Source organism: Brotaphodocola sp., assembly GCF_050873365.1.
Classification (GTDB): Bacteria; Bacillota; Clostridia; order Lachnospirales; family Lachnospiraceae; genus Brotaphodocola.
Window position 1 is genome coordinate 57,672 of record NZ_JBNMIQ010000006.1, and the last position, 57,671, is coordinate 115,342.

Below are 57,671 nucleotides of genomic sequence, written 5' to 3' on the forward strand. Positions count from 1 at the left end.
TCTTCCACAACAGCCAATGCTTCCACCGCATTTCTGGCATTTTCCAGAAATTCCACGCATTCCTTCCCCGTCTGTGCCATTCTGTCCATTCCTCCTCGCTGTAATTTGCTACCATCACTGTGTCTACTTCATCATTTGAATTACCTGTATCGTCTGTATTATCTATATCATGTATATCACTGTCACATAGGAATTTTCCATTCAGAAAATTTCATATTCCATTTAGAAAATTTTTTCCTGTAAATGGTAACATTTATTTATTTTTCCGATCATTCTCTCTTCTCTCTAGTTTACTACGAAATGACATATCCCACAAGGGGCACAACGCTCTCGTTCCTCTTCATTCGTTGCACAAACCGAAATAAGATCGCTCTTGTCAATCCCTCTCAGTTCCGCTATAATGTTGCCTGAACACGAACCACAACCAGAAGGGAGAGTTTTTTTATGTTTCGTATGTGGGGAAAAATCTGGAAAGACAATCATATGCTAAAAGATACGGTCATCGCCAACGGGGATTACAACCAGTCTCGCACCACCATGGTCTTTCAGGCAGTAGAGGACATCTGTCGTCAATTCGATTTAAGTTGCCCGATCTGGCTGGACTCCAACATCAACGATTTCAAGTTGCATGCAAAAACACGTTTCACGCAGGACAGCTTTATTGAATCCATCGACTTTGATTCCTTGGAAATTCATGTCATTGAAGAATAAAAGTAATAATAAAAACAATTATAAAGGCAATCATAAAAGTAGCAACAAAAGCAACAATAAACCTAACAATAAAAGTAACAATAAACCTAACTGTGAAGAACATAAAATAGGCATACCAGAGAAACTTTGTAACGTTCTCTGATATGCCTGTTTTTATTTCACATCAATATTCATGTTTCATATCAATTAATCAAGAATTTATCATCTATTATCTAGCATCTAGCATTCCAATCACAACAATCATAGTCATAATAATTACCGCAATTACCGCGTGAATGCCTTAAATAGTCATCACTTAGCTGACATCCTTTTAAATTAAATACTGCTTTAAAATATCTCCGATCAGCTCTACCTCCTCAGGGCTTAAATCTTTCAGCCAGTTTTCTGTCCCTTCCCGATGCTTTTCCCGGCTCGCTGCCATCTGCTCCAGACTGCGTTTCAGATACTCGGTATCGGAAACGCCATTACTGTCTCCGGGTTTTCCCTGACTTCCCTGACGGGTATGTAAATCTGCCTGACCGGAAGCATTCCGAATTCCTGCAATCGATGAGGTCGCGCTCTGAGCGCTCGAAGTCATTGCATCGCTATTTTCAGCGGGCACACCCTGATTTGCGCGTCTCTGCCGTTTTCCATTTCCAAACACGGCTCGATTAGTTCCATTGCTTCCATTGTTTCTGGCACCGCCCTGCATCACCGTTCCGGAAAATCCGCTATACTCTCTGCCATTCTCCCTCTCGGTCTCCTCGTTTTCCGACTCCACATTCTCACTGTTTCTCTCTGAACGCAGGGACAGACGACCCAGACTGCGCATTCCTTTTGAAGCCGGAACCGGGCGAATTCCAGATGCAGAGTTCTCGCCATCCAACGGTTGATTTCGCGCCATTCTTGGATACATCACATTTTCCAGATAATCCTGAAGTGCCATCATCAGCTGTTCTCTTCGAACTCCGGCTGTCACCCCGTCAAATACCAGTGTCAGCATTGCCATCAGAATTCCGCCTGCTCCATAGAGCACCATGCAGGAAGTATCCAGACGATACCAGTATGCGAGAAATGCGCCGGTTCCTCCTGCAAGCAGGCAAAGCCAGGTCCACTGCATTGCCAGCCCGCTCCAACCATTCAGCGTGAATCCCATGATCTTCATCTCATTCAGCTGATGTTCGAGCCACGCGCCGGTATCCCGCATGCCCTGATTGACCCGATAGGCATTCTCCGCTCTTGTCTTCAGTTCTTTCAGTGTCCGATTTTTCGTCACCGTAAGGTTGGTGCTTTCTTTCAGTAATCCTTTGTAGAGGCGTCGGGTCAGTCCTCTGGTCAGAATTCCCATCAAACAGAGTCCCGCTAAGACATACAATGCCTTTCCTGTTTCCAATAACTGCATCATAAAAACAGCTCCCCTTTCTTTCCTGAATTGTTCGAACAGGATCATTATACTGTTTCCTGTCCATTTTGGAAAGTTCAGGGAGCCTAGAATCGTTCGTCAAAGTTCGCTAAAAAACGATTTTCAAGCCTTTGAACGGGTCTGAAAATACATTTGAAGATGCATAAAAGATGTTTGATTATTGCATTAGCATGCCTGAATTAAAGCGCGGGTCAGGCGAACACTGTGAAGCACTGCCAGTCTCTCAAACTCAGAATAATCCATAGATGCGCTGTCATCTGCCTTATCGGAAATTGCGCGCACAATCAGGAACGGAACATGGTTTAAGTACGATGCCTGTGCAATCGCAGCGCCTTCCATCTCTGTGCAGTATCCGTCAAAAGTCTCAATCAGCCATTTCTTCTTCTCCTTGCTGGAAATGAACTGGTCACCGGTCAGAACGCGTCCCTCAAATACACCGAGTTCCGGATTGACTTTATGGCAACATTCCTTTGCGAGTGCACGGAGCTTCTCATCTGCCGGAAATGCCTGTACATCCATCTGCGGGATCTTTCCCAGCGGGTATCCAAATGTTGTTGCATCGACATCGTGCTGGATGGCATCTGTGGATAATACCATGTCTCCGATGTTGATTTCTGCATGCAGGGAACCTGCAATTCCTGTATTTACAATTCCATCAACGCCGAAACGATCTACAAGAATCTGAACGCAGACACCTGCATTTACCTTGCCGATTCCGGATCTCACGACAACCGTCATCTTTCCGCCGATTCTTCCCTTGTAAAATTCCATTCCGGCAATCTTGGTCACTTCCGGATATGCCATATCCTGCTTTAACTGCTCTACTTCCTCTGCCATTGCACCGATAATTCCTAACATAGTGTTTTCTTTTCTCCCTTTTCTTTTTGCTTTACTAAAGATTTTTCTTTACTAAAGTTTCTTTTTTGCTAAATTTTCTTCTTGGTTAAACTTTCTTTTTTGCTTTTGATTGCATTTCGTTATAGAGTTATAGGGTGCTCCGCCGGCTGAATAAAGTTCATGCGAACACGTTCTCACTCCGGGTTCAACGTAGCGGTGCATAAGACCGTAAAATACACGGTCTAAGCACCGACGTTTCACACGGGTTCGCATTGAATTTTTCAGCCTCTGTCGCACCAACAAAACCTTCTCAACCACAAAACGCATTCTGACATAAACCACAAATATTCTTGCACAAATATAAACGATTCCAACTCATAGAACTCAGAGCATTTTGCTCAAACTCACTTCCATAAGAATCCCTTGCGCAATTCTGATCTATTCTCTTCATATCCTTCAATCAGAAACACTGCGCATCCCATTATATCTACGAATTCTTCCCTTGACAATCTTTTTCGAGAATGACATAATGAAATTTAAGCAGTTCACTGCGAAAAATTATCATTATCTTTCAAATATGCGTAATTTTCAAGAAAAACAATCCAAGTATCTTTGAAAAGTAATAGAAAAATATTTGAAGAAATTCATATCAACATACGGAGGAAAATAGATTATGGTTTACAAGACTAGAGGAGTTTGTTCCAGAGAGATTCATTTCGATGTAAAAGACAATAAAGTAGTTAATGTACAGTATGTAGGCGGTTGCTCCGGAAATACTCAGGGTGTTGCTCGTCTTATCGAAGGTATGGACATTGACGAGGCAATCAGCCGTATCGAGGGCATCCATTGCGGTCCGCGTCCTACATCCTGCCCAGATCAGCTTGCTCAGGCATTAAAGCAGTATAAGGCAGCTCAGCAGTAAAATTCCCTAGGACAAACTTGCTTGCAAAAGCATACACGCTACACACCTATACACCAAAAAATCCCCGCCGGAAAATGACTCATCCAGAAGACAGATAGAATTCATATGATTATCCAACTTCTGCTCATCAGTCTCATCCGACGGGGATTTTTTGTTTTACTCTTTTTTGTTATAACTATTCAAATAAACTGTCTCTCACTACAAATTAGCAATTGTAGCTAAATATTATTCAAGATACAGCGCGCCAGTTGCTGCTCTCCAAGTCTCACTACCTAAGTCATCACTAAAAGCTCCAAAAACACATCTCAAGCGATATTTCTCGCCACGTTTCATATTCGGAATATCATAAGATACAATTGCCATATCTAAATCTTGATTCGGATAATCCTCAGCAACCCAATCAAATTGTTTATATGTTACAGTTGTCCAACTTCCAGTTGACACCTGACGCTCCAGATAAACCCATATTAATAACTCATCCATTGCCTCATGACAAAGCAATTCTGCGTATGCTCCAACGGTTCCCTTTCCTTCATCAGTAATCTGAACATCCACAGATGAAATCAATCTCCCTCGTGTACTATTTAAAACTTCTATAGTTTCAATTCCTTGTTTTTTTGCATACTCATCAAAAGCAAACGCCTGGAATTGCATCATTAAAGTCATAAGAATACAGATAAAAATTCCATATAATTTTAATCTCTTTTTCATACTATAATAACCTCTCTAACTTATCTAAACATCAATCCCTCTAATATTGTCAAAAACTCTTCTTCATTTATCATTCCAGACAAATAATATTCCGCATCATTTTCCTCAATTTGCACACTATACTCAACTAAATTATCTTGTAATACATTCTTTTCTATCACAATATTTTTATTAAGTAATTTATTGTATACTTGAGAAAATGGAACTCTATCTGATACTTTTGATTGAAAAGTTTCTTTTGAGAATAATTTTTTTTCTTCTCTTAAATATATATTTTTTCCCTGATATTGAAATTTAAGAATAGCAATATTTCTTTCTATAGCTAAACTCTTAAATTTCATCTCTTTAGGAATATGCCCCAGTTCTAACACCGGAATCCCTAACTCATCCTCAATCCTCTGATAAGCCGTTTCCAAATCATCAGCGGTGTCCAAAACAGCATTGTTCTTCATTACAAGATTCTGCTTTCCCACGATCGGATAAATCCCATAATTGTATTCTCGCTTTCCAGATGCCACCATTGTTCCACCAAAGACTGCGATGCCTGCTGCCACGGCGACGAGCAGAACTTTCATGCGCTTTTTGCGGAAAATGGATTGGGATTTTCGGAATGATGGCGTTTCTTGTTTCACCTCCTCTGATATAACAACAGCCGGACTCGCTTCGTGTTTTTGCGATCCGGCTGTGACTGCCGGAGGCGTTTTGATGCTGACCGGATTGTCTGCTGTTCTTGTCTGTGTAGATATTTTCTGGAACTCTTCTGTCCAATCTTGAATTCGCATCATTTCTTCCGCTAAATCCAATACCTCATCACGTTCCAAAAATGAATCTCTCGACTTTATTTCTATTGCTTTGGATTGGATTTTCGGACCTCTGCGCCTTTTTGTGAAAATGCACATCTTCTTTGGACAGAATGGTTGTCCATTCAAGGAACTTAAATTCTTTGCAAGACCATATCTTAGAATCTTCGATGAATCTTCCGTCATTGTTCTTACTGCTTCGCTTCTTCGCTCAAATTCTTCTTCTGAAATCGGCTGAATTTTTGCTGCTTGAATTCGTTTCATCAAATCTTGAAAACTGTCTGCATGATCATCGTCATTCTCATCTGCATCCATGTCCGCTTTTCTTAGTTTTTCACCCATTTCAACGTCAGTTTTCTCTTTCGTTTCAAATGGCTTCTGATCATGGAGAAATGATTCTTCTGATGCCACAGACATATCAGACTCCTTAACCTCTTCTTCAGAAGTTAATCCACAGGCTTTTTCTCCTTCTTTGATCTCCTGCCAAAGTTTTCGCTCACTCCACTCTTCGAGATTCTTTAAAGAATTTAAGTCTACTCTTGTCTGACGGTGCCCGTTTCTGCTCACTTTTTCACTCCTTATGTCTCACAAAAATATTTAAATTCAAAAATACAACGTGATACAAAGTGATTGACGAACTAATATCCGCAAAACAGTCATCAATGTCGAATGACCATCTAACTATTAGTACGCCAACCACTCAAAATAATAACAAAGTAATAATAAACTTTTTCCAACGATCTCCTCAGATAAATGGATTCAGGGTTGACTTTTTAAGCCCTGTGATTAGTATAATACTATAAGGATCAGCAGATTAATAAGATTAATAAACAAAGGATCAGAAATTCGCAATTCACAATTTCTGATCATGCAACACCCACAATCTATTAATCTCTGTAAACACAATCCTCAAAAATCATCTGGAGGCAATTTTATGAAAAAAATTATTCTGACCGGTGGTGGAACTGCCGGGCATGTCACCCCCAACTTAGCCCTTCTTCCGTCTCTGAAAGAGCGCGGATATGAAATTCATTATATTGGTACCTACAACGGCATCGAGCGCAAGCTCGTCGAGGGAGCAGGAATTCCTTACGATGGAATCTCTTCCGGAAAGCTCCGCCGTTATTTCGATCTGAAGAATTTCTCAGATCCCTTCCGTGTCATCAAAGGTTACATGGAAGCCCGCAGTCTGATGAAAAAATACAAACCGGATGTTGTCTTCTCAAAAGGCGGTTTCGTGGCAGTTCCAGTTGTTCTCGCCGCAAAGCATTTTAAGATCCCGACCATCATTCATGAGTCTGATATGACTCCGGGACTTGCCAACAAAATCTGCATCCCGTCCGCTGCAAAAGTATGCTGTAACTTCCCGGAGACGCTTCAGTATCTCCCGAAAGAAAAAGCTGTTCTGACCGGTTCCCCGATCCGCAGAGAGCTTCTCGAGGGCGATCGCCTGACCGGTCTTCAGTATGCAGGTCTCTCCGCCGACAAGCCTGTCATCCTCGTCATCGGAGGAAGCCTCGGTGCTGTCGCTGTCAACAACGCTGTCAGAAGCCTGCTTCCGCGTCTGCTCCCGCATTTCCAGATCATACATATCTGTGGAAAGGGACATCTCGACGAGTCTCTGATCGGTCAGACCGGATATGTTCAGTATGAATATGTGGATGCTCCTCTGCGTCACCTGTTCGCATGCGCAGACCTCATGGTTTCCCGTGCCGGCGCAAACTCCATCTGCGAGATTCTGGCACTCAGAAAACCAAATGTCCTGATTCCGCTCTCCGCTGCCGCAAGCCGTGGCGACCAGATCCTGAATGCCCGCTCCTTTGAGAAACAGGGATTCTCCACCGTTCTCGAGGAGGAGACTGTGACGGACGACACCCTGTTTGATGCGATTGACCGCACTTACAGAGACCGCCAGAAATTCATCGACGCGATGAGCAAAAGTGCTCATTCCGACGCAGTCACCACCATCGTGGGACTGATTGAATCCTACGCCGAAAAGAGCACCCAGTAATCATAAAACCAGAAGCCGGCAGTTACTTTTTTCTGCGTTTCATGATCGCAATTTACTACCTATATTTCTACCTGTATTTTATTTAAGTCGACGCAATCATCGACTTGGCGAGTGATTCTGGTCAGCTTTGCTGACATCTTCCTATCAAAATCACTTCGCATCCTTGCGGAATGTATCACTCGCGCTTAACGATTTCTTTTCCCTCCCGTCTCACGAGTCAGACAACTGAGAAACGGGAATGTACCGAGGCTGGCTCGCATACTTTGTATTCGTATAGGAAGAATCTTTTGATTTCTTCCTCGCCAGCTTCGGACTCTTTGATTTTACCGTCAATGGACGATCTCTTTCAACCATCTGATACAGAAGTTCTCGCCCACGCATCAATCTCATTCTGCATGCTGCCTCTGAAATATTCATCATCTCACTGATTTCCCGTATACTTATTCCCTGCAACGTATACATGATAATGATCGATGACCACTCTTTCTTCATCGTTTTCAGACCAACCGCCGTAGCCTTGCATGCCTGAAGTTCCATCACAACGCTCAACGGATCTCGCCCCACTTTATTCCCAAAGCTGATATTTCTCAATTCAGTCGGGTCCATATACTCAACCGGACGCCTGTTCCGACTTCTGTAATAATCCTTGCACTTGTTCGTAAGAATTTTTGCCAGATAATAACGGACTTTTCTATCATCCCATGTGAGCGGGTAGTGACCATAATATGCAAAAAAGGTCTCCTGCACAATATCCTCAATTTCATCTTTCGGAATTCTGTTTTTCTTAGCAATCCATTTGAGCAGTTTCAGATTCTTCTGATAAATGGACAGGAAACGTTCATCTGAAGCCATTATAATCCCTCCCGTTTTCTTTTGTGTGGCGGAATCTTTAACACTCACCCCGATTTATAAAATCGAAGTGATTCAAGCATTTCCTAAAATGCTTTCTTCAAAATCTCTGCCGTTTCCGCTAACTCCTTCTGATCTGCCTCACCCGGATTCCATGTAACCATCTCCGGTCCGCCCTCATAGCGAGGAATTACATGCACATGAAGATGAAATACCGTCTGACCAGCGCTCGTTCCATTGTTCTGAACCACATTGAATCCGCTTGCACCCAGTCCCGCCTTCATTGCGCTTCCGATCTTTCCGGCGAGCGGAAGAATCTTCGTCGTAACGGCCGGATCTGCCTCGCACAGATCCTTATAGTGATTCTTCGGAAGAATCAGGGAGTGACCCTTTGACGCCGGTCCCAGGTCGAGAATCACACGGAAATCATCATCCTCATAAACCGTTGCCGACGGAATCTCACCATTTGCAATCTTACAAAAAATACAATTCTCATCCTTCATAATCATTTTTCTCCTTTATCCTATATCCTATTGTTTATTTTTTACTTGTTACGGTTTCAATCCCCAGCGTTCTTTCTTAGCTTTTTTCTCAGTTCTTTTTTACTTCTTCTGTACTTCTTTAATTCTCATCCCTTGTATCAATGATTTCTTTCCCACTTCTCCGTTTCCGATAAAAAAGAAATCCCAGCAAAATTCCGATGATGAGACCGGAAACGTGGGCGACATTGTCGACCCCCGTGCTGGTGTATCCAAAATACAAGGAAAACAGGATCGTCACGACAAGCTGTCTGGAACTCAAGTCCTCTAAATGTCCGCGATTTCTCGCAACCACATACAGAAGACCACCGATCACACCGAAAATTGCCCCCGATGCACCGGCTCCGACATACTGCTGTGCATCATGCATGTGAATCACCATGGATGCAAAATTCGATCCGATTCCACAGAGCAGATAGAAAATCAAATATCGAATCGTTCCAAGTGTACGCTCCAAATGATCCCCGAGAACAAATAAAACCAGCATATTATTCACAAGATGCTCAATTCCAAAATGCATAAACATCGCTGTGATCAGGCGGTAATATTCCTGATTCTCCAAGATAAGTGGCGTGTACATCGCACCATGTTCCAGCATAAAACGCACATCTTCGCTTGAACCTGCAATTTCCAGATACAGAAAACAGAGAATATTGACGGCAATCAATGCACTTGTCATCCATGCCCGTCTAGGAGCGTGCTCATATTCCCTCATTGGTTTGCTCCCTTCGATATTCTAAAATTCTGAATTCAATATTCTGAAGATATTTTAACATGAATAATTTTCTTTGTTAAGTCCTTTTCTTGTAATTTGCATTTTTATTCGTACTTTTCAAACTATATTCAAGTCAATTCCGCTATTTTCGCTATTTTGTCTCACTTTTTGAGTTTTTCTGCCCACATAATTCGCCCCGCATATCTGGAGGATTCGCATCTTCCTCTCCTTCGCCGAGTGCGCTTCTTCGTTCCACTGCGGTCGGTGCATAACAAGCGCCACTGGCACTTTACATCCTTGCGGAGCATTTTTTGTCTGATAAGACGCAATTTCCTATCATACAAAAAAACGCCGACATGCGTATCTAATTCATAATACACACATCAGCGTTTTTCTTACTTCGTTTATCTTACTTCATTCATCTTTTTGTTTTCTTATCCGAATTCCTATTTCCTGTTCGATGAATCATGAATCTGATCAATGAATTGACTTTTCTTAGATCAGTCCTAACAGGGACGGAAGTCCGAGAGACAGGAACGGTACATAGGTTACCAGAAGCAGTCCAATGATGATCATCACAAAGTACGGTAACAGATGGCTGATTACGCTCTCAATCGTAACACCGCCAACCTTACATCCGGTAAACAGAATCGTTCCTACCGGCGGGGTAATCGTTCCTACGGAGAGGTTGTAGCAAAGTACAATACCAAACTGAACTGCATTCATACCAAGGCTGGTGCAGATCGGCAGGAAGATCGGGGTGAAGATCAGGATTGCCGGGGTCGGGTCCATGAAAGTTCCTACGAACAGCAGGATAATGTTGATCAGCAGGAAGATCAGGAACTTGTTGCTTGTCACACTCAGAACTGCCTGAGCGACCATATCCGGGATTCCGGTAAATGCCATTGCCCAGGACATGATGGAGGAAAGTCCGATCATGAAAGTGATAGTTCCGGTGATCTTTGCAGAATCCAGAACAATGCGGGGGATATCTTTCAGTTTGATCGAACCGTAGATCAGGGACAAAACGGTTGCATACACAACTGCAACTGCTGAACCCTCGGTTGCGGTGAACACACCACACAGGATACCGCCGATTACAATGACGATCATCAGAAGGCTCGGGATTGCCTGCCACAGAGTCTTGAGAACAATGCTGACAGAGATCTTATCCTCGCCACGATAGCCAAGTTTCTTTGCGGTAATGGTTGCCAGAATGATGACTCCAAGTCCCCAGATCAGACCCGGAACATATCCAGCCATGAACAGAGCGGAAATCGAAACGCTTCCTGCTACTGTGGAGTAAACGATCATCGTGTTACTCGGAGGAATCAACATACCAACCGGAGCAGACGCTACGTTGACTGCTGCGGAATAGTTCTTGTCATATCCCTCTTTCTCCTCAAGCGGGCCCATCGTGCTTCCGATTGCGGCAGCAGCTGCTGCGCCGGAACCACTGATTGCGCCGAAGAGCATGTTTGCGATAACATTTGACTGAGCAAGAGAACCCGGCATACGACCGCCGATTACCTTTGCACAGTTTACAAGACGAAGTGCAATACCACCGTTATTCATGATGTTTCCGGCAAGAATGAAGAACGGAATTGCGATCAGAGAGAAGGAGTTTGATCCCGCAAAAATTCTCTGGGCAGAAGTAGCAAATGCTACATTAGCCGGTAACATGCAAATCATAGAGATTGCGGAAGAAAGACCAATTCCTACTCCGATCGGTACACCTGCTGCCAACATAACAACCAGCAGTACTACCATTACAAGAGCAACCTGAACTGCAATAGACATAGCTTAGTTTCCTCCCTCTTTCTGATTTAAAGACTCTACAATGTTGTACAGACTGTAAAAGATAATCAGCACACCACTGATCGGGATGATGCTGTAAATCGTTCCGGTCGGGATCTTCAGGATGGAATCATACTGAAGCATGTTCATCGTTGTGATCACGATACCACCGTACACGAGAACCAGAACAGAGAAAAGAATTACAACAAGCTCAATCACGATGTCCATCGTTCTTCTTGCGCTTCCCTCGAGCTTGTCCTTCAGGAAACTGATACAGATGTGATCACGCTGTCCAAACACATAGGTTGCAGAAAGCAGGATCAGCCATACGAAGCAGTAACGGGTCAGAACCTCGCTGACACTGCTCGGGCTTTTAAATACATAACGCACAACGACCTGATAAACAGTCAGCAGAACCATCACGATGAAATCGATGATGCAAACTCCTGCAAGGAAACGATCCAGTCCTTTTTTCAATGCCTTCATTATTCTGCCTCCTCTCTCAGTGCAACGACTGCGTCATAGATCTTCTTGGTGACCTCAGACTGATTTGCAATGCGGTTCAGCAGAGGCATACATCTCTCGCGAAGTTCGTTGGTATCCGGATAGCAGAACTGAGCGCCTGCCTCCTCAGCATCCTTCTTTGCGACCTCGATGTCTGCCTTGAAGGTGGAGAACTCTTCCTCCGTGGACTCCTTGATCAGCTGATCGAAGATCGCGCGATCTTCCTCGCTCATGGAATCCAAGAATGCGGTACTTGCAAGAACAACGTCCGGATGTACGATATGACGGGTGTATGCATAGTAAGGAGCAACCTCGTAATGCTTGAAGTCACGGTAAACCAGCTCACTGTTCTCACCTGCATCGATAACGCCCTGCTGAAGTGCGGTATATACCTCGGACTGCGCCATAACGCTTCCGTTTCCGCCCATCAGCTTTGCCATCTCAACGTAGGTCGGGCTGTCGTTTACACGGATAATCATACCCTTTAAGTCGTCAGCAGAATTGATCGGTTTCTTCGCATACACATTTCGCTCACCAGCCGTGTAAACGGTCAGAACGCGGAATTTGTATTTGTCGGTTGATGCAAACAGATCATCAAACACACCGTCGAGAGTTGCCTTCTCAAGATGATCAATGTTGTTGTACATGTACGGAGCACCTACGATTGCGAAATCTGCATCATAACCCTCCGGAACACTACACGGAACGATTGCCATCTGAAGAGCACCGGTTCGGATGAACTCTGCCATCGCACCCTGCTCACCGAGAACTCCGTTCGGATAAATCGTCATGTGGTAACGACCGTTTGTCGCTTCCTCAAATTTCTCACCAAATTCTTTCATGGCACGATACTGGGGATGATTCTCGTTCTGGTTGAATGCCACACGGATTTCGGTGGTCTTCTGCTCAGAACTTCCACTGCATGCAGTCAGCATTCCCATCATGCATGCAAGCCCAACAGCCATCCATACTTTCTTAAACATCTCCACAAACCCTCCAGTTTTTCCTTATGTGCTCTCGGAATCTCTTTGTGCCTGTTTTTGCGAAAAGATTTTTTGTCAGTTGTGTGCAAATTTTTGAGGCGTACACGGCGTGTACGTTGATAAAATTTGTGCATGACTGGCGGAAAATCGGTCGCAAAGGCAGGTGCAAGAGAGACTCCGAAAGTACATCCTTATGCTTTTCAGAAGATCCGCCACCGCGCATGCAAAATATTAGATGATAATTATGCATACACCAGTGGCAGATTTTCTAAACATACATGATTAGAGAAGTGACACGCTTACTTTTACAACAACTTTGCGCAGTTTCATGGACTCTCCGGAAATCACCTCTGGGCGATGAATATCAGACGGGAAGAATACGCAGAAACAGCCCGGGCGAGACTCGATATATCCCTCATCCTCAACGGACTCGTAGAAAATCAGATCACGCTCTTTGATATGCTCTTTCACCTTATAATTTCCGGTGTTCTTGGTGAATCCCAAGCGCTCTTTTCCGGAAACCAGATACTGAACATCCAGATACTTCTCGTGAGACTCTGCGTGCTTGCTGTCTGCCTCAACGGTCACGGCATCAAAAACCTGTGCGTAGATGTCACGACCCTGAATCTCATAAACACCCGGCTCCATGCTCGCAAAATCATGGCTCTTTAAGTAATCTAATGCTGTCTGAATCGCCTTTGGATAGCTCTCAAACGTATCTCCATTTTTAATTGATGAAAAAATCATATCCTCTACCTCTTCGTCCTATCTTTCTGTCTTTGTGTTTGATGTCTATTTTTGTTTCTTATTTGTTTCTGCCTTCCATCGCATGAACCATGCGAACGATGAAGGAATGACCCGGAACTTCCACTCCGTACTTCTCTGCTGCACGCACAACTGCGCCGCTGATTGTATCCACTTCGGTCTTTCTTCCGTCGCGAAGATCAGCGCGAATGGAGGTGCATCCGTTCGGATTGTTGACAGAGGTAACGCGAACCTTCTCACGCATCTTGTCCTCGTCAAAAGTCAAGCCTGCTGCCTTTGCAGTCATAGCCGTCTCATGGATCAACTGACAGCAAAGATTCCATGCGTACTCATTTCCTGCAATGTATCCCATATCTACCTGTAAAACTCCGGTCAGTGCACTCAGGGAAACATTGGTAAAGAGCTTGTCCCAGATCAACTGCTGGATGTTGTCGTGGATCTTTACCTGGAATCCGCAGGCATCAAATGCCTCTTTTAATTTCGGAAGGAAACCTTCCTGATCTTCTGTCAGCATTCCGACATTCGTCACACCGGCTCCGCCGTGACGCACATGACCAACGCCGAGAACAGCTCCGTTATCCTCAGTTGTTCCGATGATGATGTGATCTTCTGCTACAAACTCTTTCAGAAGATCCTCATGACCTGCACCGTTCTGAAGTGTCATCAGACGAGTATTCGGTCCAATCAAAGCACGGTTGCCTTCAAGAGCAGCTCTCGAAAACAGTGCCTTTACAAAAAGGATTACCAGATCTGCCGGCTTCTCCTCCTTGGTATTTGTAACTGCTGATGGATGATACACATTTGTGGTATCATTTTCATCAATGCTCAGTCCTTCGTCGGTAATCTTCTTTACTACCGCCTCATTCGTGTCAACAAGTACAACCTCATTATGCTGGGAAAGATGGCCACCATAAATAGAGCCCATTGCCCCCGCACCGATTACGGCAATTCGCATATCGTCGTCTCCTGTCTGAATGGGACCCGCCACATCCCGGATTTGACTCCGGTTTGTGGCAGATCTGTTTTTTTTGTTGTAAGTTTGGGTTTGATTTTAACTTTCGATCCGATCTGATCTGACTTTAATGATTTCTACTCTTTCGATTCCGACTTAATTATTCAGAGAACTCTGCCAGTCCCTCGATTGCGTAAGCGCGAACCGGGCTGGAATCCAGTCCCTTGATCGGAAGCGGAGAATAGCTCATGAAGAACACATCAGACTTCAACTGCTCAAGGTTTCTCAGAACCTCAAGGAATACGATGTTCTCTGCCATCAGAATGTCGTGGAACGGCTTTACATCCTCGTTGCAGTTCTCGATGGAAACACCATCACCGAAACCAACTGCCTTTACCTTGTGCTCCTTGAACCAGTTTGCACTCTCCTCACCAACCAGAAGTCTCTGATCCTTGTCGGTGTTGGTATCCGGGGTGAACGGATACAGCTTGTAGGAAGAATCGATGATCACGATATCGCCTTCCTTTACCTTCTTAGCCTCACGATCCAGATCTGCAGCGGTGATGTGACCACGCTTTGCAACGGTCTCCTTGAAGTCTACATAAACTGCACGGCCAAGGAAGGTGGTCAGCGGAAGATCTGCTACGGACGGCCAGTTGTCATCGTGATGATACGGGCACTCGCAGTGGGTTCCCAGATGGCTCATCAGATCCATGTTGGTGTGGAAATCCGGGATAGCACCACCCGTGTTGAAACGGAACAGATGGCATCTTCTGCTCTCAGTAGCCGGATCCAGAATCTTGGATAAGTCAATCAGTCTCAGTTTGCCCATTTCGTAAACACACATTTTCGTATCCTCCTTAAACTTTAAATGATTTAGGTTTACATATTATTTATAACGTGTTTTTTCTGTCTTTACAAGTTCTTTACACCATGTTACAAGATATCTTTTCTTGTATTTTCTTTGTAACTTGTTCAGAACTCTTGATGAAAGTTTTTTCTCATCTCGTTCGTTCCGTATACCAGTATACCGGTATATCGGTATACTGTCAAGATGGTATCAACCTGCATTTTAGACAAATCTTTCACAATGTCTTTGTGCACATTTGACAATTGACATGAAAAATGGTCTGTTTTTTTCCATATACATGGGGTTTTTAAAGAAAATCCGGGATTTTCCCTTCTACACGCTCGCACAAATCACCCTCTGTTTTAGAAATTTGCAGGTCCGGACTCTTCGCTGAAACATCACAATTGGAATTGGAGTTTCTTTTTCTTATTTTTGTTTTTATTTCTCACTCCTCATCGCTCCTATTGGGGATTCCGTTCCTGCCTTTAAGCGTCTTTTTTTAACTGTTACACCCGCCTCTATTTTTTCTTCACGAAAATTTAACACCGAATCGGGAATTCCCTTGACATACTTGTATCATCTGTTTTAAGATAGCATTATAACGTCAAAAAACAGATATAAAATCACATCGGAATTAATCAGTATTAATCAAACCTAATCAGAATTAATCAGACTTGTATTAAAATTTTTATAGAAGTATAATTTTTATAGAAATATGAAAAATGACGAATAAAATATATAAGGATTGACTGTTCATTATGAAAACAAAGAGTTTCCTGCAAATGCAGGCTTATGATTGCATCAAAAACAGTATTCTGAACGGAGAATTAGAGCCCGGTCAATTATACTCTGAAACAAAACTTTCTGCCGAGATCGGCATTTCCAGAACCCCAATGAGAGAAGCGCTTCAATGCCTGAGTCAGGATGGCTATATTTCCATCATCCCAAGCAAGGGCTTTATGATCCGCCAGTTGAATGAAAAAGACATGAAAGCCAGCATTGAGGTTCGCTGTGCCATCGAGGGCTTCTGCACCACCGTCATTGCGTCCCAGATCGACACTCCTGCGGGCAAACATCTCTTATCTGACCTTGAGCGCACACTCAAAGATATGGATGATGCACTCAGCGACAACAATCTGGAACAGTTTATCTACTACGACCACCAGTTCCATCTTCTTCTGGTCAATTATCTGCACAACGATGAATTTAACCAGATTTTCCAGCGCCTGCTCTATCTGATCCAGTTGACTTCTCAGGATGCCCTCTCCACAGAGGGACGTGTGAAGGGAACCGTTGACGAGCATCTCGCCTATTTTGATGCGCTGAAATCCGGAGATGGTCAGAAAGCCTATGGAATCATGATTCACCATCTGATGATGCCTCTCGAAGTCCACAAAAGTACGATTGAGCAAAAAAATAAACAGTAGGAACAGTAGAATGGCGGAGCTGATAAGACATCACGAAACACCTATAACAGACAACCAGAACGGGAATAAGAAAAACAGGAATACCTAAAACAACAGAAATAAGAAAAACAATAAAGTAAGAGAAATAAGCGAAACAAAAAAGGAAATCCGGATTCTCATCCGAATTTCCTTTTTTTTGACGAAGCTCTGCGCTTCTTCCCATTATGGTTTCCACTGCGGGTTCCATAATTTGCCCCCGCTTCCGCAGAGTTTGTATTTGTCTTCCCAGAATTCTTGTAAGCTGTTGAAATCGCACAGGCAACCGAAGTTGCATTCTCCGATACCCGATAGATTCCCTGCTCAAATTCTTTCTCCTTCTTTTTCTTCGCGCGATTGCGTTTTGCCCGCTTTTTTCGCATCTCGTCCCGGCGTTGAGCGATCAGCTCTGCTCCCGCCTCATCCGTCAGTTTCAGCGTCTTAATCACAAAGACCTGCTCTTCCTCGGATTTCTTGTCCGCCTTTTTCATGCGGATCTTTCCTTTCAGATATCCATGTTCCGGACAGAGCGCAAGCGCAAAGTAGGTCTTCTGGTTTGCGGTAAACCAGCGAATCTTTTTGCGCAGAGCGCGACCACAGGCATAGCAATTCATCGATGTCACCGTCTTGTCTTTCATCGCATCTTCCTTCGAGGAAAATACGCGGGAGACGTACTTAAAATATCCCGGAAATGTCATGCGGATCTCTTCGCTCCGATCTTCCGGAAGTCGGTGATAATCCACAGAACAGAACGCACTCCATCTCTCCCAGTCAAGGGTTTTCATCACCTGCGCCGTGTACCAGGCATCATCCATTGCTCGATGAAACGGTCTCTCTTTTGCAATCTTTGACTCCTCGACCGCCGTATCAAGCGAAATCCGTTTTCCATCGCCGGACGCAAGCCCGTACAATTTCTGAACATCGAAGAACAAAAGCGGTTTTGGAAACGGATTTTCCATCTGGTAAAAATCCATGTTTCTCTGGAGTTCCGTCAAATCCATCGGTCCCCAGGTGCAGAACACCGCATTTGGTCCACACCACTCAAAAAACTCTCTCGAAGCATCCACAAAATCCATTCCGTTTTCCTGAAGTTCTTCCATCTCCACATGGGTCACTTCCTGGATCATCCAGTGCATCTTCGTGTAAACCTGCGGGCGGATCAGTCGGCAGAACTGATCCGTCATCTCAAACTTATCATTTAACTTTACTGCGCCGATCTCGAAAATCTCAAAAGGAAGCTGGTCTGCCACCTCTTCCTTTCCGCGCGAGCTCTGGTTCCATTCCAGATCAAAAACAATATATTCTCTCATAATATCAAGATTCTATCACAGATTTTACTTTTTGCACAGATATAACCGAATCGCTTCCTCAGAAAGCTGATCGCCCGGCTGAACCGTTCCCTGTACCATCTCCGGTTTTCCACCACCTTTTCCCGGAAATACACTGTGAAATTCTTTCATAAACTCTTTGAGGTTGATGCTCTGGCTTCCCAGTGTATACTGGTATCCCTTCTCCTCGTTTCCAAGGAAAAGCGCACAGATTCCACTGCATTTGCGCATACCGGAATCGACAAACTTTCTTCCGGCATTCTTGTCCATCTCCTCCTCAAACAGGATGCAGTTCTCTGCTCCCTCCGGGATCTCGGCAAGTTTCTGCTCCATGTAACGGTTCTGCATCCGCATCACCTTGTCTTTCCAGCTTAAGGATTCTGCCTGAAGACGACGCACGGCATCTGCAACCTCATCCGGCTTTGCGGAGAGCAGTCTGGAGATCTCGCGAACACTGTCCTCCTTTTTCTGATAATCCTGAAGTGCGCGGAATCCGCACACCATCGTGACTCTCATGCCACCCTTATACTTTACGGCATCCACAAGTTTAATCAGACCGATCTCACCAGTCTTTGCCACATGGGGCGCACAGCACGCACACACATCGTATCCCGGAACCGTCACGATTCGTACCTGACCCGCAATCTCCTTCTTGCTTCGGTAATCCATCTCGGCGAGCTCTTCTTTTGTCGGATACGTCACGACAATCTCAATATTCTCTGCAACTGCCTGGTTTGCCTCAAGCTCCACCTTGCGAAGATCCTCTGCATCGAGCATGCCATTGAAATCCATCGTCACGAGTTCTTTTCCGAGATGAAATCCGACGTTGTCATAACCGAAATGGCGATGAACCAAACCGGAGACAATGTGCTCGCCCGTGTGCTGTTGCATCTTGGAAAAACGCTCCTCAAAATCAATCTCACCTTTGACCTCTGTGCCCGGCTCAATCGACTGTTTCATGTAATGGAAAACCACATCGTTTTTCTCTTTTACATCGATTACTTCTATGCCATTTATTTTTCCGGAATCGGCATACTGTCCGCCACCTTCCGGGAAGAATGCCGTGCGGTCCAAAACTACCGCATAGCTTTCCTTTTTCTCATCCCACTCACAAGAAACCACATGGGCGGTAAATGCGCTCATATGGCTGTCCTCATAAAATAACTTCTCTGTCGTTTCTGCTGTCTCTGCCATGTCCGTCACACCTCTTACTTTCTTTGCTTTCGCTTTCTTTTACTTTTGCTTTCTTGTGCTTTCGCTTTCTTGTGCTTTCGCTTACAGTTTCTTCCTGTTTATCGATCTTCTCCAGTATAGCCAAAAATGCTCCGATATTCAAGGAATCATTTTCCTGATATCTTGAGGCTCATGTTCGGACTTATGTTCGGGCTTATATTTGGGCTTATATTCTAACTTGTCTTCCGGTATATCTTTTGGTGTATCTTTTGGCGTATCTTCTGGCGTACTTTCTGGTTTTCCCATACCTTCTATTTTGAGGTTTTCCGACTTTCCCATTTTTCTGACTTTCCTGTTTTTCAACTTTCTCATTTTTCGATTTTGCATTATACTAGGTTTTATCAGATTTTTTATTATGGACATTCCATAGATTTATTCCGCCATACCATACGAATATAAAATGCAAAATATAAAAAAATTAGATACAGGGAGATTTTCCATGACACTTCTTCAGTTAAAATATGCCGTCACCGCTGCAACTGCCGGCACGATCAGTGAGGCAGCGAAACAGCTTTTCATCACCCAGCCGAGCCTGACGTCCGCAATTCACGAACTCGAAAACGAACTCGGCATCACGATTTTTCAGCGCACCAATAAGGGCATTCTCGTCTCCGCCGAGGGAGAAGAATTTCTTGGATACGCGCGTCAGGTCATCGAACAGACCAACCTGATCGAGGAGCGCTATCTCGGAACTGCACCACTCAAGCACCAGTTCTGCGTCTCTACCCAGCACTATTCGTTCGCCGTTGAGGCATTTGTAGAGCTTCTTCATCAGTACGGCGGAGAAGAATATGATTTTAGAATCCGCGAGACCCAGACCTATGAGATTATTGAGGATGTCGCCCGCCTGCGCAGTGAGGTCGGAATCCTCTATCTGAATAAATTTAACGAGACGATTTTGCAAAAGACACTCAAAGAACACGATTTAAAATTCCACCCGCTCTTTGTCGCCCATCCCCATGTTTTTGTCAGCAGTTTCAGTCCGCTTGCAAAAAAAGAACGGATTACCTTGGAAGATCTCGCACCCTATCCGCGCCTCTCCTACGAGCAGGGCGAACACAATTCGTTTTACTTTTCCGAGGAAATTTTGAGCACGCGAGAATCTAAAAAGGATATCGTTGTCCGCGACCGCGCAACCCTCTTTAATCTTTTAATCGGCGTGAACGGATACACGATTTGCAGTGGCGTGATCAGCGAGGAACTCAACGGAAAAAATATCGTGGCAGTTCCACTCGACGTCGACGACTATATGGAAATCGGCTACATCACCCACAAAAAAATGCAACCGGGGCGTTTCGGCATGCTCTATATTGAGGCACTGAAACGCTATATTCCCATGTAGTCTATCAGTCCATATACCGCTGAGAAGATGCACAGTGATTTTAATGAAAAGATGTCAGCAACGCTGACCAGCATCACGCACCAAGTCGATGAATGTTTGCGTCGACTCGATCCACGCAGGGATATGGGGAAAATAGTGAAAACCAGGAAAATCAGCAAAAACAAAAAGGCGTTGCAGGACAGGTAAGGAATCTCTCCCTTCCATCTTGCAACGCCTTTTTTCGCACTTTTACAGGATCATCTTACAATCATATATCGATCTTATGATAATTTCTTTTATGATTCTGCGATTCTTATCTCTTGATGTTGAATGCGCCAACGCCCGGGAACTGTGCTGCTGTGCCAAGCTCTTCCTCGATGCGAAGAAGCTGATTGTACTTTGCAACACGCTCACTTCTGCTCGGTGCACCAGTCTTGATCTGGCAGGTGTTCAGTGCAACTGCAAGATCTGCAATCGTGGTATCCTCGGTCTCACCGGAACGATGAGAAGCGATTGCGGTGTATCCTGCCTTGTGTGCCATCTTGATTGCCTCAAGAGTCTCAGAAACGGTTCCGATCTGGTTTAACTTGATCAGGATGGAATTTCCACAGCCAAGGCTGATTCCCTTTGCAAGACGCTCGGTGTTGGTTACAAACAGATCATCGCCAACCAGCTGAACCTTGTCGCCCAGCTCCTTGGTCATCATCTGCCAGCCTTCCCAGTCTTCCTCATCCAGACCATCCTCGATGGAGTAGATCGGATACTTCTCAACAAGACCTTTCCAGTGTGCTACAAGCTCCTCAGAGGTGAACTTCTTTCCGCATTTCGGCAGAATGTACTCGCCCTTCTTGCTTCCCTTCCACTCACTCGAAGCTGCATCCATTGCCAAAACAAAATCCTTGCCCGGCTCGTAACCTGCTGCCTTGACAGCCTCAAGAATTACCTGAATAGCCTCCTCGTCGCTTCCAAGATCCGGAGCAAAACCACCCTCATCTCCGACGGAGGTAGCCAGACCGCGCTTCTTTAACAGACCTGCAAGTGCATGGAAGACCTCGGTACACCAGCGAAGACCCTCTTTGAATGTCGGAGCACCAGCCGGCATGATCATGAACTCCTGAACGTCAACGGTATTTGCTGCATGTGCGCCACCGTTTAAGATGTTCATCATCGGTAACGGGAGACGGTTTCCATTTGCACCGCCAAGGAAACGATACAGCGGGATATCCAGAGCATTTGCTGCTGCACGTGCTGCTGCGATGGAAACTGCCAGAATTGCATTTGCACCCAGATTGGACTTATCCTTCGTTCCGTCTGCATCCAGCATTGCCTTATCTACTGCATAAGTATCAAATGCGCTGACACCCTGAAGTGCCTCGTTGATTACCGTATTGATGTTCTCGACTGCTTTGGAAACGCCCTTTCCACCGAAACGGCTCTTGTCACCATCGCGAAGCTCCAGTGCCTCAAACTCACCGGTTGATGCACCGCTCGGAGCGGTTCCTCTTCCCATCGTTCCGTCTACCAGATAAACTTCTGCCTCAACGGTTGGATTTCCTCTGGAGTCAATGATTTCTCTTCCGATTACCTTCTCAATTTCCAAATAGTTCATGTTCTCGTCCTTTCTCACGGCGGATCGCCAATTTCCTTCCGATATGTTTCTAAGATATTTTCTGCGATATTTTCTGCAATTTATTTTTACAATCTGTGATCTATAATTCACCCGAAAATTTGACATTCATTTCCCGGAATCATCCTCATCACTTCAATCGCATTCGCTCTTGAAACACATCTTCTGCCATCAGCATACCATGCTCCTCTTGCGGAGAAATTTCTGTTGCCCTTGCATATGATTTTATGCAGTTTTCAAAGCCCTATACATGTCTCACATCCACGTTTTTTATAACTCAGAGTGGATGTCCCCCCTTCTCTATAGGTGGGGGTATCACAAACTTTCTCAAGAGGGGAGACAATCCCCTTCTGAGTTATACGCTCCGCGAGGATGCGCAGTGATTTTGATAAGAAGATGTCAGCAGAGCTGACCAAAATCACGCGCCAAGTCTCCGCGAGCATCGACTTGAACTATCGTTTAAGTATCTGTGAGACGCTTTCCGCGCATATTCACGCATGAGTAAGGCTATGCTAACTGTCGTTAATTTTATCACGCACTCGTTTGAAAGACAAGAAGCGGGGTTGAGAATCTTTCTCATGTTCCCCGCTGTTTCCTATTCATTTATTCTTATTCGTTTTTCTTATTTTCTTATTGTTCTTTCTTCATTCATTTTTATTTTGTTTTTCTTTTTTTATTTTCTTTTTCCAAAACTTGCTTATCCGCTATTCCGTTTTATTTCTCCCCAACCGGCTTTGCAAGCAGACGACGATAATAGGATCTCGTCTGGTAGAGCACCTGAACCGGGTTGTTTCCGAGGACACGATCTTTCACAACAAGCGTCGTCGTCAATCCTTCTGCATACTTGTAAAACAGGCTGTCATGACCACAGCAAAGTCCCATCACAATGTTGAGATCAACTTTCTCTTTGTTCATCAGTTTTGCCTGAAGAATCGGATTGCACATGACATTTCCACTCTTGCAGGTGTACTTCGGATCGAGACCAATGTCCGTCTTGAGCATCGCTCCGGTCTTGCAGGCAACGCTGTACACCTCAAACCCATTTAAGCGCAGAATCTTTGCGAGCACCCGGCTCTCCTCGAGCAAGCCGACACAGGTCGCGATTCCGAGTTTCTTTGCGCCGATTCGGCGGGCAAATTCGATCGTCTCCTCCACCCTCGTGTAAGTTCCGTAAAATTCCCCTTCCACTTCTGCGGATGCAATCGCCACTCTCCGGTTTTCCTCATCCTGATAGAGTGCTCTGAGTTTTTCTATCTCATCCTCCGTCAGTGCAGGAATCTCACAGAATTCCGGGTAATCGCCATTCTGCTTCCGACAACCATTTTTTCCGCAATCTACACAGCTGAATCTTCCAATCTTTTCCGACTCTCCCATTTTTGTTTTCTCCTTTTCCTGATTTTTCTGTTTTTCTTTTCCTTCCGTTTCTTCCGTTTTCTCTTGTCGTTTTTCGTTTTTTGTTTTTCGTTTTATTTTCTGTTATTTTTTCCTGCTATTTTCTTTTTCCCTGCGCTTCTTCTCCATGCACATATTTTTCTCTTCTTTTTTTATTTTAGCATTTTTCAACGAAATCCCACAATGTTTTCTCATTGAAAAAGAATGTGCCTTAGCAATTTCCTATCATACAAAAAAACGGAAACTCCCCTGACATCTCCTGACAGGAAATTTCCGTTTTCATCTTTCGATCAGATGATCCGATTTTTCTTTTTAATCTCTCCGATTAGAACGGGAACATCATCGGAAGCATGATAATGCTCACAATCGCAATGATGATTGCGAGCGGTGTTCCGCATTTTAAGTAATCCTTGATCTTATATCCGCCCGGTTCCATGATCATGATCTGACACGGTGCTGCCATCGGAGTCATGATCGAAACACAGCTTGCCATCAGAACGCCCATCACGGCTGCTCGTGGGTCAAGACCGATCTTCACACAGGCAGAAGCGACCAGCGGAATAAAGATTGTGTACGTCGCCAGATTGGACATGACTTGAGTCAGCAAAAACGGAATCACATAGAAGACCGTCATGATGATGTACGGATTCGTCGTATTTCCAAGGAGACGAATCATCCAGTCCGCAACCACATCTCCCGCGCCGGTTAAGCGAATCGCATCGGAAAGTGCGAGAACTCCCGCAAACAAAAATACCGTTGGCTGGTGAATCGATAAGAGCGCTTCCTGCTCAGAGAGCACTCCGGTGAGAACCAGAAGCACCGCTCCAACAGACGCGGTCAGATACATATCAATTCCAATCACATTTTCAAACAGCATTCCCGCGATTGTAAGTCCAATGATCACAAACGCGATTTTTTCCTTTGCCGGAGTCAGACGGCATCCGGTCTCGGTACTGCTGACCGTGTCATGGAATTTGCTATTGTCAATGTCTGGCATCATTTTGTATCCGATAAATACCATGTATAAAATTGCGATGATCAGAACCGGGATACGCGCAATCGTAAAATCCCAGATCTGGAACGGATGCTCCGCTCCCGCCTTAACCATGATCTCGCTCCAGGTCATGTTGCTCGCTCCCTGACCGAGAAATGTCATCGCCGTCGCAATGTTGGAAACTGCCATCGTCGGGTAGAGCAGTTTGCTACGACTCACACCGATCTCTGCGGAGATTCCCACAAGAAGCGGAATCATGATTGCCGCAGTTGCAGTTGCGCTGGTCACACAGCCAAGGAAACCTGCTACCAGTGAAGAAAAGAAAATCAGCACAGGAAGGTTGTCTTTATAACGAACAACCACACTCTGTGCACGGTCAAGCAGACTCGTCTTTGTGAGTCCCGCTCCAATCACGAACATTGCGACAAACATCACCACGTTCGTGTTGATAAATCCGCTCATTGCCTCTGCCGGCGTCATAACGCCCGTAAAGATCAGCGCCAGAATGATTCCGACCGAGATAATCGAAAACGGAATTTTTCCGGAAACAAACGCAATGATCGTACAGAGCAGAATGATCAGCGTAATCTGTAAAGGTGACATGATTTTTCCTCCGTATCTCTCTTGTTATCTTTTGTCATGTTTCCATTCACACTCTCGTTATTCTTGTAACGATTCATGAACTACCGACTATTTTAACGCGTGAAATACTGGAAGTACATTTCCATATTCTTTACAGATATCAACTTAAACGACATGATCACACCGATAAAAATTTCGCCGAAACCGTCATGGCAATTCTCATTCCTCATTCGTTTTTCAAATTTATTCACATGTCGAAATTGATTAACATGTCGAATTTTATTAACATATCGAATTTTATTAGCGTGTCAAATTTTATTCACGTGTTGAAAGAAGATTTTCCATAATCCCGTACAGACACTCCGTCTCATCCTTCATCTGCGTCCATTTTGAAGAAATCACACAGAGATCCCGATAAGCCGGAGTCTCCCCGATTGAGAGTGGAACAACGCGCTCTTCCTGATAGCTGTTGAAAATCATGTGGTCCGCTGTGATCATGACTGCGCCATTGTACGCGACGCACACCAAACCCGTTCGAGTCGCCTCAAACTGGTAGACGATATTCGGCGTAAGTCCATACGATGCATAAAGGTTGTCCGCAAACACGCGATAAGAAGATCCCGGCATCATCATCACATTCGGCTCACAACTGCACCGTTTCAGATCAATCCACGGATAGCGGAAGCCTTCTCTTTCCTTCGCATACTCGCGGAGCGGGTGATCGACTCCGACTGCCATCACCATCTCGCAGGAATCGATTTTCCGGTAATTTAAGCTGTCCTCCCTCTGCTCCACAATCGCAATTCCGACATCGAGCGTCTGCTTGTTGAGCATGGAAATCACCTCATCCGCACTCGTCTCATGCATACTGATCCGAATTCCCGGAAGCTGTTTTTGAAGTTTCGGAAGAACAAATCTTAATACCCGCTCTGAAAGGTTTGCCTGCACGCCGAGACGCAAAACTCCACGACTGATGCAGGACATATTCGCCATCTGCGCATCCAGCTCATGATAGAGACGCTCAATCTCCAACCCTTTCTTTATGTAACACTCTCCTGCCTCCGTCGGCACAAATGTCTTTCCCACACGGTGAAACAGTTTCACCTGAAGCTGTTCCTCAAGTGCCAGCACATATTTACTCAGCGCAGACGGTGTGATAAACAGTTTTTCCGCCGCCCGCGTGATTCCACCACATCTCGCCACTTCCAGAATATATTCTACATTTCGATCCATCCCGTCTCCCTCTTTATATCTCTTATTGTTTTATTTTTTACTATTTTTACTATATGTCGCTATCCCATTTCTTTCCCCGCAACAACCTTCTTGAAAAAAATATAAATCGCGAACTTCATTTTGTCCATAAAATCATTTTAACATTTGTTTAATTTTGTCTTCCTCAAATATGATACAATACAGGTAATTCATAACTCCCCAATTACGCATTTCTTAAAAGGAGAACCCTGTATGACCATTCAGAATCGTTTAAAACGTTCCAATATCATTATGCTGATCGTTCCGGTGTGCATTGCCGGCATTCTTCTGCTTCTCGGTTCGGGCGCTGCCCTCTTACTGCTTGAGAAGATTTATCTGCCACGCATCGGTCTCACTCTGCAAAATCTTCACGACATGGGCGAACAGATCGAAGAGATGTTTTCCGGTCTCAAGCTATTTATCGTCCTCTATTTTAGCGTTGTCGTCTGCACGCTTATCACGACTGTGGGATTTATCAATCTCTATCTGACGCGTTCCCTGTTTGCCCACATTCAGGCACCTCTCGATACTCTGCTTGAAGGGGTAAAACGAATCCAGTCAGGTGACCTCGAAACTCCGATCTCTTATGAAAATCAGGATGAATTCAAGTCCGCCTGCGACGCGGTTGACGAGATGGCATCCCGCCTTCATGCCTCTCTCTCCAAACAGCAGGAGCAAGAGCAAAAGAAGCAGGAACTGATCGCCGGAATGTCCCATGATCTGAAAAGTCCGCTGACGACAATCCGCGCCTACACCGAAGCCCTTCTTGATGGAATCGCTTCCGACGAATCCACGCGTCAGAAATACCTGCAAACGATCTATGCGCGCGAAAATGAGCTTGAGTCACTGATCAACCGGCTCTTTGAGCTTGCAAGACTGGGTGCCGACAAGTATCCCGCAAAATTGGAAGAAATCCCGCTCCCGGAAACGCTTAAAGACCTGCTTCCCACCTGCAAACCAGAATCCCTCGCCGTCACCTTTTCCGAACATCCGAGTTCTGATTTTGACGATTCTGAATCGGATTCCCCCTATCTCGTCCGGGCTGATTTGAATCTCATTCAGCGGATCTTTCAAAACCTTCTCGACAACAGTGCCAAGTACGGTGCGGATCATGTTGTAATCTGCGTGGAAGAAGAAACTGGGAGTGCGAACACTGGGAACCTTCGTTTGACGATCACAGACAATGGACCGGGTGTCCCCGAACAACAGCTCTCAAGTCTATTTGAGCCATTTTATCGCGGAACTACTTCCCGTTCCACCGTTGGAAGCGGACTCGGCTTATCGATTGTAAAAAAATCAATGAAACAGATGGGCGGAAATGTCTTTGCCAAAAACAGCAAGGACGGCGGGCTGTGCATCACCCTGATCTTCCCTGTTTCACGCACTGCCAAAACACAAAACAATCTTAATTGAATAACAATCTTAATTAAATAAATGGCACAACTGTAATGAATTTCATAAATGTTATTTACCGTTATTTTTAATGGAGGATTGATAAACTATGTCCGATCAAAAACATCTCCTGATTATTGAAGATGATGCCGATATCGCTGGAATTGAGCGCGACTATTTGGAGCTCAGCGGTTACCATGTCACGATCGCCTGCGACGGCACGAGCGGACTCGATCTTGCGCTCCACCAGACGTTTGATCTGATCCTGCTCGACATTATGCTTCCCGGCATCGACGGTTTCCAACTGTGCAAATCGATCCGCGCCGTCAAAGACATTCCGATCCTGATGGTCACCGCCAGAACGGAGGATGTCGACAAGATCCGCGGACTCGGTTTTGGTGCTGACGACTATATCGAAAAACCATTTTCCCCGAGTGTTCTCGTCGCGCGCGTCCGTGCAAATCTCGCACAGTATGACCGCCTAAAACCTGCGGTGACTGCCCCCGCACTTCTCACAGTTGGTCCACTCACCGCCGATCCGACACTCCGTATCATCACAAAGAACGGTCAGGAACTCTCTCTGAAAAATAAGGAATACGAGCTTCTTCTCTTTCTGATGCGCCATCCCAATCAGGTGTACAGCCGTGAAGATCTATATGAGCTGATCTGGGGACTCGAATCCCTCGGAGACAACATCACCGTCGCCGTTCATATCAACCGTCTGCGCGAAAAGATTGAGGAAATTCCGTCTGATCCCAAACTGCTTCAGACCGTGTGGGGAGTCGGCTACCGCCTGCACATCGTCTAAATGTGCCCCTCTTTCCCCGATTTTTCCATGCTGTCATTCTACACGGTCTTTTTACGTTGTCTTTTTATGTTGTCTTTTTATACTGTCTTTTTATGCTGTTTAAATTCTGTTTAAAAACGTTTTTTCTTCTGTTAAACCTCACCCTGTAAAATAAAAACTGTAAGAGAGAAATTTTTCCCTTACAGTTTTTTGAGAGGAGAGACATCATGAAGGAAGAAAAAACGGAAACAGCAACCAAACTTCAAAATGAGCCTCACCGAATTTCTGACTTACCGGAAATAACCGGTCTGACCAGTGAGGAGGTCGCTCAGAAAATCGCGAACGGCGAAGGGGGGAGTGCCCGCCCATCCGTCACAAAAACAACTTCGCAGATCATCAAAGACAATGTATGCACGCTCTTTAACCTGCTCAACTTTCTGATTGCCGGTTTACTGTTTAGCGTTCACGCTTACAGCAATATGGCATTTATTGCAATCATTCTCGTGAATATTGTGATCGGAATCGCACAGGAATTAAAGGCGAAAAAACTCGTTGATGAACTGACCATTCTGAATCAACCCCGCGCCCTCGTTTTGCGTGACGGAGTCCCTACGGAACTCTCTTCCGACCAGATTGTTCGCGATGACATCATGATCCTCGAAAGTGGACGCCAGATCTGCAATGACGCTGTTGTCCTGTCTGGAAGCATCGAAGTAAATGAGAGTCTTCTGACAGGTGAGAGCGATGCCGTTATTCGGCAGGAGGGAAGTCAACTGCTCTCCGGAAGTTTTGTGATCTGTGGAAAATGTTTCGCAAAGGTCGTTCATGTGGGAAATGAAAATTATTCTGCTTCCCTTGCCACGGAGGTAAAGCAGGAAAAACAGACTTCCTCGGAACTTCTCGGATCAATGCGAAAAGTTACTCGTTTCACCAGCCGTTTCCTCGTCCCAATCGGAATCGCACTCCTTGCTGAATCCTGTTTCCTTCAAAAGTCCTCCTTTGAGACAGCGGTTGTCTCCTCCTGTGCCGGACTTCTCGGAATGCTTCCAAAAGGTCTGGTTCTTCTGATCTCCGTTTCGCTTGCAACCGGCGTATCCCGCCTTGCCAAAAATCGCATTCTTGTCCAGAACATTTTTGCCCTGGAAACACTCGCCCACGTCGACGTTCTCTGCCTCGACAAGACAGGAACGATCACAAGTGGAAATCTGACCGTTTCCGATATTCTTCCCCTCTCTCCGGACAAGATCTCGCCTGAGCAAGCAGAAAACCTGCTGAGTGCATACCTCGGCAACACGGATGACAACAATGCCACTGCCCTCGCACTGAAGGCAAAATTTCATCCCGATTTTTCGGGAAACGTTTCCGGAAAAATTCCGTTTTCCTCCCGCCGAAAATGGGGCGCCGTCTCCTTTGACGGAATCGGAACGGTATTTGTGGGCGCACCGGAGCGTCTGTTGACCTGCTCTCTCCCTGCCGAGGAGCGGGCATTAAAAGCCGGAAACCGAGTAGTTGCCTCCGCATTCTACCCGGAAATCTGGCAGGATGATCTCACTCTTCCAGATTCAAAATCGCTGATTCCGCTCTATCTTTTTACACTTACGGATACGATACGACCAAACACAGAAAAAACGCTTGATTACTTTGCAAGACAGGGCGTTGATGTGAAAATCATTTCCGGTGATCACATCAAAACCGTCTCTCAGACTGCCCGCCGTGCCGGTCTGAAGCGGTGGAATCATGCGATCGATCTGTCCACAATCGACGAATCAAACGCGGACTATAAAAAATTATGTGAGGAGTATTCGGTTTTCGCGCGTGTCACTCCGCGCCAAAAACAGAGTCTCGTCTCCGCCATGCAAGAATCCGGCCACAAGGTTGCCATGACCGGTGACGGTGTCAACGATCTGCTCGCCATGCATCAGGCTGACTGTTCGATCGCAGTCGCTCAGGGCAGTGATGCCAGCCGTCAGCTCGCTCAGATTGTCCTCATGGAATCCGATTTTACCCACCTCCCGGAGGTCGTAAAAGAGGGAAGAAAAGTCATCCACAACGTCACCCGAACCGCAGGAGTATTCTTTATCAAAACCATTTACTCCCTGCTTTTATCGATCTTTTGCCTTGTGGTCAACATTCCATTTCCATTTATCCCGATTCAGATTACTCTGGTCGATGCGTTTATTGAAGCCTTTCCTTCTTTTGCAACAATTTTTGAATCGGATACAAGCCCGGTATCCGGCAGTTTCCTCTCCACTGCATTCTGCAATGCAGTTCCTTTCAGCCTGATCATCACAAGCACGATTCTGTTTCCTGCACTGTTCACACCGCTCTTTGGTGGCGATCTTCAACTGGTACAGTATCTGCTGTTGATCTTCTTCTCGCTGACTGCCGTTTTCAAAAGCTGTTTTCCGTTCACCCCTCTGCGCATAGCAATCTGCATCCTGGCGACAGGCGGTGTGGTCACCTCCATCCTGCTGTTTTCGAGCATCTTGCACCTTAGCGCATTGACACTTCCGACATTTCTTATCTTCCTGATCACCGCAATCATGGGAAGTGTCCTCCTGATTCTGATCCTGAAAATTCAACAGGCTGTGAATCTCACTTCACAGCCTGCCAATCAATAAATCAATAATTTTCTCTGAAGCCGGTAACGATCCCGTTACCGGCTCCTCCCTACACCGTACCGGTGATCACAAGCGTCGCACTGCCCGGATTTGTGCTCCAGGTTCCATCCTCATTCTGTACATACGATGCCGAGGGCACCGTGATCTGCCCTTCGAGTGTCGCAAACACGCCCGTATCCGCATCGTAAGTGTAATTCACTCCCTCGGTCCAAACCGTGCCATTGAAGGTGACGGTGATTGCCTTGAGCTTCGGGTTGAAGGTATCGCTGAGAACCACGCTATCCTCCTCCGTCGCCTCGACATTTCCGCTGTTCTCAATCACAAACGTGTAAGTCAGCTGTCCGTTCTCTGTCACTGTCGACGGGCAAAGTGCCTTACTGATGCTAAGATCTGCCTTGCTCTCCATTCCGATCGTCTCCGTCACAGTCAGAGGCGCATTCAATCCTCCACCCGTGATCGTCGCAGTGTTTGTGACCACAGACTCGATTCCGAGCGGTGCATACTCCGTCACCTCTGCCTCGTAAATCAGAATCGTATTTCCATCTGCCGGAACACTCACACCCTCAATCAACAGAGGCGGACCTGCGGTCACAGTCGGAGCGATCTGGAGCACGCCATTTACATAGGCACGCAGAGAACCTTCGACATATGATAATGGATAGACCAGATTCTCTTCAAACAGGTAACCACCAAGATCATCGGTCACCGTCAATCCGGTAAATTCCGTCTTTCCGCTGTTAATCAGCGACAGCACATACGTCACCCGATCCTTCGCTGTATACACTTCCTTCACCGCCGTCTTTGACGCAGACAGCACCTCAAGCAATTCACCCGTGACGGTATTGGAATCTGTACTTCCGCCGTTATAAGAAAGAGTCGCATAGTTCGTAAATCTTGCCATAATCAACACTCCTGATTTTTTATTCTTTATTTCGAGAGAAGTTTCCTCGTCATTCGTTATTCGTTACGATCCTCTGAAAAGTTCCCTTCTCCCTATCAGGATATGCAAGCTGTGACAAACATGCGAATAAGCCCTCTGAACGCAAAAATCCGACAGCCACATACATGACTGCCGGATCGCAACTTACTTTTTATTTTCACTTTTCTTATTTCATCTAACGTTCCCGACGGGAATCGAACCCATATCTGACGCTTAGGAGGCGTCTGTTCTATCCGTTGAACTACGAGAACAGCCCCTTTATTATAGAGCAAACAGACAGGTTCCGTCAAGCGGGAATTATTCCTGCGTATCTCTCTGCACATATGCTTGTTACAGTTCATGCATTGCACGAACTGCAACGGATTTTGCCGATGCTTCGCATTCCAAATCGGCAAAATCTGCTCCCACTACTGTATCATACGGAATTTTCCGTTCAGAAAATTCCTACCTGCGTATTTCTTTCTACATATGCCTCCACAAGTTTGAGTGTCTGCATCATTCCGTGAATATGAGTCCGCTCCATGTGATGAGATGCCTGAACACCCTGACCGATCAGCGCATGGCGCACATTGTGACCGCCACGGATTGCAGCGGAAGCGTCGGAGCTGTACCTGCGGTAACAGTCGACTGCATAGTCAAGTTCAAGCTCTTTTGCCATCTCAATCATCTTCGTCGTCAGATCATAGTCATACGGACCTGCGCTGTCCTTTGCGACGATGCAGACTTTCTTTTCATCGCCCTCGAGATCGTCTCCGACTGCTCCCATATCCACAGCAAGCATCTCAGTCACATCCTCCGGAATGTAGCTTGCGCCGAAACCAACTTCCTCAAAATTCGTAAACAGCATCCGGATCTTTCCGACCGGATTTACTTTTCCATCATGAATCTCTTTAAGCAGAGTCAGAAGGACAGCTGTGCTCGCCTTGTCATCAAGGTGACGGGATTTGATGTATCCGCTCTCACATGCGACAAAACGCGGATCGAACGAAATATAATCTCCATTCTCAATTCCGAGTGCGCGCACCTCCTCTTTCGTGTGCACATCCTCGTCGAGACGCACTCTCATACAGTCATCTGTTCTCTTCTGGTCACGGCACTCCGGGAAAACGTGAACAGACGGCTCTGTCGTCAGAATCGTACCTGTGTAAGAACGACCATCGCGCGTGTGAACCGTGCAGTACTCGCCCTCAATGCTCTCCATCATATATCCGCCGACCGGAACAAGTTTTAAAGTTCCATCATCCACAATCGTTCTCACCATCGCGCCAAGGGTGTCACAGTGTGCGGCGAGAAGGCGATTTCCACCGTCCTTCGCATCTCCCTCATGGACATCCACAATCAACGCCCCTCTGCTTGTGTACTCTGTGTGGAAACCAAGGTTTTCTGCCTCTGCTTTCAGCCATCCCATAACTTCTTTCGTGTAACCGGATGGGCTCGGAATGTTTACCACACTTCTCAGCTTTTCTGTCATATAGTTTTTTATCTCAAGTTCTGTCATGATAGTTCTTCTCCATTTTTTTCAAATAATTTTAACGGTTCAATCCCTTCACAATCCCCAAAAAACATCCATTAAAAATCACCCCAAATTGCCCCCGGCAATTTTATAACTCAAGACTGCTTTTCCACAAGCACATAGACAATCGCAAGCGGAATCACACAGAGCAGGGAGGATTTCAGTCCCAATCCCAGCATCTTGGAAGTGGCATAAGAGATTGCGATTCCGGTGTGGAAAGCGAGAAGCGTCAGACCGAAGATCGTTCCCTTTTCCTTATATTTCGGATCGCCACTGTTCCAGTAAAGGCAAAATGAGGATACCGTCTGCTTTAAATTGTTCGTGGAAAAAATCGTCGAGCAAACATATCCACACGCTCCGGTAAATGAAGTCCACTGAAATGCCATGATGAAAAATACCGGATAGAGCGAAAGCATTCCATTCATATCTGCCGGAAAAAATGCCAGCAAAATACAAACCGGAATCTCAATATACAGGCAAATCTTTCTGACATTCCAACTTGTTCTCGCCGGAATCAGCGTTGCAATCGCCACTGCCAACGCGAAGACAACAACACTTCCGAGACGAATCAGCACACTGAGCATCTTTGCATCCTCGAGATCCATGACCAAATGAATCAGATTTCCGGTCACTGCCGAACCAAAAATATCAAATCGATTGAAGATTGCATATGCGCCCATAAAACCGCCGACAAGCGCCATCAGGCAGTGCATCCAGAGATCGAGTCGCATCCAGATGCTCTCTTTCTTCTCCTCCTCAACCAACACCTTCAGTTGCTCAGCTTTCGGTTCCGATTTCTGCTCAGACTTTGGGGTCATTTTTTGTTGCGCTTCCTTCTGTGTTTCTCCCTTAATTTCTGTTTCCATATTCTTTTGTATCCTTCCCGTTATTCCGTTTTCCCATCTTTGTTTTTTCAGAGTGCACTTACACACCGCACCTACCCGAAACAATAATGATCACGTTAAACGTTAAACGCCACTGTTCTTTCGGCTTCCCGCAAACTTTGCGACTCCCTGCATCCAGATCTGTCCCTTAAATCTGCGCCCGATCTTCGGCTCTCCGATCAGATCTTTCTTCGCAATTCCGACATGGAAAATCATATCACTGCACTCAAGCGTCAGGTCATAAACGACCTCCTCCGTGATCCGGTTTTTCTTCTCCTCAATCTTGCGGATCTCCCCGATCACCGAATACTGATCACACTCAATTCCACTTGGCATAAAACTGGAATCCACAATCGAGTACAGATCTTCCTTCATCACTCTCTTTGAGATCTGGGAGTACATATCCATATCCTCGATCGTCAGCGTCTCCATCGCATTCTCATCGCCGTTCTTTGCGGCCTCAAGCAGATGATTGCGGTCTTTCGTTGCAACCTTTGCCATCTCGATCTGTTTTCTCGTCTTGTGGAGTGGCAGAAGCACCTTTCCCTCGGTTGCAAGACCGGTCAGGTTGACTTCCTCGACCTTTGTCGAGAGGCGTCCTAAACGGCGACAGCGGTACTCAAAACAGTTATCCAGATAAAAGATCAGCGAAATGCCCACGCGAAACTCGTCGAGAAGTCCCGCATAGGTCTCCTTCTCCGTATGGCGCTGAATCGAGCAGTCCACCGTTGAGGACGGATCGGAAGCAGTCAGATACGGGTAGTAAAACTCTCTTCGAAAATGTCCATTTGGTTCTACCTCCCCGACCATGACAATTCCCATGCCGGGAGCAACCTCTGCGCGAATCTCACAGAGATTTTCATCCTCATCAAGTTCCAGACACTGGCGCGCATTTCCCTTTTCCAGTTCATCAAGCAGTTTTTCTATCTCTCTCTTCTTTCGGTAAGTGCTAAATCCCACACTTCTCAAAAATTTATGCATTCTCTCTCCTTACCTTACTTCATACTTCATTACTTTTTTACTTCTTTGTTTTTCTTCTGCATTATACTCTATCTATCCCGCATTTTCAATAAATGATGAACGCGAAAAAACTCCCCGGAACAGACAAAATCTGTCCCGGAGAGTTTCTGTAAGACTCCACAAAAAACTTTAAAGCCTTTTGGGATTTCTTTTTTGATTTATGGATTTATGAGTTTTACGGTCGTTTTGTTGGCTATATTTAGGTTTTGTTTTGATTCAATTTATACAATACCCTGAGCCAGCATAGCATCTGCAACCTTCTCGAAGCCTGCGATGTTTGCGCCTGCAACGTAGTTGCCCGGAACACCGTAACGCTTTGCAGCGTCATCAGCCTTTGCAAAGATATTTACCATGATGTCATGCAGTTTTGCATCGACTTCCTCGAAAGTCCAGGAAAGTCTCTCGCTGTTCTGGGTCATCTCCAGAGCGGAGGTAGCTACACCACCTGCGTTTGCAGCCTTGCCCGGCATGAACAGCATACCGTTCTCTAAGAAGAAATCGGTTGCCTCTCTGGTGGACGGCATGTTTGCGCCCTCTGCAACTGCGAAGCATCCGTTTGCCTTCAGTGCCTTTGCATCGTCCAGATTCAGCTCGTTCTGGGTTGCGCACGGAAGAGCGATGTCACACGGAATCGTCCAGATGCCCTTGCCCTCGGTGTAAACAGCGGTCGGAACAGCCTCAGCGTACTCCTTGATACGTCCACGGCGAACTTCCTTGATCTCCTTAACGATATCCAGCTTGATGCCGTCCTTATCGTATACATAGCCGTTGGAATCGCTCAGAGCTACAACCTTTGCGCCTAACTGCTGTGCCTTCTCGGTTGCGTAGATTGCTACGTTTCCGGAACCGGAGATCACAACGGTCTTGCCTGCCAGCTCTTTGTCGTTTGCCTTCAGCATCTCGTTCAGAATGTAAACCAGACCATAACCGGTTGCCTGAGTTCTTGCAAGAGAACCGCCGTAGGTCAGACCCTTACCGGTCAGAACGCCCTCATACAGACCAGTCAGTCTCTTGTACTGACCATACAGGTATCCGATCTCTCTTCCACCTACACCGATATCACCAGCCGGAACATCCTGATCTGCTCCGATGTACTTGTACAGCTCAGTCATGAAGCTCTGGCAGAATGCCATAACCTCTCTGTCAGATTTGCCCTTCGGATCAAAGTTAGAACCACCTTTACCACCGCCGATCGGCAGTCCGGTCAGAGAGTTCTTGAAAGTCTGCTCAAATCCAAGGAACTTTAAGATACCCTGGTTTACAGACGGATGCAGACGCAGACCACCCTTGTACGGTCCGATTGCGCTGTTAAACTGAACACGGTATCCCTTGTTCACCTGAACCTGTCCCTTATCATCTACCCACGGCACACGGAAAGAGATAATACGCTCCGGCTCAACCAGACGCTCTAACAGAGCTGCCTTGCGGTATTTCTCCTCATTTGCATCAACTACCAGTCTCAGGGAATCCAGAACTTCTTTTACTGCCTGATGAAACTCTTTCTCTCCCGGATTCTGTTCCACCACTTTCGCATAGATCTCGTCTACATAAGACATGTTCATAACCCTCCTTCATCAATGATCCATCATTCCGTCTGATCATCATCTCTTTTTCTCTTCAGACGTTTTTTCTCTCTTTTCAGAGTTTTCATGGAATGTTGAATGTTTTCAAAACAGCGTTCAGACTGCCCGAAAAAGGCAAAAAGGGACTCTGCCATCTGGCAGAGCCCCTTTGCTCCTGACGTTTGAAAAGAGTATACTACTTTAATTCATTAAAGTCAAGAACGAAATTTATAAACTTTTTTCACCGAATTCAGATTTTTTTCTGCGGTGAAATTTTGTTTTCTTAATAGCACTTTATGATAATACTTTATTTTTTCTGTGCCTCAATCTGTTCCGCGAGATCGTTTAAGTAAACCCAACGATCCATCTTTTCTTCGAGCTGTGCTTCCTTCTCGGCTTTCTCGGTCATCAGCTGATTGAGTTTTCCATAGTCGGTTGCCGACACGGCAATCTGGGCGTCAAGCGACTCAATCGCCTCCTCAAGCCCCGCAATGTCTTCCTCAATCGTCTCCCACTCTTTCTGCTCCTTGTAGGAGAATTTGAGCTTCTTCTGGTGTGCACGACCGTCCTGGGAAGACTTCGCAGATGCTCCACTTTCCGCACCTTCGGCTCCTGTACCGGACGACGCTCCCGCTCCACCATTTCCACCCTGATTAGCGGAAACGCCACTCATCTCACCGCCACCGCTCTGAGCGAGCTTGCGCTGGTATGCGACCTGATAGTCCGTGAATCCGCCCTCGTACTGAACGACATTTCCATCGCCCTCAAACGCAAAAATACGGCGCACAACACGGTCAAGAAAATAGCGGTCATGGGATACCGTGATCACGATTCCCTGGAAGTTATCGAGGTAGTCCTCAAGGATCATCAGCGTGCGGATATCGAGGTCATTCGTCGGCTCATCGAGAAGCAGAACATTCGGAGCACTCATCAGAATCCGAAGCAGGTAGAGACGTCTGCGCTCACCGCCCGAGAGACGGGAGATCGTCGTATACTGGACACTAGACGGAAAGAGGAAACGCTCAAGCATCTGAGATGCGCTGATGCTTCCGTCCTTCGTCTGCACATACTCTGCGACGTTTCGGATGTAATCGATGACTTTGAGACTTACATCCATGTCCTCGTTCTCCTGAGAGAAATATCCGAGTTTTACGGTCTGTCCAATCTCAATCGTTCCAGAATCCGGCTTCACCCAGCCCGCGATCATCTTCATCAACGTGGACTTTCCGCTTCCGTTCGGTCCAATGATTCCAATGCGGTCATTTTTCAAAAAGACATAGGAAAAATCGCGCATCAGCACCTTGTCGCCATATGCCTTGGACAGATGCTCAATCTCCACGGTCGTTCTTCCGAGACGGCTCGAGATCGACTCCATCTCCACCTGTCCGTCTGTCAGCTCCGGCGCTTCCTGATCGCGCAGAGCCTCATATCTCTGGATATGCGCCTTCTGCTTTGTCGAGCGCGCACGCGCCCCGCGCTGCATCCACGCAAGCTCCGTCCGAAGAATACTCTGACGCTTGCGCTCAGATGCTGCCATCATGTCGAGACGCTCCGCTTTTAATTTCAAAAATCCCTCATAATTGCTCTGATAGCTGTACAGTTTTCCCTTGTCCAGCTCCACAATCCGGTTTGTCACACTGTCGAGGAAATAGCGGTCATGCGTGATCATCAGCAAGGCTCCACGGAACTTCTTTAAATAATCCTCCAGCCAGTCTGCCATCTCACTGTCGAGGTGGTTCGTCGGCTCGTCAAGGATCAGAAGATCGGCAGTCGAGAGAAGGACGCTTGTCAGCGCCACTCTCTTTCTCTGACCTCCGGAGAGCGTCTCCACCCTTGCATCAAAATCATAGATTCCGAGCTTTGTCAGGATCGTCTTCGCGCTCGCCTCAATCTCCTCTCTCGAGGTGAAATGAGGCTCGTTGCGGTTGTCTCTCACAATGCTGTCGAGAACGGAATCCCCCGGCGTAAACTGCGGAATCTGCGGAAGATAGCGGATGTAGAGATTTCTTCTCCGGATCACACTTCCGTCATCCGGCTCCTCAAGACCTGCAACGATCTTTAAGAGCGTGGATTTTCCGGTTCCATTGATTCCGATCAATCCGACTTTCTCGCCATCTCCAATGCTGAAAGACGTGTCGTCAAAAAGCAGGCGCTCGGTATAGGATTTCGTCAAATGTTCAATCGTTATCAGACTCATTTTCTGCCTTAGTCATCCTTCTCTGTCACTGCAAATACGGTACGCTTTCTTGCCATCTCATCGCTCTCAAGATACTCGTCGTAAGAGGTGATCTTATCGATGAGCTGACCGTTTACGATCTCCATGATACGGTTTGCAGTCGTCTGTACGATCTGATGGTCACGGGAAGAGAAAATCAGCACGCCCGGGAACTTCACAAGACCGGTGTTCAGAGCGGTGATCGACTCCATGTCGAGATGGTCAGTCGGCTCGTCGAGCATCAGCACGTTTGCGCCGGAAATCATCAGCTTGGAAAGCATGCAACGAACTTTCTCACCACCGGAGAGTACGCGCACTTTCTTCACTCCATCCTCACCTGCAAACAGCATACGACCGAGGAATCCACGCACATAGGTTACATCCTTCTCCGGAGAGTACTGGGTCAGCCAGTCTACAATCGTGTCGTCGCTGTCAAACTCTGCGGTGTTGTCCTTCGGGAAGTAGGACTGAGTCGTCGTCAGACCCCACTTGTAGGAACCCTCATCCGGCTCCATCTCGCCTGCAAGAATCTGGAACAGAACGGTCTTTGCGCGCTCGTTCGGTCCAACGAGAGCAACCTTGTCCTCACGGTTCAGAGTAAAGGAAACGTGATCGAGAATCTTCTCACCGTCGATCGTCTTGCACAGATCGGTCACAGTCAGAACCTCATTTCCGATCTCTCTTGCCGGACGGAAATCGATGTACGGATACTTACGGCTGGACGGACGGATCTCGTCGAGCTGGATCTTCTCAAGAGCACGCTTTCTGGAAGTTGCCTGCTTGGACTTGGAAGCATTTGCGGAGAATCGCTGAATGAACTCCTGCAACTCCTTGATTTTCTCCTCTTTCTTGCGGTTTGCCTCTTTCATCTGACGAACCATCAACTGGCTGGACTCGTACCAGAAATCGTAGTTACCTGCGTAGAGCTGAATCTTGCCGTAGTCGATATCTGCAATGTTCGTGCAGACCTTATTCAGGAAGTAACGGTCATGGGATACAACGATAACCGTGTTCTCAAAGTTGATCAGGAACTCCTCAAGCCAGGAGATTGCATCGAGATCCAGATGGTTCGTCGGCTCGTCGAGAAGCAGGATATCCGGGTTTCCGAACAGTGCCTGTGCAAGCAGAACCTTGACCTTGAGCGCACCGGTCAGATCCTTCATCAGCGTGTAGTGGTACTCGGTGTCAACGCCCAGACCATTTAAGAGGTTTGCCGCATCGGACTCAGCCTCCCAACCATTCATCTCTGCGAACTCGCCCTCGAGCTCTGCTGCCTTGATGCCGTCCTCATCTGAGAAATCCGGCTTCATGTAAATGGCATCCTTCTCTTTCATCACCTCATAGAGACGCTTATTTCCCATGATTACGGTATCAAGTACCGGGAACTCGTCATATTTAAAGTGATCCTGCTGAAGGAAGGAGAGACGCTGTCCCGGAGTGATCACAACATCTCCGCTCGTCGGCTCAAGCTGTCCGGAAAGAATCTTCAGGAAAGTAGATTTTCCTGCACCGTTCGCACCGATCATTCCGTAGCAGTTGCCCTCGGTAAATTTAATGTTTACGTCCTCAAACAATGCCTTCTTTCCAACTCGAAGGGTTACACCATTTGCACTTATCATCTTCTAACACCTTTCTTTTTTGAAATTTCTAATTCTGTGAACTGTTTCTTTTTTTTACCCGTTTTTCGGTTCGTCATGTTCACGCATTGCGCAAACAGAACTTTTTTCTGCACGTTAGTTTCTGTCCTGAAAAAAGGGGGATTCTCCGTCCCCCTTCTTCTGTATCATATTTATTTTACAGGAAAATATTGAATTTGCAAGCGTTTTTGCGGATTTTCCGTTACAGTATCACACTGAATTTTTAGTTCAGAAAATTCTTACCTTCGAACAGTGCGACGAAAGGCGAGAAAGTACAGACAAACCCGTGTGAGGCGTCGGTGCTTAGGCTGTGTCTTTTACAGCCTTATGCACCGCTACGCCCGAACCCGGAGTGCGAACGAGTTTGTCTGACTTTACTCGCCGTCGGAGCACCCCGCCAAATTTACTCTTCCTCAAGCGCCTCCATCCACGACAAAATCCCAAACTCCGCCCGCTTCGTCATCGCATCTTCGAGCGCATTCAGATTCTCCTCAGAGTGTTCGACCTCCCGGCAGAAACGATGCACGAGATCCGCAAGCCAAATCTCTGCATCCCGATTATTCTGATTATTCTGATTATTCTGACTATCCTGACTATCCCGATTATCCTGCTCGTCCTGATTGCTATGCCTTCCTCTCTGCACCCAGACTGCCTGCGCCATATCCTCAAGAAGCATCGTGCACGCAAGCGAGAACTTATACTTTCCGTAGGCATTCTCGTTGTAGACCGCTCCGCAAAAATAAGTGAACACAAAGTAAACCATCAACTGTTCCAAAAACAGTTCCACGCGCTCTCCCATCTCGGATGCAAGAAACTCCCGTCTCTGTCTGTCATATTCAGACTTCCCATTTTCATAGAGCGTCGTCTTCATCTTTGCGCGGTGATCCGGCCAGTGGTGATGAAGCGGTTCGAGCTTCTCAAGCTCCTCATAGAGAGCGCACATCAGCGCATACCGAGAAGTCTCTGAAGACTCTTGAGACTCTCTCTTTCTCTCAAGATTCCTGCGAAGAATTTCAACCCGCTCACGCTTTCCGAACCGCTCTAAAATCGCATCCACCTCGTAGAGCTTTCCATCACGAATCCGTCTCTGTAAATCATGCGCGAGCGCAAGACCGAGCTCCATCCGCACATGGGCGCTCAACGTTCTGTCCTGAAGAATTTCAAGCAATCTTTCCCTTGCATCTGTCAACTTCGTGTAAAGAAAGAAATCAAAATCCTCATACGCATCCTCATTCTCCTCCCGCTCATCTTCCTTTGAGAGGAAACGCACGGTCTCCTTCGTCCCGAGAACAATCTTTGCGACCTCCATGCAGGACATACAGAGCGAATACTCTCTCACCCCGTCAAACTCCTCGATATGACGCGGGTAAGTCCGACAAGTCCGGCATAACGAATCCGGTCCCATCTCCGTGTAGAGATCACAGAGATTGTCTTCGTTCAAAAGCGCACAACGATGATGATACTGGCTGAAAGAGCCCTCTCGCCAATTAATAGAATTGTGAAGCCTGTTTCCGAACAGTCCCTCCGCTTTTTTGTATTTCTCCAGAGATTTTTTGTCAATCATGATCTCCCATCCGGCACAGCAGGTATCTTCGCACTCCGATGCCGTGCACTGGAATTTTTTGTAATAATGAGGATATGTATAAAGCATATTTCTTTCTCCCGACCCTGTCTCTTTCTTGCTTACAACGTAGATGCGCAGTGATTCTGATTGGAAGATGTCAGGCAGAGCTGACCGGAATCACGCGCCAAGTCGATGCTTGCGTCGACTTGAAAAACGTGCCTGAAACCACTCCTCCGGTTCCAGACACGTCTCTGCATTTCTATTCGTTTCTTATCTTAGTTCAAACTCTTAATTCAAGCGCTTAAACGCCCAATCTTACAGCATGTGCTTTCTCAGCTCTGCGCCATCCTGTACGCTCAAATATGCCGGAGCGACATCAAATACGGTCTTGCAACCGGTCTGACCCTCTTTGTTCATGCGGTAGGTTGCACGCGCATAAGCTACCAGAACGGAGGAGGTGAACTCCGGGTTGGAATCCAGCTTTAAGCTGTACTCGATCACATGCTTATTCTCATCGTTCCAGCCAGTGCTTCCGGTACGAATTACAAATCCGCCGTGCGGGATACCTGCATGGTCACGCTGAAGCTCTTCCTCGCTGATGAAATGAACGGTGGTATCGTAATCAGCAAAGTAGTTCGGCATCGTAACGATCTCTTCCTCGATCTTCTTTAAGTCTGCACCCTCCTCTGCAACTACGAAGCACTCACGGGTGTGCTTCTCTCTGGTTGTCAGCTCCGGATTCTTTCCACTGCGAACTGCCTCAAGTGCGCTCTCAACCGGAATCGTGTACTGTCTTGCATCCTTTACACCTGCGATGCGACGGATTGCATCAGAGTGACCCTGGCTCACGCCCTTGCCCCAGAAGGTGTAATCATGTCCGCCAGGAAGAATGCAGTTTGCATACAGACGATTTAAGGAGAACATACCCGGGTCCCAACCTACGGAAATCATTCCGACATGTCCGCTCTTCTTTGCTGCCTCATCAACTGCTGCAAAGTGCTCCGGAATTCTTGCATGGGTATCAAAGCTGTCCACTACGTTGAAGTACTCAGCCAGCTTCGGAGTCTGAACCGGAAGATCGGTTGCGCTTCCGCCACAGAGAATCATGACATCAATCTCATCCTTCCACTTTGGAGCATCCTCTGCGGAACATACCTTTACACCCTCGGTGAGGATTTTTACGCTATCCGGATTACGTCTCGTAAATACTGCCTTTAACTCCAGATCCGGGTTGTGCTTGATTGCACACTCAATGCCTTTTCCAAGGTTGCCATATCCAAAAATACCAATTCTGATTGCCACTGTCTTGTCCTCCTCAAATATTTTGTCAAATATTCTTTTTCGTATTTCTGCTTTTTCAGATTCTGCTCATCATTTTCAAAAATACACGCTTTATTATAATAGAACTTTAATGCAAAAACAAGATGCCACCTGCACAGCGACATCTTGTTTTTTTAGGATTTTTTTCAATAATTTTCGTAACTGTTCCGTATCTTCACAGTCACGAGCAAAAATTATTTGAGCATCTCTCCGTATCGTCCGAGGAAACTTCTCGTTCTCTCGTTGTCGGAAGCAAATACCTGCTCCGGCTTTCCTTCCTCGACAATCACGCCTCCCGCCATGAAAATCACGCGGTCGGAAATATCTCTCGCAAATGCCATCTCATGAGTGACGATGACCATCGCAATGTGGAGATCTGCCAGAGACTTGATGACCTTGAGCACCTCTCCGGTCAGCTCCGGATCAAGGGCGGAAGTCGGCTCATCGAAGAACAGAATCTTCGGATTCAGCGCAAGCGCACGAGCGATCGCCACACGCTGACACTGACCACCGGAAAGCTGGCACGGATAGGCATCCGCCTTGTCCGCAAGCCCCATCTTTTTGAGGAGCTCCATCGCCGTCTTTCTGACTTCTTCCTTGTCACGCTTCTGCACACTGATCGGCGCATCCATGACATTTTTCAGAACAGAAAAGTGCGGAAACAGGTTAAAATTCTGGAAAACCAGACCGTAATTTTCCTGAATCTTTCTCAGCTCTTTTGTCGGCGCATAAACGACTTTTCCGTCTGCACCGGTCCAGCCCGCTTTCTGTCCGAGATAGATCAGCTCTCCGCTGTCCATCGTCTCAAGCATCGTGGCGCATCTCAGCAGGGTGGATTTGCCGGAACCCGACGGTCCGATCACCGAGACAATCTCACCCTCTCCGACAGAAAGCGAGATGTCCTTGATGACGTCGAGATCGCCAAAGGACTTTTTTACATTTTTCATTTCCAGTAAATTCATAATATCCGATATCCTCCGCCTACTGATAATACGAGAGTCGCTTTTCGATGTACTCCATTGCGACTGCCACAATCAGGTTAAATACATAATAGAAAATGCCAGCTGCCACAAACGGCATCAGGCTTGTCTGTGAAGATGCAAGCGCTTTTGCAATCGCAAACATCTCGAGAACGCTGATCGAGAACGCCAGGGACGTATCCTTGACCAGAGTGATCACCTCGTTCGTGATCGACGGCAGAATCCGCTTCATCACCTGAGGAAGAATGATCTTGAAAAAAGTCTGGGGCTTGCTGTATCCAAGAATCTTTGCTGCCTCATACTGTCCTGCCGGCATCGACTGAATTCCACTTCGATAGATCTCAGCGAAGTATGCCGCATAGTTGATGATAAATCCGATGAATGCTGCCCACAGACGGTAGCCATTTCCGATCTTAATCTTGAACAGGTAATACGGTCCAAAGTAAACTACCATCAGCTGAAGCATCAGCGGGGTTCCGCGCATCACGGAAATGTACGCTTTGACAATTCCCTGAATCACACGGTTTTTAGACATTCTACCAAACGAAATCAGAAGTCCCAGGGGCAGAGAGAAGACCAGCGTCACCACAAATATCTGTGTGCTGACCAGCATTCCTCCGGCTAACTGCGAAAACATCGTATTCCATTGCATATCTATCTCTCTGCTCCTTTTCCTCTTAAAACTCTTTTTAAAACTTTTTTCCTTTTTTATTTTGCGATCGTTGTAACGTCACGACCAAACCACTCGTTGGAGATCTCCTCGAGCTTGCCGTCTTTTGCCATCTCCTCAAGAGTTGCCTGAACCTGATCTCTCAGCTCCTCATTGCCCTTCTTGAATCCGATACCATACTCCTCAGATGCAAGATCCTCATCGAGAATCTTGAACTTGCTTCCGTCATCTCTCTGCTCAATCTGGTAACCTGCAACGATGACATCCATTGCGATTGCATCAACTGCGCCCATCTCAAGATCCATGAATGCGGTGTTGTAATCCGGGGTAGTCTGAAGGGTTCCAAACGTGGAAGAAAGCTCGGTGTTGTCTTTCAGTGCTGCCTCTGCGGAGGAGTCTGCCTGAACTTCCACGATCTTGCCTGCCAGATCATCCAGTTTCTCAATGCCGGAATCTGCACTTACAACAACAACCTGAGAGTTGTTCATGTACGGCTCACTCCAGGTGTAAGCATCCTCTCTGCCGTTCATCGTGAATCCGTTCCAGATGCAATCGATGGTTCCGGAATTCAGCTCCATATCCTTGGAATCCCAGGCGATCGGCTGTGGAACAAACTCCAGATTCAGACGAGATGCAACTTCCTTTGCGAGATCCAGATCAAATCCGGTATACTGTCCGTCATCCCCAACGAAGCCCATCGGCGGAAAATCCTGATCAAATCCTACGATAAACTTGCCTGCGTGATCGCCGGTTGCCTCCGCACTCTCTGCGCTCTCTGCACTTGCCTCTGCGGAAGTCTCCTCTGCCTGGCTCTCCTCAGCCTTCGTCTCTTCTGCCTTGGTCTCTGCGGTCGTTGTCTCAGTCTTTGCGCCACCACATCCGGCTAAAGATACTGCCATCACTCCTGCCATCATCAGGCTTACCATTCTCTTTTTCATAATTTTCCTCCTCTTTCCGAATGTATGCTACTCCTACATTCTGCGGATCGCACATCATTTGGCTTTCCTCGGTTTTTCTCTTTCTCGAAATGCCAAACAATCTGAAATCCGGTGCCGTTCTTTTCGCTCACGTTACCATATTAGCATGCTAAAGTGATTCTGTCTATCCTTTTTTTCTCAAAGCGCCAATAAAACAAAAAGAAATCGCCAGAACCGGTATTTTCCGGAACTGGCGATCTCTCAAATCTGATTGCTATTTAATTGGTATTTGGATTACTCCTGAGCGACCTCCTGCTCAGCTTCCTTCGCATCTTCCGTATCCTCTTCGGTAGCTTCTACGGCATCTGCTTTGTCCGCATCATTCTTCTCGTCGTTGATCTCCTCAGCGTCTTTTGCCTGATCGGCATCATCTGCATTATCTACGTCATCTGCCTGATCGTTCTGACCATCCTGGTCATCTGCAACAGTCTCATCCTCAGAGATCTCATCGTCTGCATCTGCAATCTCATCATCCACTACATCTGCGTCCTCAGTTGCATCCGCTTTATCTGCGCTGTCTTCCTTGTCCTGATCCTCAGTCTTTTCCTCCTGATTCTCATTCTTGGAATCATCTGCGGCGATCTCATCCTCAGAAGCGATCTGATCTGCATCATCTGCGACAACCTCTGTGTCTGCAACAGTCGTCTCAGTGGTGCTGATCTCCTCGGAGTCTGCCGGCTCCTCGGTCAGCTTTCCGTCCTTTGTGATCCAGAGTGTCAGATCCTTGTAGCCCTCAGCAGAAATCACGACTTCGTTGACATCCTCAGTGAAGCTCTGACTTCCAAGGTTGATATTTCCATCCGTCTTTGCCAGAGAATAGTGATCATCGTTCCATACCATGCCCTCGGTATAAGCATCACCATTTACAGTAACCTCGGTAATTGCATTCATCCACTCGTCAGCACTCATTCCGAATCCCAGCGTGTAATCACCGAAGAAGCTCTTCTGAACACTCTTCACCTCTGCCGGCTCGAGCTTTCCGTCCTCGTCTCCGATCTCTCCGTTATCGCCGTTGTTATCAGAATCTGCAAGACTTCCGTCCTTGTTGACGCTCACAGTCAGATCCTCGTAACCCTCAGCAGAGATCACGACCTCATTGACATCCTCGGTGAAGCCCTCGTTTCCGAGTTTGATTCTGCCATCGGTTACTGCTAAGGAATAACTCTTGTTGTTCCATACGTATCCAAGCTCGTAGGTCTCGCCATTTACAGTAACTTCGGTGATTGCATTCATCCAGTCGTCATTTCCCATTCCGAAGATCAGAGCGTAATCGCCAAAGAAATCTTTCTCTGCGCTCTTTACAACTGCCGGTGCAAGCTCATCAATATCGCTGTCCTCATCAACAATCGTGCCGTCTTTCTGAACTTTCAGGATCAGGTTCTTATAGCCCTCAGCGGAGATCTCAATCTCATTGATATCCTCCGTAAACTCTGCACCGCCAAGAGAAATTCTGCCATCCGTTACAGACAGAGAATAACTTGTATTGTTGTATACAAATCCCTTCTCATAAGCCTTGCCATTTACAGTGATCTCGGTGATTGCATTCATCCAGTCATCGTTGCCCATTCCGAAGGTCAGAGCATAATCGCCAAACCAGTCTTTCTCAACCTTCTGAATCTTTGCCGGCTCAAGATCCTCTCCGCCGATGTTGCTGTCATCAAGCTCAACCTGGAAGGAAATCTCCTGTGCCTCATAGTACTCTGCATAGATCTTTAAGCTGTAAGCGCCTGCCTCAGTGAACAGATCTTTTCCGAGAGTCAGAACATTTCCGGAAACCTCATATCCAACCTTCTCGTAAACGCTCTCCTGACCATTCGGCATAACAGTCTTAACCGTTCCATCCGGTCTTGTCAACTCTACTTTGTTGATGTAACGGAAGAAATCACCGCTCTCATCTGCGGTCGTGACCTCAACCTTATTTCCGGTCTTGAGATCATCTGCAACGCTCAGAGTTGCATCTGCAACCGTCTTTGCAACGTTGACATTTACGATGTTGTCCTTGTAACCGTCCATCTTTACAGTGAAGGTATTCTTTCCAAGGTTGAAGACAGATGCATCAAAGATCAGCTGGTTGCCCTCCACGCGGTACTTTTCGGAAGAAAGTGCCTGATAGCTTACGCCGTTGACAAAGATCTTTGCATTCTCCATCAGCAGTTCCATGTAAGTCTCATCTGCACCTGCAAAACGTACTTCGCTGTTCTCCTTTGCCTCAGTCAGAGTCTCGCCATTTTCATCAACCAGAGTCAGAACCGGAGCATCCTTGCCGAGATAAGAACCGTTCATCTGGGTCTCACCGAGCAGGTTGTCCTCCATGACTTCCTTAACTGCATACGGGCGATTCGGAGTCGTCACCGCATTGCCACTCTTGACATAATCTGCAAATGTCAGATACTTGCCTGCAACCTTTGCCTCCTCAACCGCATTGCGGTAGTCGATAAAGTTGTAGAACTCTCCGTTGCTGTCAAGAACAGCATCATATCCGGACATATCGCTGAGCCAACGATCTGCAATTGCAGTCGCATACTCATTGTTCACGCCAAGCTCGTCGAGAAGCAGGGCATTTGTAAGCAGGTCTGCATCAAACAGAAGGTCTGCGGACATGGTGTCGCTTCCGCCATCAGATGCATCGCCGGTACTGCTTCCGCTTCCGCCGGTTGTCGCACTTGACATCATATCGATTCCGTACAGATCGCTGTCTGCCTGAGTGCTCTCGACACCGCCAACCTGGAAGGTCGTGCTCACATTCTTGAATCCGTCTGCATAAATTGTCAGCGTGTACAGGCCGTTATCCGGAATGTTGTCGCGTCCGTTCTCAGCAGTCACATCATTGTAGAGAATGAAGCTGTCACCGATCAGATACCAGTCGGTAATCTTCTCAAGCTCTCTCGTCGTTCCGTCCGGAGCAGTCAGCTCTACGCGGTAGATCGGCATCGTCACACCGTAAGTCATGTTTTCCATCTTGAAGTGTACGTTCTGACCACTCTTGATCGAACCTGCCTCAGCAAGTTTCATCGACGGAGCCGTTCCATTTACCACATGGATCGGGAACAGGGTGCTCTTTCCGCCGGAGCGAACTCTCAGATAGTAACGACCGTTGGAGTAGAAGTTTGACTGACCGAGCGGAACCACGATCTGACCAACCTCATTTCCATTGTGATCTGCCAGTTTCTTCTCATAATTTAAGTTGTCATTCAGCGTGCTGTTGTTGCCGTTGTCTGCAACGAGATCGACATCGCTGATTGCGTCAAACCACTGCTTGTCTGCCTCTGTGGTGTAGTTGAACATGATGACTGCCTGTCCACCGACACCGTAAAGGTTGCTCTCATCCTCTGTCAGCTCTGCATCCGGAGAATAGAACGGAATTGCGTTTGACTTCTGACCCAGAGAGAAGGTGGTCTTCGTCGGATGAACACGCACATTTCCATCCTCATCGTAGTTGGTCAGATGATAGTCCCAGACATAGACAGAACCGTGTGCAAGGAAGCTCGTCGGTGCAGTGCTCTTGCTCTCAACATGCGGAGCCGTCGGTGCCACATTATCGCTCAGAGAAACGACCTGAGTCGTGCCATCCTTAGCGACAACAGACAGAGAACCCGGATACAGATCCGTCAGCTCCCACTTTACGAAGGTTCCCTCATCGTCCACATTGCTGAATGCGCTCGTCACATCAACGCCGTCCACAAGAATCTTGCAGTTGTTCAGAGAATATCCCTTTGCAAATGCAACGGTCACATACTGGCTCCATCCAAGATCAATCAGCTTCGTCTGGCTCTCCACAACAAGGGAGGTCTCGTCCGGCTGTTCCGGATTGCTTGGCTGATCCGGAGTACTTGGCTGGTCTGGGTTACTCGGCTGATCCGGGTTGCTCGGAGTCACATTGCCATCGTCCTTCTTGTCCCCATTATCACTGGAAGAACCATTGTTTGATCCATTGTTTGAACCATTATTGTTACCATTATTTGATCCATTATTGTTGCCACCTGCATTGTCTGCGCCGTTTGACGTATTATCACCGGTTGTTCCGGAATTGGAGCTTCCGTTTGAGGAGCTTCCGTTTGAAGAACTTCCACCTGAACTGCTGGAGCTTCCGCCTGAGCTACTGCTTCCTGAACCACCTGAACTTTTAGAACCACTGCTGGAGCCACCAGAAGTCGTTCCGGTCTGCATCGGTGCGGAGTACGGGATTCCTGCCTCGTTCACCCATGCGCCGTCTGCATTTACCTGATAACCATCCGGGGTTGTCTGGTTTGCCAGCATCTGACCATTCTCATTCATATAATACCAGCGACCATTTACCGGTGCCCAACCAGTTACCATCGCGCCGTCTGCGCCGAGATAGTACCATACTTTGGACTCCTGATCCTGATACCAGCCGGTGAGCATCTTGCCGTTTGCATCAAAACGATACCATTTGCCCTGGCATAAAAGCCACTCATTCTGTACAAGTCCCTGTCCCAGACGATAGCTCCATTCGCCAGTCTGAGCGGACTGCTCCCACTTACCGGTATTATCTGCAACTGCTGCGAGAGGAGACATGTTTGTCACTGACAGAGAAAACATCAGTGCTGCTGCCATTCCTGTTAAACCCTTTTTCTTCACTGTAAACCTCCTGAATGCGTTTTATGTTTTAAAACATTTTTTCTTTTGATTTTCATCTGTTAATCTGTATCAAAAACGATAAAAATTGAGTTGATTTTTATCAGTGATACACGCACAAGCGAAAATTGTTCACACAATTTTCACAGTTTTCATCATAGCAAAGCATTCTCTCAGTTTCAAGGCTGATATTGAGAATCATTTTCATTAATGTGAAAATTTTTCTCAATAATGCAAAAAGGAGATCTTATCCTGAAATTCAGGACAGATCTCCTCTTCTGTGTTCGTTATGCGTTATTTATGTTTTTTTCTCATTCCCCTCAGAATTTACTCAAAACTTTTTCTCATTTTCGAGCAAATCTCCTTTTTCTCCGTCTATAAAACTTCGCGGTCCCTGGGTCCTTGATCTGCACCGGTCTATGTATTATTTACCAGGTGCCGGTCTATGCAAGCTGTTCGAGAACCCAGTCGACATCCTTCGTCGTCTTGAGTTTTTCCAGACGTTCCGGATCTTCCAACAGCGTACAGAGATTGCTCAGGATCTCCAGATGCTCATCACCGATTCCGGCGATACCGAATACCAGCTGTGCCTTCTCTGCTCCAAAGTCAACGCCCTCCGGATACTGTAAGAACACAATTCCGGTTTTCTTGACGGTTCCCTTTGCCTGCGTTGTTCCATGAGGAATCGCAACACCCATACCGATATAAGTCGATACGAGACGTTCTCTCTCCTGCATCGCCGTGACGTAAGTACCATCGACATAGCCGAGTTTCTCAAGCAGTTCTCCTGCCGTCTGAATCGCCTCTTCCTTTGTCACCGGCTTCTGTCCCAGCTTGATTCCATCTGCAATGATGATCGACGGACGCGCAGTAGCCTTGCCCTTATCCTCAGCTGTCTGCTCCGCAGAAACCTTCTCTCCCGCACTCACCGATGCGGTTGCTCCCGCATTCGCTGTTTCTGCATTTCCATTTGCATTTTCTGCTCCCCCGGCTGAATTCTTTGCGGAATCTGCCTTCTTCGTCAGCTGAGCGTAAAGCTCATCGAGAGCCGGATCTGCAAGGAAGTTTCCAATCGTAATCAGTTTTGCCTGCGGAGCAGATTTTCTTGCGCGGTCTGCAAGTGTCGTCTGCACGACTGCAATGTCGCAGTCCGCCGGAATGTTGTCAACCGAAGTGTTCGACACCGAGATATCCGGGCGCTCTGCCTTGATGCGGTTGCGGAACTTCGTCGCTCCCATCGCGGAAGATCCCATTCCTGCATCGCACGCAAAGATGATCTTTTTCACACCCTCTGTGTTTTCAATCTTATCCGACTGATCAGAGCTTCCAGCACCGGCAGTTGCGTTCTCCCCTTTTGCCTCTGCCTTCATCGATGCCATCTCACTCTGTGCGCTCTCGAGACTCTTTCCACCTGCAAGTTTCACGATCGGACCTGCAACTACAAATGAGATTCCGGTGGAAATCAGAACGCCTGCGATTACCTTGATCAGATCGCTTCCCGGCGTCATCATCAGATACGCGATAATCGAACCCGGAGAGGCCGGTCCCACAAGACCACAACCCGTCATGTTAAACCAGAAAATGCCTGCTACACTGCCTAAAATGGGCGCAACAATGACAAGTGGGTTCATCAGAATATACGGGAAGTAAATCTCATGAATTCCACCAAGCAGATGGATGATCACTGCACCCGGAACAGAATCCTTTGTCGTCTTATCTTTGCAGAAGAACAGATATGCAAGAAGAACTCCAAGACCCGGACCCGGATTCGGCTCCAACATATACATGATGGATTTTCCGGTCTCAGCAGCCTGTGCCGTTGCAATCGGTGTGAAGATACCGTGATTGATCGCATTATTCAGGAATAAAACTTTCGCAGGTTCGATAAAGATTGCCACCAGAGGAAGCAGACTGTTCTGAACCAGAACATTGACACCGGCAGAAAGAATCATGAGAATTCCACTCATTACCGGTCCGATAATCGTATATCCAAGCATTGCCAGAATCATACCGATGATTCCGACGGAAAAGTTGTTGATCAGCATCTCGAAGCCCGCCGGCATATGTCCATCCATCGCCTCATCGAACTTCTTGATGCAGAAGCCTGCCAACGGTCCCATGACCATTGCCGCCATCAACATCGTAATGCTTGTGTTGCTCATGATTGCTCCGATCACCGCGATCGCACCTGCAACGCGTCCGCGATCTCCACCGATCATTCTTCCTCCAGTCGATGCAATCAGCACCGGAATCAGATACGTCAGCATCGGACCAACCATGCTGTTAAACCCCTCATTCGGCATCCAGCCTGTGTCAATAAACAGAGCTGCAAGAAAACCGAATGCAATCAGTGCGCCGATGTTCGGCATCACCATTCCCGACAGAAACTTACCGAATTTCTGTACATTATTTTTCACGAAAACCCCTCCTCCATTTTTTCAATGGGGAATGGATCAACTGTCCTACAATACTTTAACGCCGTATTTTCCGCATTCTGCTAGAAATTCATCCGGCAGTTTTCCATCCGATACAACGATGTCGATTTCTTTCAGCCCGCAAATAGAAAAACTGCTTTTTACATCAACCTTTGAGGAATCCATCATCACAATGACCTGATCCGCCTGACGGATCGCGGTCTGCTTTAAGATCGCCTCATCGCTGATGCCACAGGTAAAACCTGACTGGGGATGATAGCCGGTTACTCCCAGAAATACCTGATAAAAATTGACCCTCTCAAGCTCCCGAATCGCAGAAATTCCACAGACACTCTGGCTGTAACGGTTCAGTTTTCCCCCTGGAATCATCACCGTCGGACTGGAAAGTTTCGCTAACTCTGTCGCACAGCTGAGACCTGTCGTGTAAATCAAGTTAGACTGATCCGGAAACCGTCCCGCAAACATCGTTGCCGTACTTCCGGAGTCGAGAAATAACGTTGTGTCCGGATGAATCAGACCAAGCGCCTTCTCCGCTATTTTCTGTTTTTCTGGAATATTCCGCACGGCTTTCCGGTTCAGATCATCATCTGTTCCGATGAGCACCTGCACGGATCTTGCTCCCCCGTGTACGCGGAGGATTTTCTGCTCCTCATCGAGGAATTTTAAATCCGTGCGAAGTGTCATCTCGGATACCTGCGGAAATGCTTTTTTTATCTGGGAAAAACTGACTGTGCCGTTTTCATTGATCAGTTGAACAATCGCATCTCTGCGCATTTCCATTGAATCCATATATAAGTTCTCCTGTCTGTGTCAGAATCACAGACAGGATTCTGACACGAATTAATTCTGGGTGAAGTGAGACAGCAGATACTCCTCTGCCTCCGGGCACCACAGACCCTTATGTGCATCTACAATGTCTGCAAGCTCAACGAAGCGGGAATCGTTCTCTCTCTCTCCCTTTGCACGCAGATCGCTCAGTGCGGTCAGCGGAAGCTCCAAATGCGTGTAGATCAGTTTCTTTCCGCCCGGAATCTTCGGAAGATTCAGAGTCGTCTCTGCAGCTGCATCGAGACCTCCGATATGGGTAACCATAACAGCCGGATCGATGCGTCCCTCTGCGGTCAGCTTCAGGGACTCGATCATATCTGCGGTATTTCCACCGGTCGTTCCCATAACGTGAGTGGAATTGTAATGTACATCGTAGAAGTTCATCGTAGCGCTGAACTGTTTGTCAGTCGGACCGGCAAAGAAGTTCAAGCAACCGTCACGTCCAAGGATTGCGCTGGACTGGGTAACTACGGATGCAACCGGTGCATAGCACAGAACATCGTCGTAACCGGTGCCACCGGAAATCTTCATTAGCTCTGCAACCGGATCTTCGTAATTTCCGGTATTTACAAAGTGGAGCTCAATGCCTTCCTTCTCCATCACCTCTGCCGGCGGGAACAGCTCTCCTGCGCGGTCAAGACGCTCCTGATTCAGATCGGTAACAACAACCATCGACGGACGGCGATCGCAGTGAAGTGCGTAGGTCAGAGCACCAAGTCCCATCGGACCTGCACCTGCCATGATTGCCAGCTTTCCGCCTTCCTTGATTCCCATGAAGTGCTCATAGACACCCATCTGAGTGTGGTAAGCAGCGTGGAAAGCACCGATACTGCAAGACATCGGCTCTGCGAGGGATGCCTCGTAGTATGCACGGCCCTTGTACTCGAGCAGGCAACCAAGCTCCATTACCTCAGCCGGGATTACGCAGTAGGTGGTATCTCCGCCGAAGAACTCGTAGGAGTAACCCGGGCTCCACATCGTTCCCTTGTAGTTCAGTGCCGGCTGAAGAGTGAATTTCATTCCCGGTTTGAACGTATCCTGGTGGTTCTTACCAACCTTCACGATATCACCTGCAAACTCATGACCCATAATTGCCGGATGCTCTGCAACGTCCGGATGAACACGCTTATGTCCGGTACCGAGAATCGCACACTTGTAGGTGGACATGCAGATACTATCAGAAACAACCTTAACGAGGATCTCGTCATCGGTGATCTCCGGAAGTTCAAATTCCTCCAGTCTCAGATCGTTGGCTGCGTGAAGTCTTACGCCTCTTGCTTTCATAATAAAACTCCTTTCTATCTTAATGAACTTTTGCCTGATTTGCAATCCTGCAATTTTTTCATTCTCTCAATTCTTTTTATTTTTTCTAATTTTTCCAATTACTGTTCGTTCCTGAGTTGATTCAAGTCGACGGTGGCGAATTGGATTTTCCGTTCTGTCTCCTGTTTACAGTGTGCGGAAAACTACCTTCGGCATCAGCGATTCAATCACCTCATACTCTGCTGCCTGCGTTCCACTGCACATGACATTCGCTCCGCCGGTCGCTGTCGAGAGACGAGCCGTGTCCTCAAGACTGCTTCCGTTTTCCTCTGCAAATGCGAGTGCTGCAACAACGCTGTCTCCTGCTCCAACCGTGCTTCCAACCGGAACTTTGAGCCCCTCTGCGTAGATCGTCTTCTCCTCGGTCACATACAGAGCGCCATCGCCTCCCATCGAGACAACGACTTTCTTGATTCCGTAATCCTTCATCAGCTTCTTCGCTTCCGCCTCAAGCTCCTCGACGGTCTCAAGTTTGCGTCCGGCAAATCTTGAGAGCTCATGATTGTTCGGCTTTACGAGATACGGGGACGCCTTGACTCCGGTTGCAAACAGGGCTCCGTCTGCATCGAGAATGACTTTTGCGCCCTTCTCCCGGCACGCCTTCGTCCACACATAGTAGGTATCTTCCGGAGATCCCTTCGGCATGCTTCCCGAGATCACCACGATGTCGCCCTCAGAAATCTTTTCAAGCAGATCGTCGAGCAGGGCATCGAGGATTTCTTTTGAAACCGTGACTCCCGGCTCATTGATGTCGGTGTTTGTGTGATTCACCGGATCAATCACCTTCATGTTCGTTCTCGTCTCGCCCTCGACGAAACAAAAGTCGGTCTCAAGTCCCATGCGCTTGAGCGCTGTCTGGATACTGCGTCCGGTATCTCCACCGAGAATTCCGATCGCGATGCTCTTTCCTCCCAGCTTGTCGATGACTTTTGAAACATTGATTCCTTTTCCACCCGGATCTGTCCGCATTGTGGTAATTCGATTGACGCTGTCCACCGTCAGAGAAGGAATCTCAACGGTTTTATCCAAAGCCGGATTTAACGTTACCGTATAGATCATTGCAAACCTCCCACACTTTTGTTTTAACAGTTGCAAATTGTTGTTTCAACATCTTGTATCTTTAGAATATCACAATTTTTCCAAAAGTCAACTGTTATTTTAAAAACAATCTATTTAATTTTTACATGGTTTTACTTTTGTTTCAACACCAGCAATTGTTAAAACCAACAATTTTCCCACGCCTCTCAAACTTATCTCCCGCACTCCCATCTTTTCCTCTCTTCCCATTGAAAAAGAATGCGATGCGTACAGATCCAAAGCGTTTTTTGTAGAGTGTTATTTCCTGTAAAACAAAAAGAGGGAAGTACTCCTCGCACAAAAGTACTTCCCTCTTCTTTCGTTCTTATTTCGTTCTTCTTTTTATTTATTCTCATTCTTTTTTATGCTTAATTCTTATTTATTTTTGTTTGGCATTTCCTGTAAACATTTTGTATGAATTGCCTTGCAAATCTGTTCACAGATTTCCTGAAGTTTCTGGGCGCGATCTCCGAAGATTCGGATCACGGTATCACCATATGCCGTCTTGCTGAGTCCTCCGCAGATCTCCGGATCGTCCTCAAGCATCTCGCGGATCTGGCTTTTCCTCTCCTCATCTACTCTTATGCCAAATAGAAGAAGGTTTGCAAGATGAGAATGTCCCTCAAACATTCCGACCTCCTCCATCTCATAACGTTTCGGATCAAACCGGCAGTTCTCGCGGTAAATCAGTTTTCCCTCTCGTCTGACCTGAATTCTCGCATCGTATCTGCGGTAGGCAAATCGCTCTCCGCTCGCACTTCGCCCGCAAGAGAGAATCTCCTGATAGATCATCCTGCTCTGCGCACCCGCAA

Annotated in this window: 47 protein-coding genes, 1 tRNA gene and 1 pseudogene (2 of these 49 cut by a window edge); 8 read left to right on the forward strand and 41 right to left on the reverse strand. The window is 46.7% G+C overall.

Going from position 1 to position 57,671, the window contains the following annotated elements; translation table 11 throughout:
• Nucleotides 1-80: the start of a hypothetical protein gene (locus ACR0QT_RS04655; RefSeq protein WP_432629713.1), read on the reverse strand. 1,036 nt of this gene lie to the left of the window's left edge; the window shows 80 of its 1,116 coding nt (coding positions 1-80); the start codon lies at nucleotides 78-80; its stop codon lies beyond the left edge, outside the window.
• A 364-nt stretch (nucleotides 81-444) separates the two neighbouring features.
• Between ACR0QT_RS04655 and ACR0QT_RS04660 the strand changes: the two genes are divergently transcribed.
• A complete protein-coding gene (locus tag ACR0QT_RS04660) occupies nucleotides 445-711 on the forward strand; it encodes a hypothetical protein (protein WP_432629714.1) in 267 nt (88 codons plus the stop codon).
• A gap of 310 nt (nucleotides 712-1,021) precedes the next feature.
• Here ACR0QT_RS04660 and ACR0QT_RS04665 read toward each other — a convergent pair whose 3' ends face one another.
• Both ACR0QT_RS04665 and ACR0QT_RS04670 read right to left on the reverse strand, forming a co-directional pair.
• Nucleotides 1,022-2,095, reverse strand: a complete 1,074-nt coding sequence (locus tag ACR0QT_RS04665) for a hypothetical protein (RefSeq protein WP_432629715.1) — start codon at nucleotides 2,093-2,095, stop codon at nucleotides 1,022-1,024.
• A 183-nt stretch (nucleotides 2,096-2,278) separates the two neighbouring features.
• Nucleotides 2,279-2,971 (reverse strand): 5'-methylthioadenosine/adenosylhomocysteine nucleosidase, encoded by a 693-nt coding sequence (locus ACR0QT_RS04670; RefSeq protein WP_432629716.1) that lies wholly within the window; start codon nucleotides 2,969-2,971, stop codon nucleotides 2,279-2,281.
• 652 nt (nucleotides 2,972-3,623) lie between these two features.
• Between ACR0QT_RS04670 and ACR0QT_RS04675 the strand changes: the two genes are divergently transcribed.
• Nucleotides 3,624-3,872: a TIGR03905 family TSCPD domain-containing protein gene (locus tag ACR0QT_RS04675; RefSeq protein WP_177976706.1), complete on the forward strand. Its 249-nt coding sequence runs from the start codon at nucleotides 3,624-3,626 to the stop codon at nucleotides 3,870-3,872.
• 225 nt (nucleotides 3,873-4,097) lie between these two features.
• Here the strand turns inward: ACR0QT_RS04675 and ACR0QT_RS04680 are convergent, their stop codons facing one another.
• Both ACR0QT_RS04680 and ACR0QT_RS04685 read right to left on the reverse strand, forming a co-directional pair.
• Nucleotides 4,098-4,583, reverse strand: a complete 486-nt coding sequence (locus tag ACR0QT_RS04680; RefSeq protein ID WP_432629717.1) for a hypothetical protein — start codon at nucleotides 4,581-4,583, stop codon at nucleotides 4,098-4,100.
• Nucleotides 4,584-4,603: 20 nt separating this feature from the next.
• The gene (locus tag ACR0QT_RS04685) at nucleotides 4,604-5,950 is read right to left on the reverse strand and encodes a hypothetical protein (RefSeq protein ID WP_432629718.1); all 1,347 of its coding nucleotides are present in this window, start codon (nucleotides 5,948-5,950) and stop codon (nucleotides 4,604-4,606) included.
• Nucleotides 5,951-6,317: 367 nt separating this feature from the next.
• On the opposite strand from ACR0QT_RS04685, the gene ACR0QT_RS04690 reads away from it, so the two are divergent.
• Nucleotides 6,318-7,394, forward strand: a complete 1,077-nt coding sequence (locus ACR0QT_RS04690) for an undecaprenyldiphospho-muramoylpentapeptide beta-N-acetylglucosaminyltransferase (RefSeq protein WP_432629719.1) — start codon at nucleotides 6,318-6,320, stop codon at nucleotides 7,392-7,394.
• A 210-nt stretch (nucleotides 7,395-7,604) separates the two neighbouring features.
• Here the strand turns inward: ACR0QT_RS04690 and ACR0QT_RS04695 are convergent, their stop codons facing one another.
• The 9 genes from ACR0QT_RS04695 to ACR0QT_RS04735 all read right to left on the reverse strand — a co-directional run bounded on the left by ACR0QT_RS04695 (nucleotide 7,605) and on the right by ACR0QT_RS04735 (nucleotide 15,345).
• Nucleotides 7,605-8,246, reverse strand: coding sequence for an RNA polymerase sigma factor (locus ACR0QT_RS04695; protein WP_432629720.1), 642 nt, complete (start codon nucleotides 8,244-8,246; stop codon nucleotides 7,605-7,607).
• An 83-nt stretch (nucleotides 8,247-8,329) separates the two neighbouring features.
• Nucleotides 8,330-8,746, reverse strand: coding sequence for an HIT family protein (locus tag ACR0QT_RS04700; RefSeq protein ID WP_432629721.1), 417 nt, complete (start codon nucleotides 8,744-8,746; stop codon nucleotides 8,330-8,332).
• A gap of 118 nt (nucleotides 8,747-8,864) precedes the next feature.
• Nucleotides 8,865-9,497, reverse strand: coding sequence for a rhomboid family intramembrane serine protease (locus ACR0QT_RS04705; protein ID WP_432629722.1), 633 nt, complete (start codon nucleotides 9,495-9,497; stop codon nucleotides 8,865-8,867).
• Between the two features lie 495 nt (nucleotides 9,498-9,992).
• Nucleotides 9,993-11,297, reverse strand: a complete 1,305-nt coding sequence (locus ACR0QT_RS04710; protein ID WP_432629723.1) for a TRAP transporter large permease — start codon at nucleotides 11,295-11,297, stop codon at nucleotides 9,993-9,995.
• Nucleotides 11,298-11,300: 3 nt separating this feature from the next.
• Nucleotides 11,301-11,780, reverse strand: a complete 480-nt coding sequence (locus ACR0QT_RS04715; RefSeq protein WP_432629724.1) for a TRAP transporter small permease — start codon at nucleotides 11,778-11,780, stop codon at nucleotides 11,301-11,303.
• Nucleotides 11,780-12,781, reverse strand: a complete 1,002-nt coding sequence (locus ACR0QT_RS04720; RefSeq protein WP_432629725.1) for a TRAP transporter substrate-binding protein — start codon at nucleotides 12,779-12,781, stop codon at nucleotides 11,780-11,782. Before ACR0QT_RS04720 ends, ACR0QT_RS04715 begins: the two co-directional genes overlap by 1 nt.
• 282 nt (nucleotides 12,782-13,063) lie before the next feature.
• Nucleotides 13,064-13,528 (reverse strand): YhcH/YjgK/YiaL family protein, encoded by a 465-nt coding sequence (locus ACR0QT_RS04725; protein ID WP_432629726.1) that lies wholly within the window; start codon nucleotides 13,526-13,528, stop codon nucleotides 13,064-13,066.
• 58 nt (nucleotides 13,529-13,586) lie between these two features.
• Complete coding sequence (locus tag ACR0QT_RS04730; RefSeq protein ID WP_432629727.1) at nucleotides 13,587-14,501, reverse strand: ketopantoate reductase family protein; 915 nt, start codon at nucleotides 14,499-14,501, stop codon at nucleotides 13,587-13,589.
• A 157-nt stretch (nucleotides 14,502-14,658) separates the two neighbouring features.
• Nucleotides 14,659-15,345: a cyclase family protein gene (locus ACR0QT_RS04735; RefSeq protein WP_432626756.1), complete on the reverse strand. Its 687-nt coding sequence runs from the start codon at nucleotides 15,343-15,345 to the stop codon at nucleotides 14,659-14,661.
• Nucleotides 15,346-16,106: 761 nt separating this feature from the next.
• Here ACR0QT_RS04735 and ACR0QT_RS04740 point away from each other — a divergent pair.
• Nucleotides 16,107-16,775, forward strand: a complete 669-nt coding sequence (locus ACR0QT_RS04740) for a GntR family transcriptional regulator (RefSeq protein WP_432629728.1) — start codon at nucleotides 16,107-16,109, stop codon at nucleotides 16,773-16,775.
• Between the two features lie 362 nt (nucleotides 16,776-17,137).
• Here ACR0QT_RS04740 and ACR0QT_RS04745 read toward each other — a convergent pair.
• The 4 genes and pseudogenes from ACR0QT_RS04745 to ACR0QT_RS04760 form a co-directional block, all read right to left on the reverse strand.
• Nucleotides 17,138-18,100 (reverse strand): annotated as a pseudogene (locus ACR0QT_RS04745) (exonuclease domain-containing protein); the annotation flags it as partial.
• A 24-nt stretch (nucleotides 18,101-18,124) separates the two neighbouring features.
• Nucleotides 18,125-19,312: an alanyl-tRNA editing protein gene (locus tag ACR0QT_RS04750; RefSeq protein ID WP_432629729.1), complete on the reverse strand. Its 1,188-nt coding sequence runs from the start codon at nucleotides 19,310-19,312 to the stop codon at nucleotides 18,125-18,127.
• Nucleotides 19,272-19,454 carry a hypothetical protein gene (locus ACR0QT_RS04755; protein WP_432629730.1) on the reverse strand — a complete coding sequence of 61 codons (183 nt, stop codon included), beginning with the start codon at nucleotides 19,452-19,454 and terminating at the stop codon, nucleotides 19,272-19,274. Before ACR0QT_RS04755 ends, ACR0QT_RS04750 begins: the two co-directional genes overlap by 41 nt.
• A complete protein-coding gene (locus ACR0QT_RS04760) occupies nucleotides 19,451-19,630 on the reverse strand; it encodes a hypothetical protein (protein WP_432629731.1) in 180 nt (59 codons plus the stop codon). The genes ACR0QT_RS04755 and ACR0QT_RS04760 overlap by 4 nt, the downstream gene beginning before the upstream one ends.
• Nucleotides 19,631-19,790: 160 nt before the next feature.
• Here ACR0QT_RS04760 and ACR0QT_RS04765 point away from each other — a divergent pair, with 160 nt between their 5' ends.
• The gene (locus tag ACR0QT_RS04765; RefSeq protein WP_177976722.1) at nucleotides 19,791-20,693 is read left to right on the forward strand and encodes a LysR family transcriptional regulator; all 903 of its coding nucleotides are present in this window, start codon (nucleotides 19,791-19,793) and stop codon (nucleotides 20,691-20,693) included.
• A gap of 292 nt (nucleotides 20,694-20,985) precedes the next feature.
• Here the strand turns inward: ACR0QT_RS04765 and eno are convergent, their stop codons facing one another.
• The 4 genes from eno to ACR0QT_RS04785 form a co-directional block, all read right to left on the reverse strand.
• On the reverse strand, nucleotides 20,986-22,281 hold the full coding sequence (eno, locus tag ACR0QT_RS04770; protein WP_432629732.1) for a phosphopyruvate hydratase: 1,296 nt from the start codon (nucleotides 22,279-22,281) through the stop codon (nucleotides 20,986-20,988).
• A 732-nt stretch (nucleotides 22,282-23,013) separates the two neighbouring features.
• The gene (locus tag ACR0QT_RS04775) at nucleotides 23,014-23,673 is read right to left on the reverse strand and encodes a DUF1847 domain-containing protein (protein WP_432629733.1); all 660 of its coding nucleotides are present in this window, start codon (nucleotides 23,671-23,673) and stop codon (nucleotides 23,014-23,016) included.
• A gap of 343 nt (nucleotides 23,674-24,016) precedes the next feature.
• Complete coding sequence (locus ACR0QT_RS04780) at nucleotides 24,017-25,288, reverse strand: SLC13 family permease (protein WP_432629734.1); 1,272 nt, start codon at nucleotides 25,286-25,288, stop codon at nucleotides 24,017-24,019.
• Nucleotides 25,289-25,582: 294 nt separating this feature from the next.
• Entirely contained in the window at nucleotides 25,583-26,500 is a 918-nt protein-coding gene (locus ACR0QT_RS04785) for a LysR family transcriptional regulator (RefSeq protein WP_432629735.1), read from the reverse strand.
• A gap of 231 nt (nucleotides 26,501-26,731) precedes the next feature.
• Between ACR0QT_RS04785 and ACR0QT_RS04790 the strand changes: the two genes are divergently transcribed.
• The 3 genes from ACR0QT_RS04790 (at nucleotide 26,732) to ACR0QT_RS04800 (ending at nucleotide 31,318) form a co-directional block, all read left to right on the forward strand.
• On the forward strand, nucleotides 26,732-27,931 hold the full coding sequence (locus ACR0QT_RS04790; protein WP_432629736.1) for a HAMP domain-containing sensor histidine kinase: 1,200 nt from the start codon (nucleotides 26,732-26,734) through the stop codon (nucleotides 27,929-27,931).
• Nucleotides 27,932-28,019: 88 nt separating this feature from the next.
• Nucleotides 28,020-28,718, forward strand: a complete 699-nt coding sequence (locus ACR0QT_RS04795) for a response regulator transcription factor (RefSeq protein ID WP_432629737.1) — start codon at nucleotides 28,020-28,022, stop codon at nucleotides 28,716-28,718.
• A gap of 206 nt (nucleotides 28,719-28,924) precedes the next feature.
• Nucleotides 28,925-31,318, forward strand: coding sequence for an HAD-IC family P-type ATPase (locus ACR0QT_RS04800; protein WP_432629738.1), 2,394 nt, complete (start codon nucleotides 28,925-28,927; stop codon nucleotides 31,316-31,318).
• A gap of 49 nt (nucleotides 31,319-31,367) precedes the next feature.
• Here ACR0QT_RS04800 and ACR0QT_RS04805 read toward each other — a convergent pair whose 3' ends face one another.
• From ACR0QT_RS04805 to ACR0QT_RS04895, 19 genes are all read right to left on the reverse strand, one after another.
• Nucleotides 31,368-32,219 (reverse strand): hypothetical protein, encoded by an 852-nt coding sequence (locus tag ACR0QT_RS04805; RefSeq protein WP_432629739.1) that lies wholly within the window; start codon nucleotides 32,217-32,219, stop codon nucleotides 31,368-31,370.
• A 218-nt stretch (nucleotides 32,220-32,437) separates the two neighbouring features.
• Nucleotides 32,438-32,509, reverse strand: a tRNA-Arg gene (locus tag ACR0QT_RS04810).
• 182 nt (nucleotides 32,510-32,691) lie between these two features.
• A complete protein-coding gene (locus tag ACR0QT_RS04815) occupies nucleotides 32,692-33,756 on the reverse strand; it encodes a M42 family metallopeptidase (protein WP_432629740.1) in 1,065 nt (354 codons plus the stop codon).
• 110 nt (nucleotides 33,757-33,866) lie between these two features.
• On the reverse strand, nucleotides 33,867-34,637 hold the full coding sequence (locus tag ACR0QT_RS04820; RefSeq protein WP_432629741.1) for a YoaK family protein: 771 nt from the start codon (nucleotides 34,635-34,637) through the stop codon (nucleotides 33,867-33,869).
• 102 nt (nucleotides 34,638-34,739) lie between these two features.
• A complete protein-coding gene (locus ACR0QT_RS04825) occupies nucleotides 34,740-35,636 on the reverse strand; it encodes a DUF3881 family protein (RefSeq protein ID WP_432629742.1) in 897 nt (298 codons plus the stop codon).
• Between the two features lie 260 nt (nucleotides 35,637-35,896).
• Nucleotides 35,897-37,231, reverse strand: coding sequence for an NADP-specific glutamate dehydrogenase (gene gdhA / locus ACR0QT_RS04830; protein WP_432629743.1), 1,335 nt, complete (start codon nucleotides 37,229-37,231; stop codon nucleotides 35,897-35,899).
• 313 nt (nucleotides 37,232-37,544) lie between these two features.
• Nucleotides 37,545-39,434 (reverse strand): ABC-F family ATP-binding cassette domain-containing protein, encoded by a 1,890-nt coding sequence (locus ACR0QT_RS04835; protein ID WP_432629744.1) that lies wholly within the window; start codon nucleotides 39,432-39,434, stop codon nucleotides 37,545-37,547.
• A gap of 8 nt (nucleotides 39,435-39,442) precedes the next feature.
• On the reverse strand, nucleotides 39,443-41,071 hold the full coding sequence (locus tag ACR0QT_RS04840; RefSeq protein WP_432629745.1) for an ABC-F family ATP-binding cassette domain-containing protein: 1,629 nt from the start codon (nucleotides 41,069-41,071) through the stop codon (nucleotides 39,443-39,445).
• A gap of 421 nt (nucleotides 41,072-41,492) precedes the next feature.
• Nucleotides 41,493-42,740: a flagellin lysine-N-methylase gene (gene fliB, locus ACR0QT_RS04845; RefSeq protein ID WP_432629746.1), complete on the reverse strand. Its 1,248-nt coding sequence runs from the start codon at nucleotides 42,738-42,740 to the stop codon at nucleotides 41,493-41,495.
• 228 nt (nucleotides 42,741-42,968) lie between these two features.
• On the reverse strand, nucleotides 42,969-43,955 hold the full coding sequence (locus tag ACR0QT_RS04850; RefSeq protein ID WP_432629747.1) for a diaminopimelate dehydrogenase: 987 nt from the start codon (nucleotides 43,953-43,955) through the stop codon (nucleotides 42,969-42,971).
• Nucleotides 43,956-44,167: 212 nt separating this feature from the next.
• A complete protein-coding gene (locus tag ACR0QT_RS04855) occupies nucleotides 44,168-44,935 on the reverse strand; it encodes an ATP-binding cassette domain-containing protein (RefSeq protein WP_177977954.1) in 768 nt (255 codons plus the stop codon).
• A 19-nt stretch (nucleotides 44,936-44,954) separates the two neighbouring features.
• Entirely contained in the window at nucleotides 44,955-45,605 is a 651-nt protein-coding gene (locus ACR0QT_RS04860) for an amino acid ABC transporter permease (RefSeq protein WP_432629748.1), read from the reverse strand.
• Nucleotides 45,606-45,661: 56 nt separating this feature from the next.
• Complete coding sequence (locus tag ACR0QT_RS04865; protein ID WP_432629749.1) at nucleotides 45,662-46,561, reverse strand: amino acid ABC transporter substrate-binding protein; 900 nt, start codon at nucleotides 46,559-46,561, stop codon at nucleotides 45,662-45,664.
• A gap of 273 nt (nucleotides 46,562-46,834) precedes the next feature.
• Complete coding sequence (locus ACR0QT_RS04870; protein WP_432629750.1) at nucleotides 46,835-51,199, reverse strand: hemoblobin-interacting domain-containing protein; 4,365 nt, start codon at nucleotides 51,197-51,199, stop codon at nucleotides 46,835-46,837.
• Between the two features lie 440 nt (nucleotides 51,200-51,639).
• Nucleotides 51,640-53,613, reverse strand: a complete 1,974-nt coding sequence (locus ACR0QT_RS04875) for a PTS mannitol transporter subunit IICBA (protein WP_432629751.1) — start codon at nucleotides 53,611-53,613, stop codon at nucleotides 51,640-51,642.
• Between the two features lie 45 nt (nucleotides 53,614-53,658).
• A complete protein-coding gene (locus ACR0QT_RS04880) occupies nucleotides 53,659-54,420 on the reverse strand; it encodes a DeoR/GlpR family DNA-binding transcription regulator (protein ID WP_432629752.1) in 762 nt (253 codons plus the stop codon).
• A 51-nt stretch (nucleotides 54,421-54,471) separates the two neighbouring features.
• Nucleotides 54,472-55,743 (reverse strand): zinc-binding dehydrogenase, encoded by a 1,272-nt coding sequence (locus tag ACR0QT_RS04885; RefSeq protein ID WP_432629753.1) that lies wholly within the window; start codon nucleotides 55,741-55,743, stop codon nucleotides 54,472-54,474.
• Between the two features lie 165 nt (nucleotides 55,744-55,908).
• Nucleotides 55,909-56,841: a 1-phosphofructokinase gene (gene pfkB, locus ACR0QT_RS04890; RefSeq protein WP_432629754.1), complete on the reverse strand. Its 933-nt coding sequence runs from the start codon at nucleotides 56,839-56,841 to the stop codon at nucleotides 55,909-55,911.
• 393 nt (nucleotides 56,842-57,234) lie between these two features.
• Nucleotides 57,235-57,671, reverse strand: partial view of an urease accessory protein UreD gene (locus ACR0QT_RS04895; protein WP_432629755.1) — the 3' portion only. It continues 412 nt past the right edge of the window; only the last 437 of its 849 coding nucleotides appear in the window; the start codon falls outside the window, past its right edge; it ends in the stop codon at nucleotides 57,235-57,237.

Coding starts and splice junctions, on each gene's coding strand:
- ACR0QT_RS04800 (WP_432629738.1), top strand. CDS start 28,925: ATGAAGGAAGAAAAAACGGAAACAGCAACCAAACTTCAAAATGAGCCT.
- ACR0QT_RS04750 (WP_432629729.1), bottom strand. CDS start 19,312: ATGGCAGAGACAGCAGAAACGACAGAGAAGTTATTTTATGAGGACAGC.
- ACR0QT_RS04780 (WP_432629734.1), bottom strand. CDS start 25,288: ATGTCACCTTTACAGATTACGCTGATCATTCTGCTCTGTACGATCATT.
- ACR0QT_RS04765 (WP_177976722.1), top strand. CDS start 19,791: ATGACACTTCTTCAGTTAAAATATGCCGTCACCGCTGCAACTGCCGGC.
- ACR0QT_RS04705 (WP_432629722.1), bottom strand. CDS start 9,497: ATGAGGGAATATGAGCACGCTCCTAGACGGGCATGGATGACAAGTGCA.
- ACR0QT_RS04680 (WP_432629717.1), bottom strand. CDS start 4,583: ATGAAAAAGAGATTAAAATTATATGGAATTTTTATCTGTATTCTTATG.
- ACR0QT_RS04820 (WP_432629741.1), bottom strand. CDS start 34,637: ATGGAAACAGAAATTAAGGGAGAAACACAGAAGGAAGCGCAACAAAAA.
- pfkB (WP_432629754.1), bottom strand. CDS start 56,841: ATGATCTATACGGTAACGTTAAATCCGGCTTTGGATAAAACCGTTGAG.
- ACR0QT_RS04815 (WP_432629740.1), bottom strand. CDS start 33,756: ATGACAGAACTTGAGATAAAAAACTATATGACAGAAAAGCTGAGAAGT.
- ACR0QT_RS04665 (WP_432629715.1), bottom strand. CDS start 2,095: ATGATGCAGTTATTGGAAACAGGAAAGGCATTGTATGTCTTAGCGGGA.
- ACR0QT_RS04860 (WP_432629748.1), bottom strand. CDS start 45,605: ATGCAATGGAATACGATGTTTTCGCAGTTAGCCGGAGGAATGCTGGTC.
- ACR0QT_RS04690 (WP_432629719.1), top strand. CDS start 6,318: ATGAAAAAAATTATTCTGACCGGTGGTGGAACTGCCGGGCATGTCACC.
- ACR0QT_RS04730 (WP_432629727.1), bottom strand. CDS start 14,501: ATGCGAATTGCCGTAATCGGTGCGGGGGCAATGGGCTCTATTTATGGT.
- eno (WP_432629732.1), bottom strand. CDS start 22,281: ATGAACTATTTGGAAATTGAGAAGGTAATCGGAAGAGAAATCATTGAC.
- ACR0QT_RS04700 (WP_432629721.1), bottom strand. CDS start 8,746: ATGAAGGATGAGAATTGTATTTTTTGTAAGATTGCAAATGGTGAGATT.
- ACR0QT_RS04675 (WP_177976706.1), top strand. CDS start 3,624: ATGGTTTACAAGACTAGAGGAGTTTGTTCCAGAGAGATTCATTTCGAT.
- ACR0QT_RS04885 (WP_432629753.1), bottom strand. CDS start 55,743: ATGAAAGCAAGAGGCGTAAGACTTCACGCAGCCAACGATCTGAGACTG.
- ACR0QT_RS04835 (WP_432629744.1), bottom strand. CDS start 39,434: ATGAGTCTGATAACGATTGAACATTTGACGAAATCCTATACCGAGCGC.
- ACR0QT_RS04880 (WP_432629752.1), bottom strand. CDS start 54,420: ATGGATTCAATGGAAATGCGCAGAGATGCGATTGTTCAACTGATCAAT.
- ACR0QT_RS04775 (WP_432629733.1), bottom strand. CDS start 23,673: ATGGGAGAGTCGGAAAAGATTGGAAGATTCAGCTGTGTAGATTGCGGA.
- gdhA (WP_432629743.1), bottom strand. CDS start 37,231: ATGTCTTATGTAGACGAGATCTATGCGAAAGTGGTGGAACAGAATCCG.
- ACR0QT_RS04785 (WP_432629735.1), bottom strand. CDS start 26,500: ATGGATCGAAATGTAGAATATATTCTGGAAGTGGCGAGATGTGGTGGA.
- ACR0QT_RS04725 (WP_432629726.1), bottom strand. CDS start 13,528: ATGATTTTTTCATCAATTAAAAATGGAGATACGTTTGAGAGCTATCCA.
- ACR0QT_RS04670 (WP_432629716.1), bottom strand. CDS start 2,971: ATGTTAGGAATTATCGGTGCAATGGCAGAGGAAGTAGAGCAGTTAAAG.
- ACR0QT_RS04790 (WP_432629736.1), top strand. CDS start 26,732: ATGACCATTCAGAATCGTTTAAAACGTTCCAATATCATTATGCTGATC.
- ACR0QT_RS04720 (WP_432629725.1), bottom strand. CDS start 12,781: ATGTTTAAGAAAGTATGGATGGCTGTTGGGCTTGCATGCATGATGGGA.
- ACR0QT_RS04695 (WP_432629720.1), bottom strand. CDS start 8,246: ATGGCTTCAGATGAACGTTTCCTGTCCATTTATCAGAAGAATCTGAAA.
- ACR0QT_RS04760 (WP_432629731.1), bottom strand. CDS start 19,630: ATGGGAAAGTCGGAAAACCTCAAAATAGAAGGTATGGGAAAACCAGAA.
- ACR0QT_RS04865 (WP_432629749.1), bottom strand. CDS start 46,561: ATGAAAAAGAGAATGGTAAGCCTGATGATGGCAGGAGTGATGGCAGTA.
- ACR0QT_RS04660 (WP_432629714.1), top strand. CDS start 445: ATGTTTCGTATGTGGGGAAAAATCTGGAAAGACAATCATATGCTAAAA.
- fliB (WP_432629746.1), bottom strand. CDS start 42,740: ATGCTTTATACATATCCTCATTATTACAAAAAATTCCAGTGCACGGCA.
- ACR0QT_RS04740 (WP_432629728.1), top strand. CDS start 16,107: ATGAAAACAAAGAGTTTCCTGCAAATGCAGGCTTATGATTGCATCAAA.
- ACR0QT_RS04710 (WP_432629723.1), bottom strand. CDS start 11,297: ATGTCTATTGCAGTTCAGGTTGCTCTTGTAATGGTAGTACTGCTGGTT.
- ACR0QT_RS04840 (WP_432629745.1), bottom strand. CDS start 41,071: ATGATAAGTGCAAATGGTGTAACCCTTCGAGTTGGAAAGAAGGCATTG.
- ACR0QT_RS04855 (WP_177977954.1), bottom strand. CDS start 44,935: ATGAATTTACTGGAAATGAAAAATGTAAAAAAGTCCTTTGGCGATCTC.
- ACR0QT_RS04825 (WP_432629742.1), bottom strand. CDS start 35,636: ATGCATAAATTTTTGAGAAGTGTGGGATTTAGCACTTACCGAAAGAAG.
- ACR0QT_RS04735 (WP_432626756.1), bottom strand. CDS start 15,345: ATGTGTGTTTACGAAATGGGCAAACTGAGACTGATTGACTTATCCAAG.
- ACR0QT_RS04715 (WP_432629724.1), bottom strand. CDS start 11,780: ATGAAGGCATTGAAAAAAGGACTGGATCGTTTCCTTGCAGGAGTTTGC.
- ACR0QT_RS04795 (WP_432629737.1), top strand. CDS start 28,020: ATGTCCGATCAAAAACATCTCCTGATTATTGAAGATGATGCCGATATC.
- ACR0QT_RS04805 (WP_432629739.1), bottom strand. CDS start 32,219: ATGGCAAGATTTACGAACTATGCGACTCTTTCTTATAACGGCGGAAGT.